Origin of the sequence: Treponema sp. OMZ 805, assembly GCF_050937395.1 — a bacterium.
In the GTDB taxonomy this organism is placed as follows: domain Bacteria; phylum Spirochaetota; class Spirochaetia; order Treponematales; family Treponemataceae; genus Treponema.
Genome location: NZ_JACCLP010000009.1, coordinates 1 through 57671, shown reverse-complemented (window position 1 = coordinate 57671; position 57671 = coordinate 1). Strand labels below are relative to the sequence as shown.

Sequence of the window (57671 nt, the reverse complement as noted above, 5' to 3'; positions counted from 1 at the left end):
AAGCATTTTTGAAGTTCAAAACCCGCATAAAAGGCAGAAAGTCTGATATGGTCTTTGACATTCACCGTTGCCGAAAGGATACCGTCGTCACGAACAATGACGCCCGTACCGAACTTCTGCTCCAAATTGGCAGGAATGATATTCCGCTCTTCAAAAATCTTTTTTGCTATTGCGTCCAAGGTATCAAGCCTAATGGGATGAAAGCCGTCGGAAGGCGGCAGGTCGTAGAATGCGGATACTACAGTCCGGTATACCGTTTCCGCATCTTCTTTTCCGAGTGTCGGAGGAAAGCGGTAGTTCTTTAAATTCCGTACAATACGTACCCGCGAAGAAAGAACCGTATCGCTGTCGTTTCCGGAATAGGTATACCATGCATTCGAAGAGGCAACCATACTAGGACGATACCTCCTGCTCTCTTATCTTATCGCGGAGATAGGCCGCCAGTTCATATTCTTCGTTTTCTACCGCCTTTTGCAGTTCCTCTTCAAGATGCTGTAATGAAGCCGCCGAATCCGAAAACGTTTCCGTTTTTAAAGGCAGGTTCCCTGCGTAAAAGACCTCTCCGGACGTTTCTTGCATAAGTTCTAATACGGTATCACGGAAATAAAAAAAACAGCGGGGACAGCCGAGTATCTTCTTTTCTTTGACACGACTCAGCGGCATTCCACAATCGGGACACGCCAGAGGATGAACACTGTCACTTGCTCCTTCCGAAGCATCCAATGCGGATACAAGCCCGTCAAAAATAGCTTTAAGTGAAAGATGCATTTCCTTGTTATCAGAGTAAAGATGATGCTTTTTAGCACAAGTTCTGCAAATATACAGTTCTTTTGCCTTTCCGTCTATAATTTGCCGCACGAGCATAGCGGCGCTATGCTTTCCACATATCTGACATATCATGCTGCACTCCTCAAGGTTAGACCTATTCGATAACTGCGTTTTCGAATAGGTCGACGAGTTCTAAATCGCACAAATAGCACGATTTAGAACATCGCATTTCAAGGTAACCTGTTCAGAAACGGAAGTTTCCGAACAGGTTTGTTATATTATTTCCTTGCATATATTGATAGAAGCATACAGGCAATGATTGATAAAATCAAGGAGTCGGCAGTATTAAGGTTTTAATTTGGCACTATGCTGAGGGCTTTTCGTTTATTTCGCGGGAGGCGGTATGCCGTTGGCGCTTGCGGACAAAGGTTGCGTGAGACATCCCAAGACTTTCCGCCGCAAGCCGCACATTGCCGTAGGTTTTATAGGCAAAGTCGATGTATTCCGCTTCTATATCCGCGAGTGCGGCCTTGAGGTCGTGAACGCTTTCAGGCTGTTTTACCGGTATGTACAAGGGCTCCGCCTGCTGTTTACAGGGAGTAATAAACGTATTCATTGCCGTAATTTCGTCGCTATCGGTAACGATAACCGCCCGTTCTACAATATTCCGCAGCTCGCGGATATTTCCGGGCCACTCGTAGCCAACCATCAGCCGGAGCGCCGCATCTGAAAAGTATTTACGGAACGCATATTTCCGGTTGAGCTGTTCAAGGAAAAGCTCCGCTAGCGGGATAATGTCGTTGCGGCGTTCACGAAGCGGCGGAATATGCAGCGGGAATACCATCATCCGGTAATACAGGTCTTTTCGGAATTTCTTTTTCTTAACCATTTCTTCCAAATTACGGTTTGTCGCCGCAATGACACGTATGTCTACCGGAATCGGTTTTGTGCCGCCGATACGTTTTACCTCATGCTCCTGTAAAACCCTCAACAGCTTTACCTGCATATTCAGCGGCAGCTCGCCGATTTCATCGAGGAAGATTGTCCCTTGGTCGGCAACCTCGAAAAGCCCCGCTTTGCCGTTCTTATCAGCGCCGGTAAAAGCTCCCCGCTCATAACCGAACAGCTCACTTTCTATCAAATTTGCCGGAATAGCGCCGCAGTTTACGCTGATAAACGATTTTTTATTGCGGCGGCTTTGGCTGTGGACATATTGGGCAAACACCTCTTTACCGACGCCTGTTTCGCCGCTAATCATCACCGTTGTATCAAGCGGGGCAACCTTATCCGCCATACGGATAATCGAAAGCGTTACCTTATCGGCGGCAATAAAATCGGTTTTATCGAGAAATTGAGTTCTGATATGCTCCAATTCTTTATGCAGGCGTAACCGTTCCTCATTTCGGGATTCGATTTCTTCCCTCAGATGATGAATTTCGGTCATATCCCGAACGTTAGTAATGACCATTTCGATTTTATTGTCGAGACCGAATACAGGCGTACTGGTGATCAATGCTTGACGTCCCGTGCTAAACTTTTGCCGGAGCGTTACCGGCTTGCCTGTTCTGATAGCAATTAAAGACCCCGACTGAGAGATAGTCCCGCCCTCTTCAAGCTCTTTCATATTACAGCCGATTACATCGGCACGAGAAATACCGGTAATTACTTCATAAGCTTTATTTGCCCGCAATGTATTAGCTTCACCATCAGTGATATAAATACCGTCAAACATATCTTCAATGATGGAATCAAGCTGTTTTTCCGCATCCAAACGAACGGGGCAAGAATCTTTTCGCGAACATTTATACTCAGACATTATGCAGCTCTCCCTATAACTATTTTTATGATTTTAACGGAGTTATTTTAATATGCCGGATGAGTTCCCCTTCCATGTCATATACTTGGAACATATATTCACCGATTTGAGCTTCGCATCCGACCGTCGGCTTTTTTCCAATCGCCTGTAAATAATTGAACAGATACCCTGCAACGGTGTGCCCATAGGATTCGTCAAAATCGGCATCAAGCCGTTTATTAACCTCTTTCATACTGATACCGCCGTTTACAATATAGTCGCCGCCGGTTTCATGATTGTGTACTTCAGGATCGTTGAAATATTTACGGACGGCAAAAAGAATTGCGATAGCGATAACACCGAGCAAAGAACTCTGCATACTGCTGTGATCCATAATGAGTGCGCGGGCAATCGTATATAAAAGCACCTCGATAGCGCTTCCCGGCGTATGCTTTGTAAGCATCTTTACAAACTCGATACCGATAACCAGCTCAAATACCGTCGAAAGGAATTCCGCAAATGAGGGAACATCCGTACCGGCAAACGTACTGATGATAAAGCCTTTCAGCTGTACAAGAACCCGAATACAGAGGAGCAAAATCCCAACAATAACTACCAGTGCAAGCAAAATTTCCGTGTAGCTTGCCATAAGTCCCAAATACCGTCTGAGATTTTGTTTGTTTAATGCCGCTTTTAACTTATTCATTATCGAATATTATACACTGAAATCCTCAAAAGAAAAGCGTTAATTTTAAAAAAACACCGAATGATACGAGAGTTTAATACCCCGATGCTTGCGTCGGGGTTGTTGATTTCGATAGGAAAGCGCTAAAATTTGCGCTTTTTATCATTTTACGTTATACTTGCCGTATGAGAGAGTTTATAAGCCGCGCACTGCAGAAACTACCGCGCATGAACGATTCGCAACTCCGCTCTTTTATCCAATTAATCGTCGATGACTACGCACTCTTTGACGCGATGATGGATTCGCTCACAAACGGCGTTATCATTTTGGATTCCGACCATACGATTATAAAGACCAACCGTGCAGCTTCACGTATTCTCGGTATTCCGCTTTCGGAAAGTCCCGACCGGCCGCTGTGGACGTCTATTTCCGATACCAAGCTGGCGGATTTTATCTGTATGGTAATACAAAACGAAGAAGCTAGAAGCGCTGAAGAATTCGTTATCGCTGCCGACGAAGGAAATCAGTATATTGAGCTTTCGGTGCTGCCGCTCGTAAAAGAAAAACGGGTGCGCGGTACGATTATTACCGTTGAGGACATTACGCAGCGAAAGCGCGAGGAAATCAATAATCGGCGGCTTGAAAACCTTGCGAGCCTTACCAACCTTGCGGCAGCGGTTGCGCACGAAATAAAAAATCCGCTTGCGGCAATCAGTATCCACGTCCAACTGCTGCGGAAAAACTTTAAAGCATGCAATCTGGAGATTAATACCAAAGCGCAAAAACACCTCGATGTGGTAGAAGAAGAAATCGAGCGGCTAAATAAGATTGTGGTGGATTTTCTGTTTGCCGTCCGTCCGCTCGAATGCGAATTTGCACCGGTCAACATCAATGAACTTATCAAAAATCTTTTTGCAACGTTTCAGGATGAGTTTTCCGCAGCAGGCATTGTATTCGTTTCCCAACTCGATAGCGACTTGCCGGTTATTCAAGCGGACGAACGTTTTTTACGCCAAGCGCTGATGAATATCCTGACGAATGCAAAAGCCGCGATGATGCCCGCAGGCGGAGAACTTGGCATCACCACACGGTATGACGAAGAAAACGTATATATCGCCATTACCGATACGGGAAAAGGCATTCCGCCCGACATACTGCATAAAATTTTTGAGCCGTATTTTACGACAAAGCCTGACGGCAGCGGACTCGGTCTCACCATGACGTATAAGGTGATTAAAGAGCACGGCGGGGATATTCAGGTACATTCGGATATCGGCAAAGGCACCCGCTTCACATTTATTTTACCCATTACCCGCAGCGAAAAACCGCTTTTGCTTGAGGCACACACCGTACAAAGCACCGACAGTACACGCAGCACAGGAGTATAAGGCATGAAGTTTAAAATTTTAGTTATCGATGACGAAAAAAATATCCGCGAAGGACTCCAGATGGCGCTTGAGGACGAAGGGTACGAGGTACTGACTGCGGAAGACGGAACTGACGGCCTGCAAAAAGCGCTTTCTGAGGTGGTAGACCTCGTTATCACCGACTTGCGGATGCCGGGCGTCGGCGGACAGGAAATTCTCCGCAGGGTAACTTCGGAAACGCCGGGCGTGCCGGTTATTGTGCTGACAGGGCACGGCACCGTCGAAACCGCCGTCGAAGCGATGCGTATGGGGGCGTATGACTTTTTAACCAAGCCGCTCGACCTTGACCGACTTTCCCTGCTGGTAAAACGCGCTCTCCAGAACCGCGAACTGGTATTGCAGCACCGTGAACTTGTCGAACAGGTGCAGTCGAATAAAACATTCGAGCATATCATCGGTAAAAGCGCTGCGATGGAGCACGTGTTTGAGATGATTAGGAAGGTAGCGCCCTCCCGCGCATCCGTGCTTATCACCGGCGAAAGCGGCGTCGGCAAGGAACTGATTGCCAGCGCAATCCACAACCTTTCCCCGCGGAAAAACAACAGTTATATCAAAGTACACTGCGCCGCGCTTGCGGAAAGCTTACTGGAAAGCGAGCTGTTCGGGCATGAAAAGGGCGCCTATACCGGTGCGGTCAGTCAGAAACGGGGACGCTTTGAGCTCGCTGACGGCGGCACGATCTTTTTGGATGAAATCGGAGAAATCAATCAGAGTTTGCAGATCAAAATACTGCGCGTGCTGCAAGAAAAGCAGTTTGAGCGGGTTGGCGGCGAAAAGTCCATCACCGTTGATACTCGCCTGATCACTGCGACTAACCGCGATCTTGAAAAGGAAGTGGCCGCCGGTACGTTCCGCAGCGATCTGTATTACCGCCTGAATGTGGTGCATATCCACGTGCCTCCGCTTCGGGAACGGAAAGAGGATATTCCGCTGCTGATTGCCGCCTTTATCAAGGAATTTACGGAAGAAAACGCAAAACAGATTACCGCCATCGAGCCGAAAGCCCGCGCGGCGCTCTACGCTTACGATTGGCCCGGCAATATCCGGCAGCTGCGGAACTGTCTGGAAAGCGCTGTCGTGATGAGTTCTGACAATACCATTCGCCTATCCGATTTACCCGAGCCGATACGCGAAGCGGAGCAAACGTCTTCCATCCGCATCCAAATCGGAACTCCCCTCGCCGAAGCGGAACGGCATATCATTATGGAAACTCTTGCCGCCTATAACGGGAATAAATCGAAAACCGCCGATATACTCGGCATCGGGCGCAAAACCCTGCATAGAAAACTGGATGAATTTGCCGCACATACTACCGATGCCGCCGGTTCGGGTGCGGAGTAACCCTGTTCGGAGACTGTCGGTTCGGAACAGGGTACCTTGAAATGCGATGTTCACGCATCATGCTATCTGTGCAATTTTGAACTCGTCTACCTGTTCGACAACGAAGTTATCGAACAGGTCTAGTAAACCGGCAGACAACATTGAAAACAAAGCTCTTACAGGTTTACACCGACAACAAATCGGAAAACTCCCGGCCGTAAAAACGTTCGAACCGGATGCATATACTCTCCCCCAATCTCCACCGATCTGTTTAATGCCACAAGGCAGTTTACATAGAGGGTATCCAAATAGAGAAAGCCGCCGGTATGCGCTTTTGCAGGAAAATTCCCAGTCAGTATCCAAGCATAGCCGGTATGAAAGGATATACGGTTTATAAACAGCGGTAAGAAAGAGATGCCGTTTTGCACGTCATAGCTAAAAAATGTAAGATCGCAGACGCCTGATATTCCTCCCGACACTTTACCGGTTCCAAGCGAAGCAAGTTTCTGCCGCATTGCATTGGTATTATATGCTGCAAAAGAGGGAAAATAATTGGTTTCCGTAACAGGGTAATGAGCGGCGATATGCGAATATGTTCCGTTTAAAGGATTAAACCGTGCATTGAATCCAAGATAACCGCTCAAAGTAAAGCGAAGCGGTACTACAGGAATATAGCCGTCAAACGATGCCTGAAAAACGGCAGCATTGGCTTTTTGTTCAACGCAGTATGCATGAGCAAGAGAGCTTGATATGGAGACACCTTGAAGATCCTTTGCAAAGAAAGGAGACCGTATTATGCGGGAACTGCGGACATTTCGGTAATAAAGCTGCCCTTCATGTGCAAGTACCGTATACTTGTATGGAAACGGATAGAAGGTTTTACCGGTATCGGATAAAGGCGCTATCCATGCTGCCGTTGCCAGATAAGAGAGTTTAAACATTTCCCATGAATAGGAAAGCGGAATAACGCTGCTTGCACCGACGCCAAATCCGGTTTTACGGTAGGTAAACGTCTTTGTATCAAGTTGATCAAAGACATTCATATTTAACGAAATAGGCCTAAAGTGATAGGCTGCATCGGCTTTTATTTGTGTAAAAAAAGGCTTTAGCAGAAATAGCAATGAAGAATTAACTTCGATTGTCTCCGTAGGATCAAGCATAGCCAGTTTTATCCCGATACCGTATCCCCCGTAACGCCGTATATCGGCAGGGATATTGGCTGTCGGCCGTACCTTTGCCCGCCACAGCCATGTGAGTGGCTGATACCGGCTCGGATTGAGAAGCTCAAGGTTAGGAAGCTTGGTCGATGCCGGTATATCCGGTTGAACAGTTATAGCTGTCGGTTGGATAGTTTTTACCGTAAGCTCCGATTCTTGCATAGTATATAAACGGTGATAGGTACCGTGCTGCCCTACGTAAATGATGGAATGATTGCCGACTTCATTCGATAGCTGCTGTTTCTCCGGCAGTAGAATGGGAAAGAACACGCCGCCGGAAATATCGGTTTGCTGTGTTTTTATGATGCCGCTTTTAGGATAATAAAGGCCGAGCCGATAGAGCATATTCATCTCAGCCCAAGAGAAAGCAAGGATATACTCATTACCGCTTTTTACCGATTGTAAGTAGCGGATTGCGTAGGGGGTATCTTGTTCAGGCAACGACGAAAGACGGCCTGTTTCGGTATCGATACGTAAAATAGTACGTTTTACCCCATTTGCTGCGATAAGGGCAACCTGCCCTTCTCCGATATAACAAGGACTATACAATGAGGCAAAGGATTGACCGGGACCGGCCGTATATAAAACTTTCTTAACTTCCTGTGTAGTACGATCAATCAATACTGCGGAAAATGATTGATTCTTTAGCCTTATGGAACAAAGTGTCTGATTGTCAACAAAACACGCCGCCATACTTGATGGTATCGGTTTACCGATAAATCGACGTTTTTTCATATCAAAAATACGTGAGCGCTTTTGCGAAGTTTTATTACTTGTTTCAACTGAATCCGAGACAACGAGAAGAGAGCCGTCCTCCGAAAAAGACAGTTGATTTAACGAAAAATCCGCTGTAAAAAGCTTGACGGGTGTGGAAGCTGCAATGGTATTGTCTGTATTATCGATATTTACGTGTGTAAAATATACCGCTTGATTGTCAAAATCATAATAGGCAAAACCGTCATGGGAAGCTGCAAGAGCGCTATATCCCGATTTTTTTGTCTGAGGGGCAAAGGGAACCGGTTCATTCAGTTTTTCCGGCATCGGAATAGTATTGATAAATTGATTCCATGCGGCGCTTACTTCTTTATCATAAATAGACTTAAATTTTCCCGGTATAAAAAGTCTCCAGCTCAGTTTCCACAGTTTTGAATATGTCTCCATTCCATATGTTTTTTGCAAATAGTCGGCAAAATAACCGCCATAGATATATGGCCATAATCCGGTCGGATACATATCCCGTGCACTTGCAGCTTCCGTCCACGTTGGAGTTGTACCATCAATTTTATTCTGAATTAAATATTGCCGAATCAGCGGGTCATTCAAACGCCCTTGTCCATGCAAACTTTCAAAAGAAACAGCCGCTCCTTCTACAAAAGACATCGGTAAAATATTTAAAAGAGAAAAAGGAACGTCAAGCGTAAGGGCGTGAGTAAGTTCATGGTAAAAAACTTGCAAGAGTGTGTCGGGCAAATTACCGAGTGTTCCATCCGTACTACCGGCATCATAGATAACAATACGGCGATGCGGTCTTCGTGTAAAATATCCGTTGAGTTCTTCCGTATCGGATACAAGATACACCGGTATGCGCCCTTTGATTTTTTGCTGTAGAGCAGCACATATCTCATCGGCATAACCATCGGCATATTCTGTCAGCAGCGCTGCAGAAGGAGCCGATGCTTCCTTATAGATAATTTCAAAATACTTGGTTTTGACAGACTGAAGCTGTTCTGTAAACGCCGGAGCTGTTACAGAAATGAAAAAACAGAATATTACTAATAATTTCGATATATTTTTTCTATACTGATTCACGGTTAATCCTCAAAAGTTAATCTTCAAGTTCAGAATAAAATCGGTCAATGAGCTGTTGTTCACAGTCGGCATATTGTCCATTGATAAAGAGGTGCAAGTAGGTGTTTTTTAACTGAAGCCAACTCTCTGCTTCTTTTTCAGGAATAATCGGATAAAAGAACACGATATTACTTTGCGCTGCCTGTAAATCTCCGGGAGCATCACCGATTTTTAATATACATCCGTCTTTATATCCGCCGGTCTGTTTCAATGAGGCAAGCACTTGCTTTTTACTGCCGTTTTCTTGCGTAAAAATACCGTTCACAAATTTTGTTAAACCGGCTTGCTCCCATTCGGCAGTCACGGCAGCATTATTGGCAGAACTGACAACAGCTATATCCGCAACGGCATAAATGGTTTCGATGCTTTCGTAAACATGGGGGAAAGGGATTCGGTCTTCCAACGGTATTGAAGCAATAGTCTTATTTACATTGATAGACCATTGCTCCGCAACTGCGAAGATAGGATGACCGATAGTTTGATATGCCTGTCTGACACCTTCGTTCGACAATCGCCCGCCCGAATTGAGAAAGTGTTCATACGCTTCCAATCCATCGACGGGAATAAAATGCTTATCGATATACCGGCATACCTCAAAAAAGCCCTTAAAGCGATTGATTGCCCGCTTTTTGCTGAATAGATTTACTTTATTCCAATAATGCAGAACCGGTTCCGCATGTTCCTGTAAATTAAATATTTTTACCAGCTCCGGCCCGAAAGCACGGTAGTGCTTGAGGTTCATCGTATCCATCGCACAACCGTCGCTATCGATACAGACTAAAAAATCCTTTTTTCGCTGAAAATCCATTTCCACCCCTTTTATGTTAGGACACTGCTCAACACTCGGTTATCTTTAGCAGCGCCCCCCCCCCATTGTATTATTTTAGGGAGCCTTTTTTAAGAAAGCATCTTTAAAGCCTAATTTTTGGAAGGTTTCCAATGTTGCACCCCGTTCATCTTTTTTGAGCGGTCCGATATAGACCTTGTAAAAGACGTCTTTTGCCGTAGAAGATTTTTCTATGGCAATGGGATACCGTTTACCGTACAGCTGTACAAAACTGTCTACATTGAGCATATCCTTAAACCAACCGATCTGTACATAAAAGGCTCCCCTTGTAAGGACATTCGCAGTATAGAGTTCTTCGGCAGGCTGTGTAACAATCGGTTCAACAGGCACTGCCGGTTTTTCGTGTTCTTTGGGAACAGGAATATATTCTTTCATCGGCGCCCGCGGCTCCGACGGCACGAGCACAACATGATTTTCCATAATCACATCATCTTCCGCAGCAGCTTCCTCAGCGATAACAAGCTCCGGTTCGTCTTTCAGCTCCTCCGTCTCTTCTGTCTGTTCTTCAGCAAGAGATTCCGGTTCGGCTACCGGCTCTTCCGTATCTTTTACCGGTTTAGCTTCATCGGCAATTACCGGTTCCGGTTCGATTGGAGTTGGCACTTCCGGAACCGGTGACAGAAACTCATTTAACTCCGGTGCTGTTTCCGGAACGGTTATTTCCGCAACCTGCAGTACCGGTTTTGAAGATTCGCTTCCTTCTTGCATCGGCGGCTCTTGAATAGGGGGAGCATCCGGTACCGGTTTTTCAGCCTCTGCAGAATATTCGGATGATGTAGAAATCTCCACGGGTTCTTCAACTTCGGCTATCGGAGCCATCGGTTCCTCTGACGCAGGTTCGGGCTGGATAGGTTCTTCAACTTCAGCTATTGGCGCTACCGGTTTTTCCGCTTCGGCTTTTTCTACTTCCGGTTGTACCGGTTCGAGCGCTTTCGGAGACACCTCGCCAGCCGCTTTTGTAGGAGCCGCCGCTGGGGTAGGTTGCTTCTCTTCAACTTTACCTAACAATACCGGATCGGCGCCTTCCTCGGCTACAAGCGGCGGCACGGATACTCGTACACGCGCGATGCTTCCCTCTTTGATTGATAAAGCCTGCGCTAAATCGGGAGACACTTTTACCAGTAAGCCGTCAGATCCCATATCGCCAATAACCACGGCGCGGGATGTTGTATTTTGTTCCAAATTAGTGATTTCGATAAGTGTATACTTAGGGAATAAATCGCTGGAGGCAAAGAGCCCTGTAGGAAAATCTTCCTGTGATCCCGCAGCCGCATTGCCTTCCCATATTGCCCACGTCAGTGCAGCGCTCAGCATCAACATACTTAGGACAGTTATTGTTCTTTTGATCATCTGTATCCCCTTTTTACCCTATAAAGTTTCCAAAACGAAGTTATCGAACAGGTCTAATATGCTCGTACCGATAGCTTGACCGGCGCTTTTTATTTTCCGCCTTAATTCAATTTCCGGTATTGTTTTCGGATTGATTTTCTCTTCAAAAATGATATTTTGAGAGGAAAAATCGATGAACTTCCATTCGAGGTTCTTCCATTCAATGACCGGTCTCTGCCTATTTGCAGTATCCTCAAACGCTTGCTTATATTCACAATACAACGCAACTAAATAGTCAATCGATGAATCGAAGCGTTTAAGCAGAGAAGGATTATCCTTGTACCGTTCATAGTTTTCCACTATATATTCGATACTGGTTGCTATTATCCCTCGGTCAAAACAAAATTCAAAAAGCTCGGTTTCGAGTGCCATAGTCAGTTCGGCTGCTTCGGCCGGTGCATCGGCATTATAGATACAAGCAAAACCGATTGTTTTCGCATATACCGCACCATAGAGCATAGTGCAGCATAAAAGCACTATCGGTATCCGCTTTTTCATAGTTATTCTCCGTAATCAATATCGGCAAAATAAAAAAAGGATAAAGAGCAAACGAGACAGGGTAAACGCATCAGGCCGCTTTTTAATATCCCCGCGAAAAAATTGAGACTATTCGACCAGAGTTGAACCTCTTCGCGGAGCAAAAAGCTCAGCATAGTGCTGTGCATCCTGCTTGGACTGCTGCACAAAGGCGTTGTCTTCCACATGACCGAGTACGGCATCCCGCTCCGCCCGATTCCGGTAGGTAATGTCGCGGAAGTGATTGGTGTAGTCTTTTTTCTTGGTGATAAGGACTTGCTCCTCGATATACCGGTTCAGGCAGACCGCTTCATCAAGGTAGGTTTGCCAGTGCGATCCGGTAAGGACGGAAACTCCGGCGAGCCGGCAGAGTACGCTGTAGGCATGTTCTGCGCGGTCAAAGGGATACCGTTCCCAGAGCCGATCGTATTCGGCGTGGATTGCGTGCCACGAATTAAGCTCCCCTGCCCCAATTCTACTGCGAAGCCGGTCATATTCGTCCTCGCGTATCAGCTGCCCGCCTGCATTGACCCACGGGATTGTTCCGTTTTGAAGCTTGAACCGGCTGCATACACCACTGCGGCTAAACACCTCACCGGCGGCGCCGGTTTCATCGATGTATTTTGCCAAAACGGTTACCCCGTACCATACCAGCATATCGCGGTACGCATACCATGCATCCACGCCGTGCAGAATCTTCACCGGGCGGGCGGAATGTTCGATGTTTTCGGCAGTGAGGGGCAGTTTTTTCAGCTCATCCCGTTTATGAGTCAAAAGATATTGAGCGCTTTCGGCTTGATTTCCTGCCGCCGTCCATGCGGTTTCAAAGATGTGTTCCAACAGTTCCATCGCGTGCATAATTTCCCCGGCGGTATCGCAGGCAAGCACCTCGGTTTCAATCTTTTGCATCTTTGTTTTCCGTTTATCTCGTTTTTTGAATTTATCGTTATTACGGGCAAGCGCATACATATTATACATCCAAAAATAGGCAGGCATAATATCGAGGCAATTCTCCCGCAAATTGTCGCTGACCAAGCTGAACGGAAAAGGAATATCGAGTTCGGCGGGATAATTGCCTTTATTCAACAGCACAAAGGACGCAAACCGGCAATTATGCTTGAGCGTCGCGGAAAGCCCCGGCCAAAATCCCCGACCGGCGATAATCTCTCCGTCGTTGCCGCGGGTGTTGTGGTTTGAACCTACCGTAGCGGCGGCCGCCATATTGGACTGCCCCTGAATCATCGCGGCGATAAGGAATGAGTTGTTGTGATGCTGCTCATGGTAGGGAAAGATCAGCGCATTCAGCACTTCGCAGCAGGATATAGTTGAATTATCTCCCATCACGGAGTGAATGAGGCGGGCGCCGTATTTGAGCGTACAGTTATTTCCGAGCACAAAGCGCACTGCCTTAACGCCGTAGAACACACGGCAGCCGTACCCGATAATCCCGTTGACCAGCTCAACCCCTTCCCCGATCTGGGTCGCTTCTTCTGCGGAAGACCGAATGGTCAGATTTTTTAACTTATTGGCGCCCTTAATATAGACCGCCTCACCGAAGCGGACATCTTTGATAATCTTACAGCTTTTAATGACTGCGTTATCGCCGACGGTACCGTAATAACCGCGAGCGGAGTCGCAAGAGTCTTGCGTCAGCTTTTTCAGCTGCGCCATCAGCTTTGCATCATCGCGGTACCGTGCCCACATAAACGCATCGGCGCAAATCATATCCGCAAAGGGGAGAATTTCCCGCCCTCCCGCTTCGTTCATCACATCGATTGTAACGCGGACTGCTTCATCTTCCCCGTCTTTAATGATCCCTTCCCCGAATTTGGCATGATCGGTTGCCGCCATCTCATCTATTCTGCTTAAAATGACGGTATTTCCCACGATATAGTGCGCAAGATAAGCGCAATCATGCACGGCGCAATTCGCTCCGATATCGCAGGAGATAATTTTGCTGTTGGTAATCCCCGCGGGAACAATAAAATCATGGTAACGCAGATAGCATTCGGTTAAAGAGGAAATCCGCACCAATCCGGCAAAAAGCGAGTTTTTTATCAGCGACGGTGTAAAAGGGTCTTCCACCAAAAAGGTATTCCAGTTAGTGCAGGTATTTCCGTTCTTGATGAGCGTTTCCACCTCGTTAAAAGTGAGCGGTCGCCATCGGTGTTTCTCGGCAGGATTCTGCATAAAGCGAACGGTATATTCATCCCGTCCGGCAGACAGGAAGGCTTTATTTACAAAGTTTATTCCGAAATTATCGGCACTTATCACATGTACCGGCACAGATTCCTCCAAGCACTACGATTTTCGGCTGTGAACGCGAATCTTCTTTTTGAGGGTTTTAAACCAAAATGAGCGCAACCGCTCCGCATAGGAGTAGAGGCGATAGCGGAAGCCCCGTACCGGAATATCAAGAGTTCCCACCCGATGGATAATCGTTCCGCCGAATCCTGTTTTAAATCGATACAGTCCATACATGGGGTGTTTTGGATCATCGGTGGGGGGTATCCCGTAAAAATCATAGGAGAGACAACCGTACTTTTGAGCATCCTGAATTGCCTGCCATTGCAGCAGGTATGCAGGCATAAGATTGCGGTGTTCATTTGAAGAAGCGCCGTACAGATAGACTGCTCCGCTCGGAGAAAAAAGCGTGATAATCGCGGCGAGCGGTTTTTCTTCAAAGTAAGCGATATAAACTGAAATAAGTATACGTTCGGTGTCGAATGCAGGATCGCGAGCAAGTCGGCAAAGTGAGCGGTAATAGTTTTCGCTATGAATGGCGATACCGTCCCTTGCAGCAGTTTCACGATAGAGTTCATAAAAGACCGGTACTACATTTTCGGCTTGACTTCCGGAAAAACAGCGAACCTGCACGCCTTTTTTTTCAGCAAGCCGGATATTATAGCGCCATTTAGGTTTACAATCGGCGAGCAAGGCATCGAGCGGCTGCCCTAAATCGAGCTGCACCGTATCGGGGGGCTGAATATCGGAAACCGCCTTAATGAGGCGGCATGGTGTTTTTCCGCCGGTACAGGGAATAAGCGGGAAGTCTTGGGAAGAGAATGCCTGTGCTTTTCCGTTTTTAATCAAACATTCCCACGGCGGATCAAAGCGAATCAAAAAAACGTAAGAAGGCAGCAAAGGAACAAGCTTTTCTGCAAGGTTCGCAAGAAAAATACCCCGCTGTTGCGCCGTTTCAGGAAGATGTGAATCGTTCGTAATGAGGATCGACGGCCCCATCGGAATATAGGCAAGAAAGCCGAAGGGACTCAATTGCCGCAATAAAACCGTGAGTAAAAAAGAACGAGTACCTGCACTACGTACCTCATATTGCCGATATGTCCAGCCTTGCTCCTTTTTAAATTCCGCCCAAAAGCGGCTCTGCAAAAAATGCTGCGCAGGAGTTTTCATCGTCATATCGGTACATTCTTTTATCGTCAATGTATTCATAGCTGGCAGGAACGATAGCGGAAAAAGGAGCTTTTGTCAAAGGATTGAGGTGGTTTTAGCCATCGGGGTAGTTCAACCTGTAGAAAAACTATCTGCTTACACTCCCCCGCCCCATCCGCGCCATTTTTCTGCAAACGGGGTTTGTGTTTCCGATTCGGCAGTCTTTAATTCCTGTAAAAAAGCGGCCAATTCCTCCGGGGACATTGTCTCTCTTAATTTATTGATTGTACGGATTAAATCTTGTTGGGCACCGCTCGCGGTTTCTTTTGTCAGTTGAGCATTGTTTTTTTCCACCTTTTCGCGGAGACGTTTTGCATATTCTCTGCCGTCGATGGATTGCGCAACGGGGATGCCTGCCGTCACACCGATAACTGCAAGCACTAATTTAAGTCCGACAAGTCCGCCTGCACTGCTCGCATATTCAAAAGAAGCACCGGTAAGATAAGCGGTTTTAAACGCCTCATAGTAGAAAATAGTAAGCGCACTATATGCGATAAGGAGTATAAACGCCGCAGCAAGCCGTCTTTTGGTATACCATCCCATCGGCTGAATAAACAAATAGATGATCGCTGCAATCAAAACCAATGCAAAAAAAAGTTCGGCACTCCAAGGCAGCATAAGAAAAGAAAAAGACTCTGTATGAATTACATTGCGTAACAGATAGAACTGGCCAATAAGAATGACAAGAAAACAGATAACCGTCACCCCGCCCCGCGCACGGGTATTTGTTTTATTTTGTTTCATTTTATATATATCCCCTCGTGAATTGCCATCTCTGTGCGAAGTTTTATTGATTTAAAACTTCCCACATTTTTTTCTAGCAGACGGCAAACACATCAGGCAGATTAGATGAAAAGCGCAGAATAAAGAGGTTATGAGACCATTTGAACCGCGCAGAGGTTCAACTCTGGTCGAATAACATCTCTTATTCTGCGGGGGTATTCAAAAAAGTACCTGATGCGTTTACACCGTCAGCCTAGCAGGTTTCTATTGACGAGTCAACGGAACTGCGGTACAAAAGATATGGAGGAGTTATGCTGCAATTCAATCCGGTACATCTCGCTTTTGCCGTTATGATAATCGGTGTTATTTTTACCTTTGTATTATCAAAAAAAGAAATCAAACAACTTCGGACGTTTGCCGATGCCTTTGCTATTCCGTTCGTTAAACTTTCAAACTATATTGCGCCACAAAAACCCGCAAGCTCATTGCTGACGGAAAAGACGGAATCCGGCGGAATCAAACCGCTCCAACCCGAAGAACAAACGAAAGAAATGCGCGACATCATTAAACGAGCAGGAAATACTAAAGCAGTAAAACTCTTCCGTGAAATGGTGGAAGCCGAAGATGCACTGAAAAAGGCCGCGGGGAAAAACCGTCGCAAATGCTATCAATTTGCCGAACCCGTTGCCCGTATCCTGTATATGACACATACCTTTCTTACCGGCTGCGAAAATCTTGCCACCATTGATACGGAAAGCAAGCTGGAGGAATTTAACAGCTTTTTGAATGAGCAAGTATCACATCGTATGACTTTATTGCGGTTGATCAGCGGTTCTCTTGCCGATGAATACCGCGAACTGAATAGCGTATATGCGGCGGAGATGGAGCAAATCGAGCGGGAACAGATGATGCTTATGAAGCAGAATGTTCAATAATACAATCAACACCCCGACGCAAAGTATCGTGACGGGGTATTAAACTCTCCGCTAACAATCGATTTTAAAGACGCCCAAATCGGTTTCTCTGAGTCACCGATTATTTCCACAAAAATTCAGGATAATAGTTTTCTTTAATTTTTTGCGCTATTTCTTTTTTTACAATTTCGCGGTCTTCGGGATAGGTCATACCGAACCAGCGTTCATCGGTGGTATAACATTTGATTGTGCCGAGCCCTTTGGTAACCAGCATACTGGCGCCTTCCGGTAGCAAACATTCGGCTTTTTCGCTTGCGATGTTCTTTTTAATAAACTCTTCAAAGAATACGTGAAAACCTTCAAACGCTTTAAGGCTAAAGCCGAAGAGATTCATAGACACGGTTTCTTTACCGGTTAAGTGGGTTACTCCGTTTTCAAGCTGAGAGAGAATTACCCGTTTACCGTTCTCTTCACCGTAAGAAATCTTGGTATGCTCTTTCATAGAAACGAGCATTCCATTTTCAACGTTGCATACTCCCCGTGAGACGGAACCGGATTCGCTCATCGTATTTTCCAAAATATAGCCGACCATCGCATGATTCGGAGAATAATTGTCTAAAGTTGACAGGTGCCCTGCCATCGTTTTATAGGCTTTGCGTCCATAATAGTCGTCTGCATTGATAATGGCAAAGGGTGTTTTAACGGAATTCTCCGCGCAAAGGACGGCGTGAATAGTACCCCACGGTTTTTTACGGTTCACCGTTTGCGGAATTTCTTTGGGGTCAAGCAGTGAATCAATAGATTGAAACAGATATTCGGCATCGCAATTGCGGGCAACTCTATCAAATAAACGCTCGCGGAAATCGGCTTCAATATCTTTTCGAATAACGAATACTACTTTTCCGAAACCGTTATGAACCGCATCGTAGATTGCATAATCCAGCAATGTTTCATTATGCATCCCCACCGCATCTATTTGCTTAACGCCGCCGTAACGGCTTCCCATTCCTCCTGCTAAGACCAACAATGTAGGTTTCATTCTATTTTACCTCCATAAATACTCACTTCTATACATTCAACGCTTCAAAGAAAACGCCGATTAACCCGTTTGAGGATCAATCAGCGTTTTAAAAGTTCATTAATCACACTATAAAAGCACTTTAAATGCACATAAAATTAACAGTAACCCCTAAAAACTCAAGTTTTTAGAGGTTTTCGTATCTTTACCGTTTGTTTACATGACGGAAAATAACACGTTTTTCCATCGTTGTCATTGTCTTACCGGTGGTAGCGCCTTTCAAATCCTCAACTTCGACGGAAGAAAAACCTTTATCTCGTTTGTAATTTGAAAAGAATTCATACATAACCTTTTCAGCTTCATCTTCGTTAAACGTGTTCTTATCTTCTTCGTATACGCAATAGTATTCCGCCCAGTTATCGGTTTTATAAATTTCAGTTAGATAAAGAGAGGCATTGGCACGCCCTTCAACCTTAATTTTTTGCTTTTTAGGCTGTACAGTCTGTGCAGACAGGACAACAGCAAGCAGCATAAATGCGCACAGCGCAAGTATTTTCTTGTTCATTATAGATCCTCCTATAAAGTAATAATCGAATTCAGTATATACGGAAAAACCGTTCTTGGCAATATCGAGTGTTCAGGGCAACCGCATCAGGCATTTTTTTAACAATCCCGCAGAATAAATGAGGCATTTCAACCGGAACTGCCAAGGATAGCATCGCTAAAAAATGTACATCCTTGTACATTTTTTAGCTTCGAGTTTTCCTAATGAAAAACTCGATACTGTTTGGAACCACTGACTTCCTGTCAGTACAGCGATGTTTTGTGCACGCACAAAACTCGCCTTCAACTGCTGTACACGGATGTACGGCAGTTGAAGATGGTTCAAATGGTCTCATAGTCTCAATTTTTCCGCGATTTTTATCTATCCTACCTGATGCGGTTGCCCCCTTCTAAAAAAACATTCGAAATTTTTAACAAAATTTCGAATGAAAAAGAAAGCAACCGTTTGAAAATAGTAGCGGTACGGTTGCCTTGTTCCGCGTTATTCACATAGGGCAATCGGGGCGAAAGTTTCGGCTTTAAGTGCAGCGCCGCCGATTAAGCCGCCGTCGATATTCTCTTTAGCAAGTAAGGCCTTTGCATTTTCAGCCTTCATTGAACCTCCGTACTGAATTACCATTGCATCGGCAGCGGCTTTTCCATAGAGCTTCGCAATGACAGATCTGATATGTGCATGAATTGCATCGGCATCCTCCGGTGTTGCCGTCTTACCGGTGCCGATTGCCCAGACCGGCTCATACGCAATGGTAACCCGTGCCAGTTCTTGTGCGGTTACGCCTTCCAAGCCTTTTTCGGTTTGCGATGCACAAACAGCTTCTGCATGCCCCGCTTCGCGTTCTTCCAGCAATTCGCCGACGCAAAGGATCGCTTCAAGCCCGTGTTGCAATGCAAGCCGTACCTTTTTGTTGATCATCGTATCGGTTTCCCCGTAAATATGGCGCCGTTCCGAATGGCCGAGAATAACAACCTGTACACCGATATCCTTGAGCTGCAATACTGACACTTCTCCGGTATGAGCGCCTTGCTCATCGGTACTCATATTCTGCGCACCAAGCAAAACATTAGTTCCCTTTACTACCTGAGAAACAGCATCAAGGGCGGTAAAGGAAGGAGCAATCATGTATTTGTGCTTTCCGCCTTTGACAGCCTCCACCACACCTTTTGCCAAATCTACGGCTTCTCCCTTTGTTTTGTGCATTTTCCAGTTACCTGCAATAAAATATCTACGCATACCTTCTCCTATAAAAACTTTTGTAGGATGTTTCAGAGCCTTCGGCTCTGTTCTGTAAAGAAATTCATTAACTTGTCCGCTTAAGCGGACTGCGAATCAACATCCGAAAAAGTTTTTAGCTGTGCGCGAATGCGCGCACATATAAATAATCAAGTTTGCACCGCAAACTTGCGATAAAAAGCATCGACGCAATTTTAGACGATGCTTTTTATCTCATCTCCTATAAAAACTTTTAGTTATTCCATTATACCGTACCTTTATCGATTTTTAAAGGGTACCGTTTTGCCTGTTCCGCCGTTCTATCATATGCAACGCAAACGCAAACGGAATCAGGACTTTTTTTATTATATATTCTCGGTTATAATAAACCTGTCCCGAAACGGAAGTTTCCGAACAGGTTTAATAAACAAAAGAAGGATGATGCGATGAATGTATTTGATATAATTGGTCCCATCATGATTGGTCCATCCAGTTCCCATACAGCAGGGGCGGTACGAATCGGTTTAATGAGTAGACTACTGCTGGGCGCCCCTGCTGTAAAGGCATATATCAGACTGCACGGTTCCTTTGCACAAACATACAAGGGACACGGAACCGACCGTGCACTTGCAGCCGGGATTATGGGTATGCAAACCGATGATGAACGCATCAGAAGAAGCTTGCAAATTGCCAAAGAAACAGGGCTTGCCATTACCTTTGAGCCGACGGTAATTCCCGATGCTCATCCGAATACGGCTGAAATTACGTTAACCGATGCAGCTGGAAAAACGGTGTGCGTACAGGGAGCATCCGTCGGCGGCGGAAACATTATCATCACCAAAATAGACGGTAGAGAGGTGAAAATCACCGGTCAATCCCCGACGATTATCGTCGTGCACAATGACATACCGGGAATGATCGCCGCCGTAACCGCATTGATGGCTCAATATAAACTCAATGTCTACAAATTCAACCTTGCACGGGATAAAAAAGGCGGAACCGCAATCATGACTTTACAGATTGACGGGCGCTCCCTTGGAGAAAACTTGCAGGCTGCTATCGAGAAAATACCCGGCGTTATTAAAGTGATTTTTGTCAGACCGTTCTAAAAAACGGCAACCGATAAAGGAATTCATGGCAACCGCGCTAATACTATCTGACGCGGTTGCTTTCCTTTTGCGAGAAATTTCGAAAAAATTTCTCGCAGTTTATTTTAAAAGGAGGGTAAACACATCAGACGTGTAGACAAAATGGCGCAGAATCAGTGAGGCAGGGCAACCATTTGAGACGCGAAGCGGCGAAATTCTGGTTGAACAGCCTCACTGATTCTGCAGGGGACGTCAAAAATAGTCTGATGCGTTTACCCGGAGCAGGGAGACAACGATGCTTAGTTATGAATCAATCAGCGAATTATATAAAACAGCAGAAGCACAGCATAAACCTATCAGGGAGATTGTATTAGAAGATCAAGCAGCACAGCTTGAACAGCCGGAAGCAGCACTAATCAAGCGGATGGAAGAAAACTTGACTGTTATGCTGGAAGCAATTGAAAACGGCAGTAAACAGGGAGTTAAATCTACGAGCGGCTTGACCGGCGGGGTCGCCTACCGGCTAAAACAAACAATCGACGCAGGTAAACACCTTTGCGGAGATCTTATGTCAAATGCTATTCAGATGGCAATGGCAGTATCCGAAATAAACGCCGCGATGGGGAAAATTGTTGCAACTCCTACAGCCGGTTCTTGTGGAATCTTACCCGGGGCATTAGGCGCCTTGTTAAAAGTACGCAGTATCCCGCGGAAAGAAGTAGTACTGTCGCTGTTTACCGCCGGAGCTATCGGCATGGTGGTTGCAAATAAGGCATCGATTGCGGGGGCTTCAGGCGGCTGCCAAGCTGAGTGCGGCACCGCTTCCGCAATGGCGGCTGCTTGTATTGTGGAACTCTTAGGCGGTACACCGGAGATGGCAGCGCATGCCGTGGCAATAGCGCTCAAGTGTATCTTAGGATTGGTATGCGATCCCGTCGCCGGTTTGGTGGAAATTCCCTGCATTAAACGGAATGCCTCCGGTGTTACACTTGCTTTTACCGCTGCGGAACTGGCACTTGCAGGGATTAAAAGCGCAATTCCCGTTGACGAAACCGTAGAAGCCCTTAAACGGGTCGGAGACGGACTCCCCGCAGCGCTCCGCGAAACCGCTCAAGGAGGTTTAGCAATGACACCGACAGGACAAGCCTTTGAACGGCAGGTCTTCGGTACGCGCTCACCACTCACCGGCAGTCCGTGCAGTACCTGTGGTTCATGCGGTAACTGATGAGGATAGTCTTATATTATTTTAAAAAAACTCAGTACAAAAACAATACCGAAAATGGTTATACACGACATTACCGTTGAAAAAATAACGACTTGAGCGGCAAGTTCATAATCGCAGCCAAGCTGTTCAGCCATAACTGCTGAAATGACGGCTGTAGGAGAACCGTACAGAGCAATGAGCGCCACAATTTCATTGGCGCGAAATCCAAGATAAATAGCCAACGGAATAAAGATTAACGGCATACCGATGAGCTTGCCGACAACGGTAATCAATAGATTTCTAAAATTTGCCGAAACTTTTGAAAAATCGAGCATCGCACCCAGTACGATAATGGGAAACACACTGCCTACTTTGCTTATATCCGTCAGCGACTTATCTAAAAAATGCGGAATAGGAGGGTGCAGCAAGGACATCATAATGCCTAAAACTGAGGCAATTATCATGTGGTTTTTCAATACATCTATTATCAACTTCTTTTTGTTGACAGCGCATCCGCCGTAAATTGAGAGCAGGACAACGGCTGCAGCATTAAAAATGGGGATAATAATCATAATAAGCATCGATGCCAGTACCGCGCTGTTTTCTCCTGCTATATAGGAAGAAAGCGGAATCCCAAGCATCACAAAATTGCTCCTAAATGTCCCCTGTATCATGACGCCTTGCTTTTTTTTATCTTTTTCAAAAAGAGGTACAATGACAACAAGCAAAAAGATAGCAACTAAAATACTTCCGGCAGCATACAGGACAAAGCGTAAATCGAAAACTTCATTTAAATTTGTCTTTCTGATATTATTAAACGTTACGAGCGGCAAAAGTAAGTCAAAGCATAACTTATTTAATTGAGCTATCGTTGTCTTGCTGAAATACCCCTGTTGTTTGAGAAAATAGCCGAAAACAACTAAGAGAACGACCGGCATAACTGCATTAAATGCTACAAAGAAACTTCCCATGTACGCTCCTTACTCTACCGGTTCAAAATTGTCCAAGCGCCCGTTTTAGGTAAACGGGCACTTGGATACGTTATCTCGTTATCAGAGATGCCCTATACCTTAAACTTTTCGATTTCTCCGGTAACGTTTGCTGCGTTTTTCTGATTATTCATCGCGATAGTATTTACTTCTTGCATTGCATTGTTGATTTCCGCTATTCCGGTCGCCATTTCAGTCATGCTTTGCGTAATAATTTCCGACAGGTTGGCAAGTTTTTTGATACCGGAAGAAATATCGGCAGCTCCGGTTAGAATCTCATCCGAATCCGCTTTGACCTTTGCCGTTATTGCATTCATTCCATTAATCACATTCAAAACTTCTTCACCACCCTGCATTTGCTCCTTCATAGTACGGATCATGCCGTCTTCCTGCCGATAGATAAAGTCCATCATAGCGCTGATTTTTTCAAACTGCTCCGCTACCAACGGTCCTGCACCGTTAAGGCTTTCGATTTTATGTTTGAGTTCTTCCAAGACCTTTGTAATACTTGTTCCTTGAGCTCCCGATTCCTCTGCCAATTTCCGTATTTCATCGGCGACAACTGCAAACCCTTTTCCAGCTTCTCCGGCATGAGCTGCCTCAATTGCCGCATTCATCGCGAGAAGGTTTGTTTGACTTGCCGTATTCTGAATAACCGTAATAGCATCGAGAAGCCCCTCGGATTGCTCCGTTACTACTTTTGTAACCTCAACAACCATAGCAACGGTCTCTTTACCGGTGTGCGTTGTTTTTTCAAGGGTTTTAATCGATTGAAGATTCTTTTCAGCCCGTTCCTGTAAAGTCTGAATGTTTTTTATGATCTCTTCGATTGAAAGGGATGAACCGGAAATACTTTCAGCTTGACTGTCGATACGAGAATCAAGATTTGAAATGGTTTCAGTAATAGCATCTATCTTTGCAGCAGTTTCATTAACCTCCGTATGCTGTACCATTACTCTATCTTTCACGTTTTCAATATTTCCTGTTATCTGATTAAGCGCTGCAGCAGAATCCAGCATCCGCGTAGACAATGTCTGGCTGACCGACTGCATGTTTTTTGCCGTATCGGTTATGACCGAAAAAGAAGCGCGGATTTTTTCTATTGCATTATTCATCGATAATGCGATAGAACCGAGTTCGTCGGAATGCACTGCAGCTTGAACGGTAAAATCACCTTCCGCAACTTTATCAAAAATAGTATGGAGCTTAATAAACCGTCCGAATAAATAGCTGAGCATAAACTGATTAATTATGATCATAAGTATCAATAGAACAGCTGTCCATAAAAGAGAATATCCTAAAATCGAAAGAATAGGCGGTATAAAATCTTTTACAGGAACTGCCATGATAGTATAATACGGCAAATTTGCAAGCTGTTTTTTAACAACCACAACTCTACCGAGCAAATCGTCATCATAGTATTGAAGATTGCTATAGCCCGTTAAGTCTGAAAGAGTACCTGTTACCGTATTGATTTTTTTATTTGTAAAGTCAACATTTGAACAAAGCGATATTGTATCGGTATTATCGATAACGCCGATCCAAGATTGCGGACTCGGCAGCGATTTATTTATTTTAGCAACGGCTTTTTGCAAATCAACCGCCATACCGGCGAATCCGATTGCTTCTCCTGCCGAATTAAATATTTTTATATCAAACCAAAAATTTATTTCATTGAGTGTTCTATTGTAATCGACACTACAAAATAACGTTTGCGGATTTTTCAGCATGGTAAAAAACCATGAATCATCGGCTTCGGTAAGCACATCTTTTTTTATCTGTTTATTATTATCAACAACATAGTAACCACCCGTTAATTTCGAGGCAGCAAAGCAGGTAGAAAATTGCTCGTCTTTACTGAGTTTCAGCATTTTTTCGATAACATGAGCACCGGTTTTTTCATCTTTTTCATACGCTTCAAACCAATCTATCAAATAAGGCTCTTCCGCTAAATCTTGTGAAAGCGCTAAGCCAACCGCAAGATTTGTCTGTAGCTCGGAAGACGAAGCATCCAACATAAACGGTACGTTTTTGTAAAAATTACCTTCGATATATGCCCTTGCTTGCATAACGCTAAAAGCGAGTGCTCCGCAGACAGCAATAATAAGCGTCGTTACCAAAAACAAATTAACTGATGTCCGTATTTTCATATACTCTCCCGCATAGCTAGAAAAAAATGAGTGTGCGGTAAGTATACCGTATTTTCTTTTTTATAGCTATAGAGCGCACCTCATACAATCTGATGTGTTTACCTTGAGCCAGCCGGTGGCGTTTTTTTTCTTTTTATGTTACATTAAAAGCTCTATGGATTATTACGCAGTGCAGGTAAAAACGGGCAAGGAACCGGAGCTGTTAAAGAAAATACGGAAACTAAATGAAGAAAACCATGAAATAGAAGCCTATTTTCCGCGCCGCGTACTGTATATTAAAAAGAAAGGTATACGGCATAAAGTTGATGCACCGGTATTTCCCGGCTATATCTTTTTAGAAATCGATGACTTATCGCTTCCGCTTTGCTGGCGGCTCCGTAAGACGCCGAATTTTTATCATTTTTTACCGAATAATCAAAATCCGCTGCCGCTTGCCGATAACGACCTCTCGCTTTTGCGTCATTTTCTTTCGTTCGGAGAAATCACCGCTCCATCTAAAGTGTACTTCGACGCGAATGCACGGATATGTGTTGTAGAAGGGGCGCTGAAAGGGCTTGAAGGAAAAATTATCAAAGTTGATAGAAGAAAGCAACGGGCTAAGGTACTGCTCGACATGTACACCGACAGTTTTCCCATTGATTTAGCTTTTGATGTGATAGAGCCGGCGGCGGCCGGTTCAAATGGAGGGGAGAGATGACTGCTCCAAACAATAAAGTACAGCCGACCGTGTATATTATCGGGGCGGGGCTGGCGGGCACCATGATTGCCCATGAGATAAAACGAAAGGGCGTATTCGGCCGCGTCGCAGCGTTCCTTGATGATGATCCGCAGAAAATCGGCAGTAAGATTGAAGGGATACCGGTACTTGGGCCGATTCAAGATGTTGCCCGCCTTATCAGAGTGGAGGCGCGCGATGAACTGCTGATTGCCATTCCAAGCATAAAGGCAGAGCGGCTGCGTGAAATTTATGCGATTGTAAAAGAGGCAGGATTTACCACCATCAAATTACTGCCTGGCATTTCGCAGATTGTGGACGGCAATGCGCACCTTGTACAAGCACGGGAGATAAACCCGCAAGACCTGCTTGGACGCACACCGATAAAAATCAGCCTAAAGAACAGCCTCGCCTATCTGCGCGGAAAGCGGGTATTGATAACCGGTGCAGGCGGCTCTATCGGCAGCGAGCTTGCACGGCAGCTCCTTTCAGGCGGAGCCGAGCGGCTCTACCTATTCGGGCATGGGGAAAACTCAATCTACCAAATCGATAAGGAGCTGCGCCTCTTACAGGAAGAAGGGGTCGGCGACAAGGCGACGATCGTGCCCATCGTAGGCGAGCTGAAAGACCGTGATTATATGCAGTATATCATTGAGAAGCTCCGCTGCGATGCGGTTTTCCATACGGCGGCTTACAAGCATGTACCGCTGATGGAAGCGAACCCCGTCGCCGTCATCGAAAACAACGTGTTCGGTACCAAGAACCTGCTCGACGCCTGTATCGAAAACGGTGTTAAACGCTTTGTGCTTATCTCGACGGATAAGGCGGTTAATCCCGTATCGATTTACGGGGTTTCGAAGATGCTCAACGAGAAGATGGTACTTGATGCCGCCGCGCGCGTCAAAGAAAAATACGGCAGTCCGGATTATGCCTATATGTTTGTCCGGTTCGGAAACGTACTCGGTTCGCGCGGCTCGATTTTTCCGCTCTTTGTCGAACAGGTAAAAAAAGGAGGCCCCGTAACGGTAACCTCCCCCGATATGATGCGCTTTTTTATGACCATACCCGAAGCCTGCTCGCTGGTACTACAGACGGGCGGAGTGGGCATCAACGGGCAGTCATACTTACTGGATATGGGCGAACCGGTGAATATTCTGGAAACCGCCCGTCAACTGATACGGTACATGGGCTACGAGCCTGAGAAGGACATACCGATAGAAATTATCGGGGTACGTCCGGGAGAACGGCTGGAAGAGCCGCTCACTTCCGAAACGGAGTACACCGAGCCGACCGATTACCCGAAAATTCTCCGCCTCCAAAACCATGAAGAATACGGCCGCGATACCCTTAGCAAACTGCTTGCCGCACTACAACCCGTATGTTGTCCTTCGGGAGAGACGGAGCTTTATCGGAATAAAGAATACCTGACGCGTATACTCTGCGATGCATGTCAGTCGCTTAGGGATGCGCAGTAAAAGCACTTCCCGCACATTAAATCTAAAAGGTTTTATAGGAGATTCGATTATATGAACAACACACATCATCAAGCGTGTACCACCGTGCTGGTAGGTAAAAAGGCCTCAGTTGACGGTTCGGTGATGATTGCCCGTAACGAGGACTTTCACGAAGCGGTTTCGGTTAAGCTGTTTACCGTGATGCCCGCAAGCGAGGTAAAAAATCGTACTTATACATCGAAGAACACCGGCGTTACCGTTGCGCTGCCGGAGAAGGCGCTCCGCTGTACTTCTACGCCTCAGGCATTTCAGCTGTTGAAGGGCGATGAAGGAGAATACGGAGAAGCAGGCATCAACGAAAAGAATATTGCCGTCAGCTCAACCGAAAGCGTATACGGCAACCCGCGCGTACTTGCGTTTGATCCGCTCGTGCCGGACGGCATCGGAGAAGATGCCATCCACAACATCGTAGCGCCGTTTATCAATTCCGCGCGGGAAGGGGTTGCCTTTTTAGGTAAGCTCATTGCGCAGTACGGTTCGGCGGAAGGCAATGGAATCCTTTTTGCCGATGCGGATGAAGCATGGTATATGGAAATCCCGTGCGGACATTACTGGGTCGCGCAGCGTATCCCCGATGACTGCTATGCGGTTGCGCCCAATCAGGTCTGTATCGAAACCATCGATTTTTCAAACGAGCGTGATTTTATGTGGGCGGACGGCATTCAGGCATTTGTCGAAGCGCATAATCTCAATCCCGACCGCGAAGGTTTTAACTTCCGGCATATTTTCGGTACCTCAACCGAGAAAGACCGTGTGTACAACACGCCGCGCGCATGGTTTGCACAAAAATACTTGAACCCCGAAATAGAGCAAAGCCCCGTATCCAACGATATCCCCTTTATCAGAAAGGCGAGCAGGCTGATTTCGGTAGAGGATGTTCAGTATATCTTAAGTTCGCATTACAACGAAACCGTCTACGATCCGCTCGGCAAAGCGGGAACCGACTACGAAAAAACACGATTCAGAGGCATCTCCCTTTCCCGCACGGCGGAATCCCATATCCTCCAGCTGCGTCCCGGCGTACCGGAAGGCATAGCCGCTATTCAGTGGCTCGCGTTCGGCACCACCGCCTTTACCCCCTATGTGCCGTTTTTTACCAACATCAACGACACGCCGAAAATCTACAAAAAAAAGACGGCGACCGTTTCGCTCGATAATGCGTATTGGCTGTTTAAAATCCTCGGGTTCCTCACCGAAAACCGCTATCCGGCATTCCGCGACGCAAATACCACCTATCTGAACGAGATGCAAACCTACGGGTTTAAACGAATCTATGAGGTTACCGAAGCAGGCAAAGCCCTGACCGGAGAAAAACTGACCGAATTCCTCACCGCGGAAAACGAAAAGACCGCCGCTTATGTCATCAAAAAGACCAAAGACCTGATCGCGCAGCTGATGCTGGAATCGTTCAACTACTCAAAGCTCAGCTTCAAAATGGATAAAAACCTGTAAAAACTCAGGGCAAACGCATCAGACTGTTTTTTTAACAGCCCTGCAGAATAAACAGGCTATTCGACCAGAGTTTCGCCGTTCCACGGCTCAAATGGTCTCACAGCCTATTTATTCTGCAGTTTTGTCTATTTCTCTGATGCGTTTGCCCTTTTTCTGAAAAAAATTGTGCAAAATTTTAGATAAAATTTTGCACAAATGGAAGGTAAAAATATGCTTACGATACGGAATGTTTCAAAAACGTATGGACGGTCGGCGGGAAAAGCGGTTGATAACCTCTCTTTTGAGGCGAAAAGCGGGGAGATTTTCGGCTTTTTGGGGCCGAACGGGGTGGGAAAAACGACGACCATCAAAATGATCACCGGTGTCATTGCGCCCGATTCGATTACCTATTACACATTAAACAGTACCAATTAAAAATTGATTCCCTATTATTTTTAGCTTTATACCGCAGTACACTGCAGGCCATCCGGTTCGATTCCGGTGCAGCCGCAGCAGTCTGTGTCCGCCCTTACGATCTTTTACTGTAACCATGGTTCTTTTTAAGCAACCAGAGTTCTTTTTTCATTAAAATTGCTTTATTAAGAAGATTTTTTCTATCATACATACTATCATACATAATGGATAATTGTTAATTGATAATGCGTAATGGGTAATTTGTAATTACACATCACCAATTACCCATTAAAAAGACAGGAGGTTTATATGACAAAATTGAGAACCGGCACAAAGGCGCACACCTTGAGAGGAGCCGCGGCGCTCATCATAGCTGCACTTTTTACGCTTGCAGCGATGGCTTTTACCGCTTGTAAACAGCCGACGGTGCAAACGGCAACGTCCAAGTACAAGGTAACCTTTAACGTAGACGGGGGGGGGGGGGCACCCTTACGGCAAAGATAGGTGAAACGGAAATAAAGAGCGGTAACGAAGTAGAAGCGAATAAAACCGTAACCTTTACCGCAACGCCTAACAAGGACTTCAAAGTAAAGGGCTGGACGCTCGATGGAAAAGCCGTAGAGAGCAATACCTCCGACTCCTATCCGCTTAAGATCGAGAAAGCGGTAACCGTAAAGGTGAGCTTTGAAAAACTCCCTCCCGGCAAAGCCTCGTATACAGTAAAACACTATCAGGAAAAAATAGAAGGCGGCTATCCTGCAGAACCGGCAGAAAGCGAAAATCAAAACGGCACGGTAGGAGCCAACGCCGCATACACGGCAAAAAACTACACAGGCTTTACCTACAAGTCTGCGCTTACTAAAGTAAACAACACCGTACAGACAGAAGGTACGATAAATGCTGACAGCAGCACCGTCGTAGAACTCTATTACGAGCGCAATACGGTGAACGTAACCTTTAAACTTGCAGGCGGCAATGTCAGCGGCAATACGGCCGATATCATAAAAACAGGCAAATACGGAACAGCCTTGACCGCACCCGCTCCCGAACGAGAGGGTTACGCTTTTAAAGGATGGTCTCCCGCTCCGCCTTCCCCTTTAGCATTCCCCGCCATAAATACGGAATACACGGCACAGTGGAAGATAAACAAATACCCCGTAACCTTCAGCGTGGACGGCACCGGCGGCACGCTCAAAGCAACGGCGGACGGCGTAGCGGAAACGGAAACGAGTCCCATAACCGTCGAGCACGGCAAAACCGTAGCCTTTACGGCGGCGCCGGCCGCTGGTTACCGTGTAAAGGGTTGGACGCTTGACGGAACAGCCATCGCCGAAGCAGGCACAAACACGGAATACACGCTTACTGTAACAAAGCCTGCCGCCGTCACCGTAAGCTTTGAGCCAAAAAAAGCCCTACTCACCCTTGAGGCAGGCAAAAACACCGTCAAAGTGAAAGCAAAGACGGCTGACGGCAAGCCCATAACTGTGGAAGGCTGCAACGAGACCGAACTTGCAAACGAGGCGGAAACCACACTGACCGCAAAAGTGGCGGGAACACAAATTGCCCTCATAGGAGAGCTCATCGAGCTTAACTGTAGCGGTGATGAAAATGTAGGCGGTAATAGACCGCTCATCGCCCTTGACGTCTCAGGCTTAACCGCCTTGCAAAAGCTTAACTGCCAGTACAATTATATTACCGCCCTTGACGTGCAAGGTTTAAAGGATTTGCAAGAGCTTAACTGTCGGCACAATAAGATTGCCGAGCTTGACGTGCAAGGCTTAACTGCATTGCAAGAGCTTTACTGCAACAGCAATCAGCTTACCGCCCTTAACGTGCAAGGCTTAAAGGATTTGCAAGAGCTTGACTGCAATGACAACAATCAGCTCGCAACCCTCAACGTACAAGGCTGTATCGCCTTGCAAAAGCTTAACTGCCAGTACAATAAGATTACCGAGCTTGACGTGCAAGGCTTAACCGCTTTGCAAGAGCTTTACTGTCGAAGCAATAAGATACTTGAGCTTAACGTGCAGGGCTGCACTGCTTTGCAAGAGCTTAAGTGCGGAGGTAATCAGCTTACCGCCCTCGACGTGCAGGGCTTAACCGCTTTGCAAGAGCTTAACTGTGCAAGCAATCAGCTTCCTGCCCTTGACGTGCAAGGTTGCACCGCTTTGAAAAAGCTGGAATGCTTCAGAAATAAGCTTAATGCCGATGCGTTCATAAAGCTCTTTAACGATTTACCGAAATGGGAAGAAAGCGACGGGGCATATGCTATACTTTATCTTAAGGATGCAGGCGTTGACGAAGGCAACTGCAAAAACTTCAGCACTCCCGAAAGCCTTAAAAAAGCCTTTGACAATGCGAAAGACGCAAAGCACTGGAAGATGCAAAAAACGAATCGCTACGGAATCCCGAAAGACATTTAAGAGAATGGGGAATTGATTTAATGGGTAATGGGTAATGGATAATGGGTAATTATGAATTACACATTATCCATTACACATTACAAATTACAAATTACAAATTGATTACACATTAGAAATTAGACATTAAAAAAACAGACTGACCGTCTTCAAACCGGAAAATCTTGGCTTGGGGGCGGTTTTTTTGTATTTACTCTCCCCTTAAAACACAGCGGTAACTGTGGTATAATAAAGGACGAGGAGGTTTGCTATGCCTACAATGACTATGACACATAAAGCGTACCGGGAATTGGAACAGGCGGCGCAAATGAGCGGAGCAACTAAAGACGCAGTTTTGGAAAATGCCCTGAGCTGCTACCTTGCTGAATTGCAGGAAGACGCCGAAGACGCGGCACGTGCCGAAAAAGCGTGGACCAACTTTGAAAAAAGCGAGGAAAAGACATATACCATTGCCGAAGTGCGGCGCGAGCTGGGATTATGAAAGTCATTTTGACGGACACATTCAAAAAGCAATTAAAAAAGCTGGATGCTGCAATCTCAAAGCGTGTTTTGGACTACCTTGAACAAGTCGAGCTTCTCGATAATCCGCGTTCCCGCGGAAAAGCGCTTACTTCAAACCTTGCCGGCCTATGGCGCTACCGTGTGAGCGATTACCGCATTTTGTGCCGTATCCGTGATGACGAGCTGATTATCACCGTCATCGAAATCGCTCACCGCTCAACAGTGTACCGATAAAGAGAAAACAAAAAGTAAAAGGGGGGGGGGCTATGGCAAAACACAACCGCATATACAAAGACTCGGTGTTCGTCGACCGTCAACGACTGTACATCCGTGTACAGTCGTTGACTTCGAGTTTTGAGCAAAGCTCAAAACATCGTAATGCTGGAACCCCCGCCATCCGTGGCGGTTATATAGTATGAGCACTTTTGCAAATAGGCGGAGCAGATGCAAGGAGTTAGGCAAAAAAGTACCGCAGGCGTATCGGGTATACGTCGAGGACACTTTTTTGCCGTGCGACGCAGCAGATGCCCGCATATTTGCAAAAGAGAATTTTTTATCACTCTATAATGCTTTGCATGGAACAAAACTTACGGCTGTAGGAAAGTTAAAAAATATCAGGCTTGAGCAAGTTCTTTATATGGCATTCTATAATGACGTATCCTATCTTGTAGATAATAGAATAATAGTCCTTGCAGAACACCAGTCTAATCAATCGGTGATAGGTAAACAATGGATAATGGATAATTCCTTTAATTGGTAATGGGTAATTGACATCAGAACTACTGTGAAATACAGAGGTCCCAAATCAGAACCGCCAAGGATGGCGGTGGTATTAAACAGAAGTGATGTTTTGACGTAAGGCAAAACTCGCAGTCAAAAATGTACAAGGATGTACATTTTTGACGTTTCCTCCTCCCGTGCTGTAGGCTTTGAAAAGAGCTTTAAGTTCTATTTTATCCACCGTTGCGCTGACTACTCTTACCAGATGATTCTCTGGCACCAATTCTTCTAAGCTCGGGGGCAATAGCCACTGTTCACTTTGATCATATATCTTAAACGTTATTTTACTACTGATGCCTCTACTCATGCTCTGATTCTACCATACTTGCATACTTTTTGGACAGCCCCATTAATCGTTATCCATAATAAACAAGGAATTAGTCAGGGATTCCGCATTATAACTACCTAAAAATGTTGTACACAGCACCATCCTCTTCATAATTATACTTCATTATACTTTGCCCTCAGTCTTGCATTTCCTCCTGCATTCCACACATTGCATTTTATATCCAGATACCCTATACTTTCTACAGGTATGGAAGACGAACTACAGATAACCCTCACAAACGATTATGCGTTTCTTTCCATCGTACATCCGTGTACGATGGAAAGAGCGAGTTTCAGCACAGCTGAAACATCGTTTCTGCTGTAACCAGCGGCATCCGTGCCGCTACTGAAACTCAGTTGCGCAAAAAAGCTTAATTGCTCAGCTTTTTTAGAACCACACGTGGGAACCAAGGCGGGTTCTTAGGGCAGAGCCCTAAGTCGCCGTTTTTCTTTTGGGGGTTATAGGGGGACTTTTCTTTTTATCGAAAAAAAAGAAAAGCCTCCCTAATATGTTCTACTGGGCAAAAATGTACACGGCGGATTTTAAAGCCGGAGAATCGTATGATAAACTGCATAGATGTATCGCAATCAATATTATTGCAGACGGTTTCAGGCTCAATGACGCTATTCATTCAGAGTACCTGTTACAAGAAAAGACAGCACATAGCATACTGACGGATGTGCTTGAGGTACATTTCTTGGACTTACAAGCAGCAAAAAGGGCGAAAGCAGAAGGGAAAACGGAAGGTAAACGAGGTCAGCTTATTAACTGGCTGCGTTTTATAGGAGCAACTAATAGAAAGGAGCGAGCGATGATAGCAACAATGTCACCGGTATTACAAATGCTGAATGAAAAAATAGACGTATTAACTTTATCGCCGACAGAACGAAAGCTGTATGAGTCAAGAATGAAGCTGAAAAGCGATATAGCGACCATTTCAGAAACTCAATTCAGTGCGGGGGTTGAACGCGGTCTTGCTGAAGGTAAATCGCTTGGTCTTGCTGAAGGTAAATCGCTTGGTCTTGCTGAAGGTAAATCGCTTGGTCTTGCTGAAGGTAAATCGATCGGTCTTGCTGAAGGCGAAGCAAGAGGTTCTCGACAAAAAGCTCTTGAAACAGCACGCAATTTACTTGTGATAGGTTTATCTATTGAAAATATCGCAAAAGTAACCGGATTAACCGTACAGGAAGTAGAAACACTTAATTCATAATTCTTAATTTAATTACCCATTACCAATTATTAAAAGAGGGGGTAGCGGAGGATACTTGCCGCCGCTTGTACCAAAAAGAAGCAAGATTTGAGGGGAACCGAAAATCCTTGCTCCGATACGACAGAGAAGGCGGCAAGAGCCGGAGCTCAGGGGGAGACTTCCCCCACCTTATAGATAGCACAGTATACAGTAATTACACATTACCCATTACAAATTATCAATTAACTAAGGTGGCAAGATGCTTACGATACAAAATGTTTCAAAAACGTATGGACGGTCGGCGGGAAAGGCGGTTGATAACCTCTCTTTCGAGGCGAAAACCGGAGAGATTTTCGGCTTTTTGGGGCCGAACGGAGCGGGAAAAACGACGACTATCAAAATGATCACCGGTGTCATTGCGCCCGATTCGGGGGATATTCTCATCGGAGGTACCGATATACTGAAGTATCCGCTGGAAGCAAAGCGGAAAATCGGCTATGTAACGGACAATCCCGAAGTATTTGTGCAGTTTAAGGCGCTTGAATACCTCAACTTTGTCGCAGACGTGTACGGTGTTTCAACCGAAGAGCGGCAAGAGCGGATTGCGGAATATACTGCGCTTTTTGAAATCGATACGGTACTGAATACGCGCATCGCGAGTTTTTCACACGGTATGAAGCAAAAGCTGCTCATTGCGGCAAGCCTTATCCATCAGCCGGAACTGTGGATTTTGGATGAACCCATCGTCGGGCTTGACCCTCAATCCGCGTTCCGCCTGAAAACCCTGATGCGGAGCTACGCCGATTCGGGAAAGACGGTGTTTTTTTCCACGCATATCATGGAAATTGCCGAAAAGGTATGCGATAAACTCGCGATTATCAACAAGGGACAGATGCTGTTTTGCGGATCACTGCCTGAACTGCAAGCACAGCGCGGCACAAACGATTCGCTTGAGCGACTGTTCCTTATGATGACGGAAAAAGAAAAAGGTACCGCAACCGTTACTCCTTTGTAAATGAAAAAGCAAAAAGCGCTCAACCTTATTGTATTTCGCCGCGCTCGACGGAGAATTTTCCTTCTTTCTTTTTTGCTTCAACTTTTATATCCCCGATGGGATTCCATGCTACAGCAAAGGTTATTGTCGGACTAAATTCATAATATTTACGAGGGCCATTATTTTTTAACTGAGGTTTGATTTCACAGTTGAGTTTTAATGTCCAATCCTTGAGGTAGTGGGTAAAGCCTATATCCAGCGATTGCAGTTTAAACCCCGACGCTTCGCGTTTTGCTCTATCCCAAAAATAAAATGATTGAGCCAAATCGGTAAGTATATTGGTATTCCCGGGAATAACAACCGGCAAATTGAGTGCTTTTTGAAAATACCGCGCAATAACATTATTTCTACTTGATGAGCCGAAAGAAAGATCCCAAAATTCATGAATATTAAAAATAATCTTAGGTGCAAACGTAAAATAGCTGTCGGTAATACGGACTAAATTAAACTGTAAGGTTGACGACAATCCAAGTTGTATTTTGATACGGTTTTTCCATGCGTAGATAGTAAAGGGATTGGAAGCATTGGAAAATGAAAATCCAAAGGCAAAGGGAATAAACCGTTTTTCCGTACCGTCCAATACCCATCCGCTTCCCGGTAAAAGTTTTTGCGGTACTTCCGTGCTTTGGGTATAAAAGGCGGAAATATATTTCCATCCAAAGGTGATATGCAGCCGTTCATTCTTTTTATCTTCAATATTATAAATATATGTCTGTGCTGTTTTTATATTATAAGGCAATGTCCAATTCAGTTCCATTTTAAACGGCTCCCAGAACCATTTTTTTTTCGTTTTTTCTTTCTCAAACAATTTTGTCGAAGCAGCTAAGGTTCCATAAGGAAATGACACATTGAGCGAAGTGCTATAGGCTTGCAAAAGAGGCGGCAGGTTTATAGAAAAAGTAATTTTTTGCGTATACTTTTCCGCAAGCATAACACCGAATACCGCCGATCCCGTATGGGCAGTGATAAAATCTTTATTCCACTTTATCTTCTGTGTCTCCCATTGAGGATTACTATAAGTACCGGTAAATGTATTTTTTGCTAAAATTTCCGTGATACTCCAACTAAACGATATGGGTTTAAATAAATCGGTATACACAAAAGGATTGACGGTTACTGAGTTTTCATTCTTCAACGTGTATACATTCGCTTTAAAGTTATTGAGTTCTAAAATAGGCTGTTTACTCACATCCCGTGTCCAAGGATGCCGCTGATAATTTCCCGAAACAATAAGGTTACTCGAGAGCGAAATAAGATTTTGAGAATAGGATAGCGTCCCCCTTAAACCGGCGCTCCCCTTCAATTGATAATATCGCGATTCATAGTCCTTCCATTTTATGTCTTCGGGATTCTTCCATTGAGAAGAAGCAAAGGTTGTTTCCTGTAATGCAGAAAAATCGCCTGAATAACTGAGTGAATATTCAATACTATGATCGAATTCCTTACCGTATACCGGCTTAAATACCGGAATAAAAGTATCAAGAAATTCCATTTTGTCTTTTTTTTGATTTTCTGCCTGTGTCGAATCGGTATTTTCATTTTTCGACGTATCCGATGATGTTTTATCCTGTGTTATAAACGGATGAGCAATACCTTCCACATCAGGAATTTTTTTTGCCGGCGCTCTATTAAACATAGTATTGGATAACAGTGTTCCTGAAATTGAAATTTTTCCTTCCGGCTTAAAAAGCGACGGATAAAAGAAAAACCGCTGTGGCGCATACGCTTCTTCACCGACAGCTCTCGGGTTTGTTTCTTTTGAAGAAAAGTTAACGGTCAGTGATGCGGTATCCAGATTAAATGAAGAAATCCATGGGCTGATTTTCTTAAATGACGGACGGATAGAACCGTTAAGCTTCCATGAATAAGAACTTTCCGATCCTATATCGGTTCCTTTTGCTAATTTTTCTTTGTTCAAAAGATAATTAAACCAATTCATATCCTCCGATCGGTCAAAAAAATCTTTCTTAAAATAAGGGTCGGAAATAAAGGGCATATTTATCGAAAGTTGAAACGGCGCCTGAGAAATTCCAAAATTGATATGCGCTCTGTACCGAAACGGTAACTGTCTTCCCAGAAAAAAGCTTTTATTGTAGTGCCTTTTCCCATGTGTATCATAAGTAGTATGTGAAATACCGTCACTGCCGATTTTCTTCAGAGGAAAGAGTGTCCGAGACATTCCCAAAAAAAGTGAAAAATCAAGTTCTCTAATCGGTGTGTTTTTAGGAATTGTCTTTCCGTCTATGCCGATTAAACCGCCGAGCTGTGAATAGGTATCTGCAATCAGTTTAATATATGCAGGGCTGATATCGGGTGCATCTTCTTCCAGATTCTTAAAAAACAAACCAATCCGTTCTTGTTTTTTCAGTCGATCGCTTTTCATAAAATTGGAGAATGAACCTGATTTCTTTGAATCGGTATCGAACGGTTTCCGTCCAAGTAAATACGTTGTCGTTTGTACAAAGTACCCTTCCCTATTGCGAAAACCGAACACGGGATGAAAAAGCATTTCATCGGCAGGATGATAAAAAAACGGCAGATACAATATCGGTACAATGCCAATAGAAAAATAACCGTTAGCAAAAGCCAGTTCATTACCCGGCAGCATCCAAATTCGGCTTGCACGGATAGACCACAGCGGTTCTTCGTCCGGATCGGGATTTGTACTTAGTACGGCATCTTTAAATCCTGTTGCACCGCTCGAATCGCGTCCGACTGTTGTCGATTGAATAGTAAAAGGGTTTTGACCTTGTTTCCGAGGTGCCTGTTTAATCGTACCGTCGAGGAATATACCTTCCATCTCGTCGATATTGAATAGCAGCAATTCGCCGATAAATTCTTCTGCGCCATCGGAACCACCGGTCTTTCTGCTATACCGGACATTCCCTTCCGCCTCAATCGTATTTTCAGAGCGGTTATACACCAACTTATCCGCCTCAATCGTAGAAACGGAGGAGCCTTCTTTTACCGAAAGCGAAACGCCGCCGGTAAACACAATAATATTATCTTTTTTTTCTTCAACAGCCTTTTGAGCCTCTTCGGTTGTTACCTGAGTTTGAGTACCGGATGGATTTTCCGTGTCATTGGTTTGTTCTGCCGAAGACTCCGTGTTTTCCGCAGCGGGAAGTTCACCGCTGTTTCCCTGCTGCACGTTATTCTGTGAATCATCCTTGTTTTGTTGAACAGCGTCTGTCGCCGGATCAGTACCTATTGCAGCAGCATCAGTCTTTATTGCAACAGAAGTCTTCTCCGCCGTTTCATTTTTTTTCTCTTGTTCCGTTTTATCTTCGCTGCTATTTATATCCGCTTCCTCATCGTTTTTATCCGGTTCGGTGCGATACTGCGCCTTATTCTCTTTTTTGAATATCTCCATTACACGCACGGAATTGATGGTAATAACCTTCGGCTCTTTCGCGATCTGCGCGTAGGGAGAAGAGAGAATGAATAACAAAAGACAAAAAACGGAAGCAAGCGACTTTTTCATTATACGGATGTCTATAAAAACCTATGAGCTTTTTTGCCGATACCGGTCAAGCATCTCTTTGATGTAAAAGCCCGTATACGAATTTTTCACTTCGGCAACTTCTTCCGGCGTACCTTCCGCAATAACGGTGCCGCCGCGGGAACCTCCTTCGGGACCGAGGTCGATAATATGATCTGCTTGCAGGATGACGTCAAGGTTATGCTCGATCATAAGGGCGGTGTTTCCTTGCTCGACCAGCCGCTGGATAACCTCCATTAACTGTTTGACATCCGCAAAATGCAGTCCCGTCGTCGGCTCGTCCAAAATATAGAGCGTTTTCCCTGTCGAGCGCTTGGAAAGCTCATGCGCCAGTTTAACCCGCTGCGCTTCGCCGCCTGATAAGGTAAGCGCCGACTGTCCTAACTTGATATAGCCGAGCCCTACTGAAAGAAGGGTCTGCATTTTGCGGGCGATCTGCGGCACGGGAGCAAAGAACTCGGCGGCTTCTTCGATGGTCATATCAAGTACATCCGCAATATTCTTTCCCTTGTACCGAACATCGAGCGTTTCTTTGTTAAACCGCTTCCCACGGCACACGTCGCAGGTGATATACACATCGGGTAAAAAGTTCATTTCGATTGCGATTGCGCCGTCGCCCTGACAGTGCTCGCAGCGACCGCCCCGCACATTAAACGAAAACCGCCCCGGCTTATAGCCCCGCGCCTTCGATTCCGGCAAGTTTGCAAACAGGTCGCGAATCGCGGTGAACACCTCTACATAGGTCGCAGGGTTTGAGCGGGGCGTCCTGCCGATCGGGCTTTGGTCGATATTGATAACCTTATCGATATGTTCAAGCCCTTTTATCTTTTTGTATGCGCCCTCCGGTAAGCCGCTGCGCATCAGCGCGTTGGACACGGCGGGGTACAGCACATCCGAAAGGAGTGTGGACTTTCCCGAACCGGAAACGCCGGTAATGCAGGTAAAGGCTCCGAGCGGGATGGAAACCGAAACATTCTTTAAATTATGCTCGGTTACCCCCTGCAGGGTTAAAAAGGAGCCGTTCCCCTTCCGCCGTTCTGCGGGGAGTTCCATGCAGAGGGTTCCTGCAAGGTACTGACCGGTAAGGCTTTCCTTTACCTGCATCACCTCGTCGGGCGTCCCCGCCGCTACGACAGCGCCGCCGTGCACCCCTGCGCCCGGGCCTAGGTCTACGATGTAGTCGGCGACGCGGAGAGTTTGCTCGTCGTGTTCTACTACGATGAGCGTATTGCCGAGGTTGCGCAGGTACAGCAGCGTATCGATCAGCCGCTGATTATCCCGCTGGTGCAGCCCGATGGACGGTTCGTCGAGGATGTACAGCACCCCGATTAAGCTGGAGCCGATTTGGGTTGCAAGCCGTATCCGCTGCGATTCCCCACCGGACAGCGTCGCCGCCTTCCGTTCAAGGGTAATATAGTCGAGCCCCACATTTTTCATAAACCGGAGACGGGAGGTTATCTCTTTTAAAATCTGATGGGCGATGGTCTTTTCCGTGGCGGTCAGTTTGAGCTTTTCAAAAAACGTAATTGAATCGCCGACGGAAAGGCTGCTTAACTCGTAAATATTTTTACCGCCGACGGTAACGGCCAAGGCTTCGGGCTTTAACCGCCTGCCGCCGCAGTATTCGCACGTTGTTACCGCCATGTATTTTTCATAAGACTCCCGCTGCGCTGCCGAATACGCTTCGTTATACCGGCGCTGCATATCAGCATAGATGCCGAGCCACGGACGGCGGTACTTAGACTTCCCCGATCCGTCCTGCCGTTCGTATACAAATTCAATCGGCTCAAGACCGGAACCGTCCATAATAACCTTTAAATCTTTTTTTGATAAATCTTTTACCGGTGTGTCGAGTGAAAAACCGAAGCGGCGGGCAAGCGACTCAAAGCGGGCGCGGTTCCACGCAGAATCGGGATTGTAGGGCAAGAATGCCCCTTCGTTAAAGGACAGCGAGGTATCGGGAACCATCAGCTTAAAGTCGAAACGCTGCTTATGCCCCAGCCCGGTACATTCGGGGCAGGCGCCGTAGGGGTTGTTAAACGAAAAAAGGCGCGGCTGTAGTTCCGGCATCGAAATACCGCAATCGGGGCAGGCATTCTTTTGCGAAAAGAATACTTCGGTTATCGGGTCGTCCGCAGTCTTTTGCCGCAATGCGATCAGCGTCCCGCCGGAGCTTTCCAATGCAGTTTCCACCGACTCCGAAAGCCGCTTGCGGACATCGGCGGACAGCTGAATACGGTCGACGATTATCTCTATGGTGTGTTTTTTCTGTTTGTCGAGCTTAACGCCGTCTTCCAGATTAACCGTCAGTCCGTCGATGCGCGCCCGGAGAAAGCCTGCCTTTTTGGCGTCTTCGATAATTTTTTGGTGTTCACCCTTCTTGCCCTTGATAATCGGCGCGAGGATTTGAACGCGGGTACGCTCTTCCCAGCTCATAATCGCATCGATAATTTGATCGACCGTTTGCTCCTGAATCTCCTTTCCGCACTGCGGACAATGCGGGTGCCCCGTTCGGGCATACAGGAGACGGTAGTAGTCGTAAATTTCGGTTACCGTGCCGACCGTCGAACGCGGATTGCGGTGCGTAGTCTTTTGTTCTATGGAAATAGCCGGAGACAAACCTTCGATATAATCGACATCGGGCTTATCCATACGGTCTAAGAACTGCCGCGCATACGCCGAAAGGGATTCCACATACCGCCGCTGCCCCTCGGCAAAGATGGTATCAAAGGCAAGGGAACTTTTTCCGGAACCGGAAAGCCCCGACACTACAATGAGCTTGTCGCGGGGCAGCTCCACATCGATATTTTTGAGATTGTGCTCGCGCGCACCTTTAACAATCAGTTTATTGGCGTGCGCACGGTTCTGTACTTCATTTTCTTGCATACTAGAGGGAACCTCTAAAAACCTCAGTTTTTTGAGGTTTTCCTTAGATTTAATCTGCGACTAACGGTATCCTGCATTTACTTTGCTTTGCCTTGATTCGCTACCGCGTTTATCTTGGCATTAATTTTTTCTTGATCGCCCAAATAGGCCTTGCTCATCACATTAAAATTAACATCAAATTCATAAACAAGCGGGATACCGGTAGGCAGATTTACCTGCACAATCTCTTCGTCGCTGAGGTGCTCGAAGTATTTAATGAGTGCACGGAGCGAATTTCCGTGTGCGGCAATCAATACACGCTTACCGGCCAGCATATCCCTTTTAATTACCGATTCAAAATACGGAACAGCCCGTGCAATGGTATCTTTCAAGCTTTCGGTACGGGGCAGTTCCGCCTTGTCGATACCGCGGTATGCCGTTTGAAGATACGGGCAGCGTGCATCGTCTTCCGAAAGGACGGGCGGCGCAATATTGAAAGAGCGACGCCAAATCTTTACCTGCGCTTCTCCGTATTTTTCAGCTGTTTCCGCCTTGTTCAATCCTTGCAGATCGCCGTAATGCCGTTCGTTCAGCTTCCATGTTTTAACGACAGGAAGCCAGTTACGGTCAAGTTCATCCAACACGAATTGCAGCGTATGGATTGCCCGTTTTAAGTATGAGGTGTAACAGACATCGAAGTCAAAACCGGCTGCGGCAAGCGCCTTTCCACCTTCCTTTGCTTCCTCTACGCCCTTGTCCGACAATTCCACATCAGTCCAACCGGTAAACAGGTTCAACTTGTTCCACTCGCTTTCACCATGCCGTATAAGCACTAATTTCATTCCTTACCCCCCTTGGCAATTCCGATTATCTGCAAACAGGCTTTATCGGGATTTCCTTATAAAAAAACGGTAATTCATATCCGAAAATATCGGATATTCCTTTTCTCTTTTAATTAACCGATCAGTACCGATCGAGCCGGAACCGAGCGAATCATACACATCGGTAAAAGTAGCAAGATGCTCTTCGCACTGTGCAGCAGCGTATTCGGCAGAAGTTTGAGCATCCGCCATCAGCGGCCAATCAGTCGACTGCGCAAGCAGCAGCTCCTTCGCAGCCAAATTCAGCATCCGCTCTTTAAGACCTTGATCATCAGGGAAACGCCCTGCAAGGTCGATCATCCGTTCGCTAGCCTTTTGAATACGGGGAAACATCCAATCGTTTGAGCTATTTATCAGTTCATCCGCATATCCGCTCGGCAGGTTGGAAGCATAAAAAGGATTAATGCTCTGTATCCGCCGCACCTTTTTCAGGTATTCGGTAGGTAAGGCGCACTGCATATCGTGCCGCTGTGCAAGTTTGCGGAAGACCGATTCCAACCAGAGTATTCCTTCCTTCCACGTTTTTCCGAGAAAACGAAGCGGAAGCACGGAAACGGAGCAGAGCGGGTCGGGAGCAATATCAAGCAGTTTTGCGACCTCCGTTAATACCGCATCACGGTTTGCAAGAAACCGTTCGGCGTCTTGTTCCGCCTGTAGAGCACCGGCTGTTGCATCATAGTCGCCGCCGCCTCGCCGGTGATAACAAAAGCCTGTTGTACGTCGGCCTTCCTTTACATCGAACAAAGGGGAAAGCGCTTTTCCATCAAGTTCAAACCCTGCATCTTTATCGGTATCGAGGTAATCGGGGTGCAGATAAAAACCGGTTTCGGGATGCGCAATATCGGCGCATGCGGCGCTGTCTTTTCCCAAAAACGAAAGCCCGCTTTCTCCCATTGCTGCGGAAAAGACGCCGTTTACCGGCGGTCGGTCGGCAAATAAGAAACTCTGGCTTTCCAATACGGTATAATCGAGGCCATACGATTTGATAATGCTGTCTAACCCCGTGTCATACCCCATTGACGGAAACCAAAATCCTGCAGGCACCGTTGCAAAATGCTCCCGAAAACTACTGAGACCTTGTTCAATCTGCATGGTAAGCGCTTCCGGCATATCCTGATAAAACGGGAAAAAGCACGGCGTTGCCGATGTTGCAAGCAGCTCAATATATCCCTTGTCTGCAAAAAAATTTATTCCGCTTAAAATATCTTTTTTATAACGAACATGAAAATCTTCCCGATTCAGCGTTAAAAACTCAAGGTACTGTCGCACAAGAGCTTCCCGAGGTAATCCTGCCGCCCGTTTCAATTCCTGTTGAGCAAATGCGATATGCCGATCCAAATATGCACCGTATCGTTCTTGACATAAAGGGGACTTCAGCATTTCGCACAAAAGCGGAGAAATTACCAACGCACACTTAAACGGAACAGCATCAGCATCCAAACAGCTGCACATCCGTAAAAACGGTAAAAAACCGTATGACATCATTTCGTATAACGGCGCCGCTTCAAGCAACTCGTTCTCATCATCATGGCGGATATACGGTACGTGAGCATGAAAAATAAAAAGTAACGTTTTTTTAATCATCGGGTACCTCGAATATAGATTCGTCGAACACGGGGAGACCTCTAAAAACCGAAGCTCTTTGAGGCTCATTTTTCTACCTAAATGCCTGCCGGTAATGCTGAAAGTGGGACTTCTTTAAAGCAGCCAATCCCGATAAACCGATTATCTTATCCACCGCATTTTGTGAAATACAAAGCCGTTGCGGAATATTCTTCCGCTGCATACCGACGATATTCGATTGCGCTAATATCTGCTCACGGCCATTCGTAAAATGAGCCATTAAATCGATACGATGCAGGTATTCGTCAAAAGAGACATGCACATAATGCCTGCGGTCTTCCTTGAGCACCTGTATATCAAAAAAATCCAACGATTTTGAAGTGTTCTCAGGATCGAGGGAATGCACTCGCAGTGAAAAAAAAGAAAAATCTTTTTCCTCCGTTAATTCGGTAAAAAGGCGTTTATGGAAATCCCAAAAGACAAAAAACCACAGCGGATTTTTTAAGAGAACCCGTATTTCGGTCAGGTTATAACTGTATGCCGCCTCATGAGGTTTTATAGCCGCCGCAATGGAATCACCACTGTATTCATCATTCGCAAACCCATCATCAAGATCGAGCAATTCACCGATCAAAAGATGCCGCGTCAAATCCGACGACAAAAAAAGCCCGTATTGGTCTGCCAATGTAAAGAGCGCATCCGTTGACAGTGTTTGCAAATAAGATCTGGTAAATTTCACCGCACTCCCACTCTCCATTGCGGCATCATCTAAAATATTCATATTTATGTCAAGACTCAAGTCTTTTGAAAATATACGGCGCAGAGCATTGGAGTACAAGTGCTCAATATTTTGCTCAGCAGCATTAAATGACGAGATGTGCCCTATATATTTTCTTTGATTTTTATAATTGTAGACGTTATATAATCCTGCGGGGTGCATTTTTTTTCGGCCATTAAATACGAGAACAATTTTGAAACAGCCATATATCCTTGCTGTTCAGGTTCCTGGCAAATGGTAAAATCAATAAATCCGTCTTTCACCAAACGCTTTGTTGCCGGAATATCGTCAAATGATAAAATAGAGGGCTTTTTTCTGTTTTCCGAATCTTTATGCCATCGATCGACTGCCTTACAGACCCCTTCAACCCCAGCGGCGGCAATAAATATGCAGTTTGTTTCCGGATATTTTTCCAATGCGCTCATTGTCGTTTCGTATGCATACGTATCGTCATCAAGTGATTCAAAGGTACTTAAAACCGTATAAGAAGATTTTCTTTCAATTAAACCTTGGATAAAGCCTTGAATGCGTTCATTATGGCCGCGAATATGAAAAGAGCCGGTAACTATTAAAATGTTCAATTCGCTCTTTGTTAACAACGACAATAAACCGGCGGCGGTGTTTCCTCCGTTCGTATAATCAGGGCCCACATAGCATAGACGATCGGTATCAGGAATATCGGTATTGACACTGATAACCGGTGTTCCTTTTTCGATAAGAGTTTGTACGGTATATTGAACTTCGGGTATATCCATAGTGGCAATACATAAACCTGAAAGGTTCATGGAAGCTAATTTTTCAATCGTATGAATATGCGTAGCAATATCAAATCCTTTTATATGTTCTATGTGAAGGGACACTCCGAAATCGCTTAATTCTTTTTCTGCGCGGTGAAAACCGGCAATAATACCGTCAAAAAAAGGATTTCCCACATCGGGAAGTAAACAGCCGAATTTTATCGGCTGTTTACGGGCGGCAAGAATTTTTCCTGCCATATTCGGTGCAAATCCCATTTCATCGGCAATGAGGCGGACTCTTTGCGCGACTTCGGGATTTACTCCCATACGTTTATGCAGTACACGGTCTACCGTCCCCCGTGAAACGCCCGCCGCCGCCGCGATATCTTTTATGGTAACCGACACCGTTTATCCGTTAAAAATAACTTCGTTGAGAATGTTTTCGTATAATTCCTGTTTACCCGAGGCAGGATGCACCGTATCATAGGATTCGGCAAGGGCAGCAAGACTTTCCATGGTCATTTTGCCCGCCGCAAATTCGGCGCCCTTTCCCTCTGCAAAAGATACATAGCGTTCTTTAACCAATGCATCGATTCGCCCGTCTTCAATAAGGGCGGCAGCTTTTTCCAAGCCCAGTGCAAACATATCCATACCGCCGATATGTGCGATAAATAAGTCTTCCGGTGCGGTCGAGTTTCTTCTGCGCTTTGCATCAAAGTTTAAGCCGCCCGTTTTAAAGCCGCCCATACGCAGCACCGCCCGCATAGCTAACGTCGTTTCATATATGCTTGAAGGGAATTGGTCGGTATCCCAGCCGTTTCGGCTATCACCGCGATTTGCATCGATGGAACCGAGCATCCCCGCATCAACACATACCGATAATTCGTGGTAAAAGTCGTGTCCTGCAAGCTCTGCGTGATTTGCTTCAATATTCAGTTTAAAATCCTTTTCCAAACCATAGGTACGCAAAAAGCCTATCACTGTTTCCGCATCGAAGTCATATTGATGTTTTGTCGGCTCCATCGGTTTCGGCTCGATATAAAAACAGCCGGTAAAGCCCTGCTTACGCGCATAATCGCGTGCCATCGTTAAAAAACGGGCGAGGTGTTCTTTTTCAGCCTGCATGTCGGTATTCAACAGCGACATATAGCCTTCACGTCCGCCCCAAAAGGTGTAGCCTTGTCCACCGAGCTTTATCGTTGCGTCTATTGCGCATTTCACCTGAGCTGCAGCGTGGGCTACAATGCCGAACTGCGGGTTTGTCGCAGCTCCGTTCATATAGCGCGGATTACTGAATACATTGGCCGTCCCCCACAAGAGTTTGACGCCGGTTGCTTTTTGCCGCTCATATAGACCGTCGGTAATTTTTATAAGATTTTTTTCACTTTCAGCCGGACTTTTCCCTTCGGGGCTTATATCCCGGTCATGCCAGCAATAATAGGGCGCTCCGATTTTAGTAATAAACTCAAAGGCCGCATCCGCTTTGTTTTCGGCGTTTGTCATCGCATCGGTGCTGCTATTCCATGGAAACTTCATTGTTCCCGCCCCAAAGGGATCTTCTCCTGCAGCGCAAAAAGAATGCCAGTAGGCTATTGCAAAACGCAAATGCTCTTTCATCGGCTTACCTAAAACGATTTTATTTTCATCGTAGTATTTAAATGCAAGCGGGTTTTTCGATTGTTTCCCCTCAAACCTTATTTTACCGATACCGGGAAAGTATTCGGTACTTCCTTTAAAATATGACATATAACCTCCAAATAAAATTTTTGCAAAAAATGCCGGCCTTCAAAAAAATTTAGCCGTATACATAAAGGGGCGTCAGCTGCCCCAAAATCTCATTATAATCGCGGTACGCCTGTTCATATTCGCAAACTGCGCTACCCGGTTCCGCCGATTTTTCTTTGCTCAACTGAATGTGTTCAGCGCAAAGGCTCTTTATCCGCTCAGGTGTACCACCTTCAAGACACCACAGCGCTTGTACGGCTGCGCCCATTGCGGCAGCTTCTTCCGATACGGGAACGCTGACCGGCACATTCATAATATCAGCGGCGATTTGCCTCCATAAGGGACTTTTTGCGCCGCCTCCTATAAGCCGTATTTCTTTCGGTTCAAAACCCAATTTTTTAAAGACGTCCAAGCCTCCTTTCAGGGCGAAGACAGCGCTTTCCATTGCGGCGCGGCAGATGTTTTCCTTATTCGAATTTGTCATCGTAAGACCGGTGATGCTTGCCCTTCCTTTCGGTAAATTCGGTGTACGCTCTCCGTTAAAAAAAGGAAGAACCCGTACTCCTTGAGCGCCCGGCTCAGCTGCTGCGGCAAGACGGTTGAACTCGGTTACCGGTAAGCCGAAGAGAGAACGGATTTGTTCGGTTGCAACCGTGCAGTTCATCGTACACAAAAGCGGAAGCCATCCGCCCGTTGAGGAACAAAAGCCTGATAAACCGTGTTCGGGGTCGGCGATGGGCTTGTCCGAATAACCGTAGAGCGTTCCCGACGTCCCCATACTCATCGTTAAAAAGCCGTCGCTGACCGTCCCCGTCCCGATTGCCCCCATCATATTATCCCCGCCGCCGGAAGAAACCGGAATACCTTCAGGAATCCCTAAAAGACCGGCGGCTTTCTGCGATACCGTTCCGGCTTTTGTATCCGAAGCGATAAGAGGCGCAAGTAAATCGTATAAGCCTTCATCGATAAGAGAACAGAGCGTGCGCGACCATCTGCGTTTTGCAGGATTAAACAGCGCTGTCCCCGAGGCGTCTCCGGCTTCCATAACATAGCTTCCGGTTAGTACGTAATTGATGTAATCATGCGGAAGCAAAATAGAGCGCACGTTTTTCCATGCGTTGGGAAAATGTTTTTTTAACCACAATATCTTGGGAGCAGTGAAGCCGGGTAACATGAGGTTGCCGACTTCTTTTATAACTTCGGCATTCCCCCCTGCTTTATCGGTTAAGATGCGGCATTCTTCAGCGGTTGACGTATCGTTCCACAGTTTTACGTTATAAAGAGCTAATCCGTCTTTATCAAGAGGGACAAAGCCATGCTGCTGACCGGAGACGCCGACGGCCTGTATCTGCGAACGCAATTCACACGGAAGTTTTTCAAAGACGCTTTTTAATGCCGCATCGTACCATTCGGTTTTTTGTTCGCGGGTTCCGTCCTCTTTGGAAATCAAGTCCAAAGGACAGGATGCTTGTGCGACAATACGTTTTTGTTCGTAATCGTATAAAACCGCTTTTAAACTTTGCGTTCCTAAATCAATACCGGCAACTATGTTCATATTTCCCCTGTCCTCTTTGGTACTCATTTACAATCTGTTTTTACGGATTAGACTGAACTTTTTTCACGGCGTTTTGAAAGGACATCAAAAGCAACCGCCGCTAAAAGTACAAGTCCCTTTACCGCCTTCTGCCAGTTCGAGTCTATACCTAAAATGGACATTCCGTTGTTCAAAACACCCATAAAAATAGCTCCGACAACCGCTCCTCCGACCGTTCCCGTTCCGCCGTATGCCGATGCTCCTCCGATAAAACATGAACCGATCGCATCGAGTTCATAATTCATACCGGCCGTAGGCGCTGCCGAATTAAAACGGCCGACACAAACCAGAGCGGCAAGGGCTGAAAGAAATCCCATATTTACATATACAAAAAACAACGCTTTATTTGTATCAATACCCGACAGCTTAGCGGCTCGCTCGTTACCGCCCATCGCATATAAATACCTGCCCGGTACCGTATTTTGAGTAATGTAGGTATAGACAAGAACAACAACGGTTAAAAGAATTAAAATCACCGGTATTCCTTTATGGCGACCGAGCAGTGTTGCTAAAAACAATACAATTGCAGGAATCAGAATAATGCGTATAAGAAATATTCCGAAGCTTTCAGTTGAATATGCTTTTTGTTTTTTTTGTATACGTTGCACAATTTCCTTTACAATGAAAATGAGACAGCATAAAATTGCCGTTCCGACTGTTACGGAAAATATCAATCCTTTATCCTTTGTTATCGGAATAAAGCCGGTAAAATAACGTAAATAATTTTCCGGAAACGGCGACAAAGTTAAACCGTTAAGAATAATTAAGGCAACGCCTCTCCATAAAAGCATACCTGCCAATGTTACAATAAATGCCGGGATGCGTATGTATGCAATCCAAAAGCCGTGCCATGCCCCGATTGCCGTACCGGCCAATAAACATAAAATCATCACGACATATATATTCCAATGTAAAAGAATAATTAAATGGGCAGCTAATGCCCCGATAAGTGCGACAATTGAACCGATCGATAAATCGATATTGCCGCCGCTGAGAATACAGAGCAGCATTCCGGTTGCTAAAATAACAACATAAGAGTTTTGACTTATAATATTTGAAATATTTGTCGGGGCAAATAAGGAACCGCTGTCTGCAAAACTGATCAGGGCATGAAATAAAATCATCAATGCAATGAGCGCTATAAACATTGTGTTTTTTTTCAATATATTCTTAATCGAAAGAGTATTAAGCATGATTTGTGTTCTCCTTTTTCGTTTGGACGATACAAGCCATTATTGCTTCTTGTGAAGCTTCTTCCCGCGGAATTTCTCCCACAATTTTACCCTCATTCATAACATAAATCCTGTCGCACATACCTAAAATTTCCGGCAATTCCGAAGAAATCATCAATACGGATTTTCCTTCTGCAGCCAAGCGGTTTATTATGCAGTAAATTTCATATTTTGCGCCCACATCTATACCGCGCGTTGGTTCATCGAGGATCAGCACTTCGGGTTCGGCAAAAATCCATTTGCCGAGTAACACTTTTTGCTGATTCCCTCCCGATAAATTTACTACGGATTGTTCTATTCCCGTACATTTTGTTTTGAGTTGTTCAACACATTCCCGTGCAGCCTCATGTTCTTTATCGATTTGGATAACATTGCGGCGGCTTACTTTCCGTATATTTGCTAAAGTCGTATTTTTGCAAATGCTTGTATGTAAAATTAAGCCGTTGCCCTTTCTGTCTTCCGTTACGTATGCCACTCCGTGTTTTATTGCATCTTTTACGGTTTTAAGCCGGACTTCCTTCCCGTTTATAAAAATCCGTCCGCGGATATTCGCGCCGTAGGAATGTCCGAATACACTCATTGCAAATTCCGTTCGCCCCGCTCCCATAAGACCGCTTATACCGACAACTTCACCTTTGCGTAAATTAATATTGATATTTTTACATACTTCCCGTTCCGCATACAGAGGATGTTCAACCGTCCAGTCTTTTACTTCAAACCGAATATCCCCTATACAAGGTGTGCGCGGCGGAAAACGTTCCGACAGATTTCTACCGACCATTGCGTTGATTATTAGATCTTCGCTGCAATCATCCGTTTTTTTATCAAAAGTTTTTATTACAGAGCCGTCTCTGATAACAGTTATTTTGTCCGCAACAAAGGATACCTCATTCAATTTATGTGAGATAATAATTGATGTTATATTTTTCTTTTTAAATTCAAGTAATAAATGTAATAATTTTTGTGAATCCGTTTCGTTTAACGAAGCTGTCGGCTCGTCAAGAATGAGAAACGTAATATTTTTTGCCAAAGCTTTTGCAATTTCAACTAATTGCTGTTTGCCTATTCCGATATCTTTAATCAGCGTCCGTGACGATTCATGCAGCCCTACCGTCCGAAGCAGCGCATCGGCTTTTGCAAAGGTTTTTTCCCAATCAATTTTAAATGATTTTCCTTGCTCGTTTCCCAAAAAAATATTTTCAGCAATACTGAGGTGGGGAACAAGAGCCAATTCCTGATGAATAATGGCGATACCTTTACGTTCACTGTCTTTTACCGAATGAAACGTACACCGTTCGGACTCATATAGTATATCACCGGTATAGGTACCGTAGGGGTAAATGCCGCTTAAAATATTCATCAGTGTTGATTTGCCGGCACCGTTTTCACCTACGAGGGCATGGATTTCACCCCGCGTAATTTTCAGACTGACGTCATTTAGAGCTTTTATACCTGCAAATGTTTTTGTAACATTTTTTATTTCCAACAGCGTTTCCGTCAAAACAGTCTCCATTTTGTTTCCGTATTTAATCGCAATCCAAAAGCAGTGCCGACAGTTAATCGGCACTGTTTAAGTCCTCAGCACAAATCGGTTTTAGTTCTTCAACTGCGCTTCGGTATAATAGCCGCTTTCAACCAATAACTTTTTATAGTTATCGATTGTTGCAAAAACAGGTTCGCACAAAAATGAAGGAATAACTCCGGTACCGTTGTTATATGTTTTTGTGTCGTTAATCGGAGGTTTTGTTCCTTTTACGAGAGCGTCAATCATCTCCGATACTTTACCTGCCAGTGTTCTGGTATCTTTAAATACCGACATACTCTGACGGCCTTTCAACATATTTTTTACCGAAGTAATATCACAGTCCTGTCCCGTAAGCAGCGGGAAGTTTTCCTTCGTGTATCCGGCCGCAACAAGTGCATTGGTAATACCCTGCGCAACGGAATCGTTTGATGATAATACCGCGTGCAGTTTTGTGCCTGTCGGACCGTAACCGTAGGCACTGATCAAATTCTCCATTCTTTTTTGAGCTTCTTCAGTTGACCAGTTGGGTGTTGCAACCTGAGCTTTTTCGGTTTGTCCTGAACGGACGACCAAGACGCCTTTTTTGATGTAAGGATTTAGAATATCCATTGCACCCGGGAAAAAGAAGTTCACATTGTTATCGTCTGTGGGGCCGGTAAATAATTCGATGTATACAGGTTCTTTTGCCGTGTCCAATTTAAGCGTGTCGCGCAGGTAAGCTCCCTGAAATTGACCGACCTTGTAGTTGTCGAATGTTGCATAATAGCGTACCGCATCGCTGTTCATAATAAGTCTGTCATAAGCAATAACGGGAACGCCGTTTTCTTTGGCGGTTTTAAGAACTTCCGTGAGCGATGAACCGTCGATTGCTGCTATAACTATTACTTTGCAGTTTTTAGTCAGCATATTTTCAATTTGAGATGCCTGTACGGCTATATCGTTGTTTGCATATTGCAAATCGACTTTGTAGCCCGATTTTTCCAACAACATTTTAATATTGTCGCCGTCCTGAGTCCATCTCTGCAGATCCTTTGTAGGCATGGAAACGCCTATTCTGGGTGCTGTGGGCTATCACCAGTAATAGGAATTACAAGAAGCCCCGAAAAGCAAGCCTAAATATCCATATAATAAGTAGTTACGATATAAAAAGACTGAAAAAATTCCCTAGCAAAAAATAAGAAAAAATGTGAAAAAACGAGAGAAAATGCGAGTTTTTCGAGAGAATCAACCAAAATATGAAAAAGGCTTCAAAAGCGTTAAAATCCGTTAAAACAGCCTTTAAGTGGTAATTTTTGCGGTTTTTAACGCTTTTTTGTGGATGCTGGTGGGAAAACAATACAAAATACGGCAAAATTCACAGAAAGAGCCTTATCTTAAAAAGCCCGTGATTTCGCCAAAGGTGGGAACTGAAAATTCCTAATTTGCTAAAGGTGGGAACTGACGGTATAAGTATTCGTTATATTGTGATTTATGAAAGAGATTTAATATAAAAATAAACGAAGGTGGGAACCAATTCTAGTTCCCACCTTTTTTTATGAAAGCGGGAACTAAAAAGTAAAATTTTATACTTAAAATAAAATTTTAAGCCTTATGAATGCTATCGTCATACGGGTGAATCCAATATAAAACCCTGCCGAATATGGTAAGCCGTTCAGCCGTATTCATATCCTGTGTATCAAGGGTTCTCATCAGCTCTGCCTTGTCTAAATCAATATGCCGAACAGAATAAATTCTAATCTTATTCATATCAAATTCAAGACGTTTACAAAACACTTCCCCATCAAGCGCAAAAACATATAGTCCGTCCCGAACTCTTTGATCTATAGTGCCGTCAAACAGTACATAATCGCCGCTATGGATTCCGGCTCCTATCATAGAGGAGCCTTCAACTTTGAGGGCGAAAAGCCGCTTTATCTTTAACCGTGAAATATTAAAAACATCTATATAATCAATGATATTATTTTCACTTTCCCAGTCTTGTCCCGGGCCGCAAGAAACTTTTTGGCTCAATAGAGGAATTTTTGCCGTTTCAACCGTAGCTGGTAGTGATGGAATTTTACCGGGTAAGTTTTTCGGTTCAATGCCTAAATAAAGCCAGTTGAGGCTAATACTGTACTGTGCAGCAACCATTAAAAGAAGGTTTTTTGACGGTTCTCTTTTTCCATTTTCTATATCAACAATTACTGTACTGGCTATTGCTAAGCTATCTGCAAATTCTTTTTTCGTAAGTCCTAAATTAATTCTAACTTCTGTAAGCCGTTTGTTTGTATCTGAATCCATAAAAACCTCGCAAAATACGACTTTTCTGTCAAAAACTCGCAAAAAGCGATTGACAAAACTAGCAAAAAATTTATAATAAAATCATCGGTAGAAACAAATACCGACATAACCCAAAAAAGAAATCCTTGTGCAGAGGATTTCTTAAAGAATAAAGAGGCAAAACTGTGGCAGACAGAATTACCACACGGATGGGCTGCTGGATTCAGTACCAGCTAAAGCTCAATGGCTACACCCTCGGAACCGTTGCACATAAAGCAAACCGTTCCGTTCAAATTGTATCACATTTTTTGACCGGCCGTAAGGGGTCTGTACCTACAAAAAAAGCACTCTGCGAAGTGCTTGGGTATGCCGATTTTAACGAGCTTCTTGCAGCAATGCCGGAAGATTGCAAAACCGAACCGCATAAAGGCGCGTAAAAAAAGCGAGGTACAATATGGAAATCAATATCTGCGTATATCACGACCACTACACAAAGGCTAAGCAGCAAATAACCGAAATAGTTTCACTGCGGGAAACACTAAATAAACGTGCGCAAAAAAGAGAGCATTATAGCATTGGAGCCAACCCCTTTCGTTTTTCCACTCTCGAAAACATTTTAACCCACGATAACTATGACTTCTGCATATTTTTCACGCTTAATCCAGCTATCGTCGCCTTAATGCAGCAGGTTCCCTATATGTCGCACATCGTTGTCCTTGAAGATTTTTCTACGTGTCCGGCTCTTTTTGCCGGCTGGGAGCAGCTGCCGAGTCCGGAAGGCTCGCAGCAATGGCGCCCTGCTGCTTGGGAGCACAGGGAGACAACCGTGCTGATAACAACACCGGAGCGGTTAGTTGAAGATGCATTCGCCTTTTTCAAACAGGAAGGCTTGTCTTTCAACCCCTAAAAGAGCGGGGCGTATGCGGTAAGCGAGGTAACGGTATGGTCAAAAGATGGATTTCGGCAATAGAAATAGCAAATATCTTAGGAATAACGAAACGGGGCGTAAACAAACGCGCCCGCAATGAGCAATGGCGGAACCGCTCTATTAAAGCAAATGGCGGTATGTGCCAAGTATTCCAGCTCGAATTTCTCCCTGACGATGTCCAGCGAGCCTATGCAGCCAGCCTTAAAATGGATTTACAGGCGCTTCAAACGGCATTAAAACCCGCGTCTGAGGCGGAAAAAAAGGTCACAATCATCTCGTATAACGGGCGGGGTGCAGTAACCAAAGCGATAAAACCGCTTGATGCTTCAAGCGAAGCGGGCTTACGCATCGCAGCCATGCGCGTCAAACTTATCGAAGCCTATTCACAATCGGGGCTTTCGGCAAAAGCCTTTATTGCAGCCTACGAGTCCGGGGCGGTTGCTGCCGATCTCCGCGAGCGGCTCGGACGCTGGGGCAACATCCATACCCAGTCTAACTTTTATAAAAATTGGCTTGCCGTCTATCAGGAACACGGCATTGCAGGGCTTGTCCCGCAATATGCCCGCAGGCGCGGCGGAGCTGGAGCAAGTTTTGATGAAAAAGCAAAAGAAATTATCAACTCGCTCTACCTCGACTTACGCAAACCGAGCGCAGCGTCGGTCGCCCGCGACTTAGCGCAGTTCGGCTATGACCTCAAATACGTTACCGTCAACCGGTACATCAAAGAAATTCCGAACTCGGTCAAAGTCTTTTATCGGGAAGGACAAAAAGCCTATCACGACAAATTCGATCCGTACATCGAGCGCGATTATACGCTCTTTAAGGCGATGGAATGGGGCTGTGGCGATCATCATATCTTCGATTTTGTCATCACGCACGAAGGACGCATTTTCCGGCCGTGGGTTACGCTTTTTATGGATATGAGAAGCCGCACCATTACCGGCTGGTGGATTGATGTGGTGCCGAACACGCTGACAATTATGCGGGCGTTTGCTCAAAGCGTCGACCGGTATGGGCTTTTTGAAAATATGCTTGTTGATAACGGCAAGGACTTTAGAAGCGAATGGTTTGCCGGAAGCGAATGGAAAGAGCGCAGGACAAAACCTGAAAAAGAGACGCTGGAGCTCATTGAAGGGGTACTGCAGGACTGCAAAACGAACGTACATTTTGCAACTCCCTATCGGGGGCAATCAAAGCCGGTTGAACGCTTTTTTAGAAGCGTCTGCGAACTTTTTTCAAAGACACAGGATTTTTATGTCGGCTCCAATACGGTTGATGCTCCGGAAGATAAAAAACTGTTCTGGGGACGCATCAACGGGCGGGATAAGATAGAAGTAACGTACACATTGGAGCAATTACGACGTGATTTTGAACAATTTGTAACGTGGTTTAACTCAAGCTGGCAGCACTCAGGGCAAGGGATGGACGGTAAAACCCCGAATACAGTGTTTGCCGAAACCTTCGAGTGTAAGCGGGAAATGCCGGAAGAATACCGCAAGTATGTCTTTACGGTACGGGAGAAGCGGGTCATCCAGCGAAACGGCGTGTCGATGGACGGTATCAGCTATTACAACAGCGAAATGGCACGGCTTATCGGCGAAAAAGTAGAAGTCAGACGGGATATAAACGACATCGGCAAGGCCGCAATTTTCAGTCTGCCTGACTTGGTCTATCAGTTCGATGCAGAAAGCGATTTATTCAAAGATAAGGGCATTACGGAGGAGCAGCTGCGGAAAGTACGCAGGCTTCAAAAGAAAGCGCGTGAGCATATCGACGCCTATCCGCGGAGCGAAGAAATCAGGCAAGCAAGGAAAACGCCTGCCGAGCTGCTTGCAGAGCGGATGGCGGCGGATGAGGAATCGCAGATTATTGAAGGGCTTTTGGAAACAAAAAAGGTCGTCGGCGGGGAACCGTTAGCACCAAGACGCAAGCGTACCTTACGGCTTCCGATTGACCCCGATTAAAGAGCAATTTTTTTATTCAAATGGGAAGGAGAATAATTATGGATAAAAAAGATGGAATGAACGAAGAACTGTATCAAAAGTTTTTCGCCCTTGTGGGAAACCCCGATGAGGGAAAGCGGATTAGCCAAGCAAAAGCGGCGCAAGCCTTAGGCTATTCATCAGCCGTTGTATCGGCGTATAAAAACCGCACCTATAACGGCAATATCAAAGCCTTTGAAGATGCGGTGCAGGCATGGTTAAAGCGGGAAGAACGCCGGATTGAACGGCTGCAAATCCCCACTGCCGAGACGGACACGCTGGGGTCGATCCGTAAAGCGTTAAGCATTGCGCAGGATGAGGCTGATATTGCGGTTATCGTGGGAGATGCCGGAACGGGTAAGACCACCGCGCTCCGCAATTATGCCGCGGAAAGCCATAGCGCCATTTTTATCGAAGTTGATGCGAGCTTTACCAAAAATGTCCTTGTCGCTTCTATTGCCCGCGCGCTGGGGCTGGATACCAAAGGCGGTATGAGCGTCGTTATCTCCCGAATCGTGGATGCTTTAAAAGGGCGCGATACGGTCATTATGATTGACGAGGCGGAGTACCTGTCCGACGGTAGTCTTGAGCTCGTCCGGCGGGTCATCAACGACAAGGCGCAGACCGGC

At 45.5% G+C, this 57671-nt stretch carries 47 protein-coding genes and 3 pseudogenes (1 of these 50 running past the window's edge); 21 read left to right on the top strand and 29 right to left on the bottom strand.

The genetic code is table 11. From position 1 onward, the window contains the following. The 4 genes from HGH47_RS08290 to HGH47_RS08275 all read right to left on the bottom strand — a co-directional run. Positions 1-392 carry the 5' portion of an ATP--guanido phosphotransferase gene (locus HGH47_RS08290; protein WP_212564772.1) on the bottom strand. It extends 709 nt beyond the left edge of the window, so 392 of the gene's 1101 nt are visible here — the first part of the coding sequence; its start codon is at positions 390-392; the stop codon falls past the left edge of the window. Position 393: 1 nt separating this feature from the next. Then, positions 394-900 (bottom strand): UvrB/UvrC motif-containing protein, encoded by a 507-nt coding sequence (locus HGH47_RS08285; RefSeq protein ID WP_212564771.1) that lies wholly within the window; start codon positions 898-900, stop codon positions 394-396. Positions 901-1132: 232 nt separating this feature from the next. Then, positions 1133-2584, bottom strand: a complete 1452-nt coding sequence (locus HGH47_RS08280; protein ID WP_212564770.1) for a sigma-54 interaction domain-containing protein — start codon at positions 2582-2584, stop codon at positions 1133-1135. Between the two features lie 25 nt (positions 2585-2609). Beyond that, entirely contained in the window at positions 2610-3269 is a 660-nt protein-coding gene (locus tag HGH47_RS08275) for a transporter associated domain-containing protein (protein WP_212564769.1), read from the bottom strand. Positions 3270-3433: 164 nt separating this feature from the next. On the opposite strand from HGH47_RS08275, the gene HGH47_RS08270 reads away from it, so the two are divergent. Beyond that, positions 3434-4636, top strand: coding sequence for a two-component system sensor histidine kinase NtrB (locus HGH47_RS08270; RefSeq protein ID WP_230974322.1), 1203 nt, complete (start codon positions 3434-3436; stop codon positions 4634-4636). A 3-nt stretch (positions 4637-4639) separates the two neighbouring features. Next, on the top strand, positions 4640-6016 hold the full coding sequence (locus HGH47_RS08265) for a sigma-54-dependent transcriptional regulator (protein ID WP_253675153.1): 1377 nt from the start codon (positions 4640-4642) through the stop codon (positions 6014-6016). A gap of 155 nt (positions 6017-6171) precedes the next feature. Here the strand turns inward: HGH47_RS08265 and HGH47_RS08260 are convergent, their stop codons facing one another. From HGH47_RS08260 to HGH47_RS08230, 7 genes are all read right to left on the bottom strand, one after another. Next, positions 6172-9021: a hypothetical protein gene (locus HGH47_RS08260; RefSeq protein WP_432911663.1), complete on the bottom strand. Its 2850-nt coding sequence runs from the start codon at positions 9019-9021 to the stop codon at positions 6172-6174. Positions 9022-9037: 16 nt separating this feature from the next. After that, complete coding sequence (locus HGH47_RS08255; RefSeq protein WP_253675155.1) at positions 9038-9868, bottom strand: HAD family hydrolase; 831 nt, start codon at positions 9866-9868, stop codon at positions 9038-9040. A 75-nt stretch (positions 9869-9943) separates the two neighbouring features. Further along, positions 9944-11257: an SPOR domain-containing protein gene (locus HGH47_RS08250; protein WP_432911658.1), complete on the bottom strand. Its 1314-nt coding sequence runs from the start codon at positions 11255-11257 to the stop codon at positions 9944-9946. Positions 11258-11275: 18 nt separating this feature from the next. Continuing rightward, positions 11276-11794, bottom strand: a complete 519-nt coding sequence (locus tag HGH47_RS08245) for a hypothetical protein (RefSeq protein WP_253675157.1) — start codon at positions 11792-11794, stop codon at positions 11276-11278. 108 nt (positions 11795-11902) lie between these two features. Next, positions 11903-14098, bottom strand: coding sequence for a DUF4954 family protein (locus HGH47_RS08240; RefSeq protein WP_432911655.1), 2196 nt, complete (start codon positions 14096-14098; stop codon positions 11903-11905). A gap of 15 nt (positions 14099-14113) precedes the next feature. Beyond that, on the bottom strand, positions 14114-15265 hold the full coding sequence (locus HGH47_RS08235) for a lipid II:glycine glycyltransferase FemX (RefSeq protein ID WP_432911652.1): 1152 nt from the start codon (positions 15263-15265) through the stop codon (positions 14114-14116). Positions 15266-15361: 96 nt separating this feature from the next. Continuing rightward, complete coding sequence (locus HGH47_RS08230; RefSeq protein ID WP_432911649.1) at positions 15362-16009, bottom strand: hypothetical protein; 648 nt, start codon at positions 16007-16009, stop codon at positions 15362-15364. A gap of 290 nt (positions 16010-16299) precedes the next feature. On the opposite strand from HGH47_RS08230, the gene HGH47_RS08225 reads away from it, so the two are divergent. Continuing rightward, positions 16300-16923 (top strand): hypothetical protein, encoded by a 624-nt coding sequence (locus tag HGH47_RS08225; protein WP_212564762.1) that lies wholly within the window; start codon positions 16300-16302, stop codon positions 16921-16923. Positions 16924-17023: 100 nt separating this feature from the next. Here the strand turns inward: HGH47_RS08225 and HGH47_RS08220 are convergent, their stop codons facing one another. The 3 genes from HGH47_RS08220 to tpiA form a co-directional block, all read right to left on the bottom strand. Beyond that, positions 17024-17941, bottom strand: a complete 918-nt coding sequence (locus tag HGH47_RS08220; RefSeq protein WP_212564761.1) for an NTP transferase domain-containing protein — start codon at positions 17939-17941, stop codon at positions 17024-17026. Between the two features lie 184 nt (positions 17942-18125). After that, complete coding sequence (locus HGH47_RS08215; protein ID WP_212564760.1) at positions 18126-18485, bottom strand: hypothetical protein; 360 nt, start codon at positions 18483-18485, stop codon at positions 18126-18128. Positions 18486-18965: 480 nt separating this feature from the next. Continuing rightward, positions 18966-19715 carry a triose-phosphate isomerase gene (gene tpiA / locus HGH47_RS08210; protein ID WP_212564759.1) on the bottom strand — a complete coding sequence of 250 codons (750 nt, stop codon included), beginning with the start codon at positions 19713-19715 and terminating at the stop codon, positions 18966-18968. Positions 19716-20140: 425 nt separating this feature from the next. On the opposite strand from tpiA, the gene sdaAB reads away from it, so the two are divergent. Both sdaAB and sdaAA read left to right on the top strand, forming a co-directional pair. Then, a complete protein-coding gene (gene sdaAB / locus HGH47_RS08205; RefSeq protein ID WP_212564758.1) occupies positions 20141-20803 on the top strand; it encodes an L-serine ammonia-lyase, iron-sulfur-dependent subunit beta in 663 nt (220 codons plus the stop codon). Between the two features lie 274 nt (positions 20804-21077). Then, entirely contained in the window at positions 21078-22007 is a 930-nt protein-coding gene (gene sdaAA / locus HGH47_RS08200) for an L-serine ammonia-lyase, iron-sulfur-dependent, subunit alpha (RefSeq protein WP_432911643.1), read from the top strand. Positions 22008-22018: 11 nt separating this feature from the next. Here sdaAA and HGH47_RS08195 read toward each other — a convergent pair whose 3' ends face one another. After that, positions 22019-22957, bottom strand: coding sequence for an AEC family transporter (locus HGH47_RS08195; RefSeq protein ID WP_432911640.1), 939 nt, complete (start codon positions 22955-22957; stop codon positions 22019-22021). A 92-nt stretch (positions 22958-23049) separates the two neighbouring features. Next, entirely contained in the window at positions 23050-25125 is a 2076-nt protein-coding gene (locus tag HGH47_RS08190) for a methyl-accepting chemotaxis protein (protein WP_212564756.1), read from the bottom strand. Positions 25126-25279: 154 nt separating this feature from the next. Here HGH47_RS08190 and loaP point away from each other — a divergent pair, with 154 nt between their 5' ends. The 10 genes and pseudogenes from loaP to HGH47_RS08140 all read left to right on the top strand — a co-directional run. Next, a complete protein-coding gene (loaP, locus tag HGH47_RS08185; protein WP_230974317.1) occupies positions 25280-25822 on the top strand; it encodes an antiterminator LoaP in 543 nt (180 codons plus the stop codon). Next, the gene (locus HGH47_RS08180) at positions 25819-27315 is read left to right on the top strand and encodes a polysaccharide biosynthesis protein (RefSeq protein ID WP_212564754.1); all 1497 of its coding nucleotides are present in this window, start codon (positions 25819-25821) and stop codon (positions 27313-27315) included. The genes loaP and HGH47_RS08180 overlap by 4 nt, the downstream gene beginning before the upstream one ends. Before the next feature lie 51 nt (positions 27316-27366). After that, positions 27367-28806: a C69 family dipeptidase gene (locus tag HGH47_RS08175; protein WP_432911635.1), complete on the top strand. Its 1440-nt coding sequence runs from the start codon at positions 27367-27369 to the stop codon at positions 28804-28806. A 210-nt stretch (positions 28807-29016) separates the two neighbouring features. Beyond that, positions 29017-29187 (top strand): annotated as a pseudogene (locus HGH47_RS08170) (ATP-binding cassette domain-containing protein); the annotation flags it as partial. A gap of 321 nt (positions 29188-29508) precedes the next feature. After that, a complete protein-coding gene (locus HGH47_RS08165) occupies positions 29509-29703 on the top strand; it encodes a hypothetical protein (protein ID WP_432911632.1) in 195 nt (64 codons plus the stop codon). Then, positions 29700-29831, top strand: a pseudogene (locus HGH47_RS08160) (InlB B-repeat-containing protein); the annotation flags it as partial. The gene HGH47_RS08165 and the pseudogene HGH47_RS08160, both read left to right, overlap by 4 nt. Positions 29832-29876: 45 nt before the next feature. Next, complete coding sequence (locus tag HGH47_RS08155; protein WP_432911629.1) at positions 29877-31622, top strand: leucine-rich repeat domain-containing protein; 1746 nt, start codon at positions 29877-29879, stop codon at positions 31620-31622. Between the two features lie 247 nt (positions 31623-31869). After that, positions 31870-32100: a hypothetical protein gene (locus tag HGH47_RS08150; RefSeq protein WP_212564750.1), complete on the top strand. Its 231-nt coding sequence runs from the start codon at positions 31870-31872 to the stop codon at positions 32098-32100. Next, a complete protein-coding gene (locus HGH47_RS08145) occupies positions 32097-32354 on the top strand; it encodes a type II toxin-antitoxin system RelE family toxin (protein WP_212564749.1) in 258 nt (85 codons plus the stop codon). The genes HGH47_RS08150 and HGH47_RS08145 overlap by 4 nt, the downstream gene beginning before the upstream one ends. Before the next feature lie 271 nt (positions 32355-32625). Next, positions 32626-32826, top strand: a pseudogene (locus HGH47_RS08140) (hypothetical protein); the annotation flags it as partial. Between the two features lie 126 nt (positions 32827-32952). Here the strand turns inward: HGH47_RS08140 and HGH47_RS08135 are convergent. Beyond that, positions 32953-33207 carry a hypothetical protein gene (locus HGH47_RS08135; RefSeq protein WP_432911626.1) on the bottom strand — a complete coding sequence of 85 codons (255 nt, stop codon included), beginning with the start codon at positions 33205-33207 and terminating at the stop codon, positions 32953-32955. A 529-nt stretch (positions 33208-33736) separates the two neighbouring features. Here HGH47_RS08135 and HGH47_RS08130 point away from each other — a divergent pair. Beyond that, positions 33737-34438 (top strand): Rpn family recombination-promoting nuclease/putative transposase, encoded by a 702-nt coding sequence (locus HGH47_RS08130; protein WP_432911623.1) that lies wholly within the window; start codon positions 33737-33739, stop codon positions 34436-34438. Positions 34439-34676: 238 nt separating this feature from the next. Further along, positions 34677-35432, top strand: a complete 756-nt coding sequence (locus tag HGH47_RS08125; protein WP_212564747.1) for an ABC transporter ATP-binding protein — start codon at positions 34677-34679, stop codon at positions 35430-35432. A gap of 25 nt (positions 35433-35457) precedes the next feature. On the opposite strand, the gene HGH47_RS08120 is transcribed toward HGH47_RS08125, so the two are convergent. The 12 genes from HGH47_RS08120 to HGH47_RS08065 form a co-directional block, all read right to left on the bottom strand. Continuing rightward, on the bottom strand, positions 35458-38955 hold the full coding sequence (locus HGH47_RS08120) for an LPS-assembly protein LptD (RefSeq protein WP_432911621.1): 3498 nt from the start codon (positions 38953-38955) through the stop codon (positions 35458-35460). Positions 38956-38976: 21 nt separating this feature from the next. Continuing rightward, positions 38977-41859 (bottom strand): excinuclease ABC subunit UvrA, encoded by a 2883-nt coding sequence (gene uvrA / locus HGH47_RS08115; RefSeq protein WP_212564746.1) that lies wholly within the window; start codon positions 41857-41859, stop codon positions 38977-38979. 77 nt (positions 41860-41936) lie between these two features. Beyond that, positions 41937-42680 carry a 2,3-diphosphoglycerate-dependent phosphoglycerate mutase gene (gpmA, locus tag HGH47_RS08110; RefSeq protein WP_212564745.1) on the bottom strand — a complete coding sequence of 248 codons (744 nt, stop codon included), beginning with the start codon at positions 42678-42680 and terminating at the stop codon, positions 41937-41939. A gap of 42 nt (positions 42681-42722) precedes the next feature. Then, entirely contained in the window at positions 42723-44303 is a 1581-nt protein-coding gene (locus HGH47_RS08105; protein ID WP_212564744.1) for a 1,4-alpha-glucan branching protein domain-containing protein, read from the bottom strand. 73 nt (positions 44304-44376) lie between these two features. Continuing rightward, positions 44377-45021 carry a DUF4912 domain-containing protein gene (locus tag HGH47_RS08100; protein WP_230974312.1) on the bottom strand — a complete coding sequence of 215 codons (645 nt, stop codon included), beginning with the start codon at positions 45019-45021 and terminating at the stop codon, positions 44377-44379. Positions 45022-45164: 143 nt separating this feature from the next. Further along, the gene (locus tag HGH47_RS08095; RefSeq protein ID WP_212564742.1) at positions 45165-46202 is read right to left on the bottom strand and encodes a LacI family DNA-binding transcriptional regulator; all 1038 of its coding nucleotides are present in this window, start codon (positions 46200-46202) and stop codon (positions 45165-45167) included. Between the two features lie 3 nt (positions 46203-46205). Further along, the gene (xylA, locus tag HGH47_RS08090; RefSeq protein WP_212564741.1) at positions 46206-47543 is read right to left on the bottom strand and encodes a xylose isomerase; all 1338 of its coding nucleotides are present in this window, start codon (positions 47541-47543) and stop codon (positions 46206-46208) included. 49 nt (positions 47544-47592) lie between these two features. Beyond that, positions 47593-49077 carry a xylulokinase gene (gene xylB, locus HGH47_RS08085; RefSeq protein WP_212564740.1) on the bottom strand — a complete coding sequence of 495 codons (1485 nt, stop codon included), beginning with the start codon at positions 49075-49077 and terminating at the stop codon, positions 47593-47595. 47 nt (positions 49078-49124) lie between these two features. Continuing rightward, positions 49125-50309, bottom strand: coding sequence for a multiple monosaccharide ABC transporter permease (mmsB, locus tag HGH47_RS08080; RefSeq protein WP_212564739.1), 1185 nt, complete (start codon positions 50307-50309; stop codon positions 49125-49127). Next, positions 50302-51861: a multiple monosaccharide ABC transporter ATP-binding protein gene (mmsA, locus tag HGH47_RS08075; RefSeq protein ID WP_432911612.1), complete on the bottom strand. Its 1560-nt coding sequence runs from the start codon at positions 51859-51861 to the stop codon at positions 50302-50304. Before mmsA ends, mmsB begins: the two co-directional genes overlap by 8 nt. Before the next feature lie 81 nt (positions 51862-51942). Further along, positions 51943-52914: a substrate-binding domain-containing protein gene (locus HGH47_RS08070; RefSeq protein WP_432911609.1), complete on the bottom strand. Its 972-nt coding sequence runs from the start codon at positions 52912-52914 to the stop codon at positions 51943-51945. Between the two features lie 540 nt (positions 52915-53454). Further along, complete coding sequence (locus HGH47_RS08065; protein ID WP_432911607.1) at positions 53455-54153, bottom strand: helix-turn-helix domain-containing protein; 699 nt, start codon at positions 54151-54153, stop codon at positions 53455-53457. Between the two features lie 164 nt (positions 54154-54317). Here HGH47_RS08065 and HGH47_RS08060 point away from each other — a divergent pair, with 164 nt between their 5' ends. The 4 genes from HGH47_RS08060 to HGH47_RS08045 all read left to right on the top strand — a co-directional run. Continuing rightward, positions 54318-54569: a hypothetical protein gene (locus tag HGH47_RS08060; RefSeq protein WP_432911604.1), complete on the top strand. Its 252-nt coding sequence runs from the start codon at positions 54318-54320 to the stop codon at positions 54567-54569. A 17-nt stretch (positions 54570-54586) separates the two neighbouring features. Next, positions 54587-55039 carry a hypothetical protein gene (locus tag HGH47_RS08055; protein WP_432911602.1) on the top strand — a complete coding sequence of 151 codons (453 nt, stop codon included), beginning with the start codon at positions 54587-54589 and terminating at the stop codon, positions 55037-55039. Positions 55040-55074: 35 nt separating this feature from the next. Beyond that, a complete protein-coding gene (locus HGH47_RS08050) occupies positions 55075-57024 on the top strand; it encodes a transposase domain-containing protein (protein WP_432911599.1) in 1950 nt (649 codons plus the stop codon). A gap of 38 nt (positions 57025-57062) precedes the next feature. Next, the coding region (locus tag HGH47_RS08045) for an AAA family ATPase (RefSeq protein ID WP_432911597.1) at positions 57063-57671 on the top strand (609 nt) is incomplete at its 3' end.

Excerpts from the sequence above, each read along its gene's own strand:
- HGH47_RS08285 (WP_212564771.1), bottom strand. The coding sequence starts at position 900 with ATGATATGTCAGATATGTGGAAAGCATAGCGCCGCTATGCTCGTGCGG.
- HGH47_RS08280 (WP_212564770.1), bottom strand. The coding sequence starts at position 2,584 with ATGTCTGAGTATAAATGTTCGCGAAAAGATTCTTGCCCCGTTCGTTTG.
- HGH47_RS08275 (WP_212564769.1), bottom strand. The coding sequence starts at position 3,269 with ATGAATAAGTTAAAAGCGGCATTAAACAAACAAAATCTCAGACGGTAT.
- HGH47_RS08270 (WP_230974322.1), top strand. The coding sequence starts at position 3,434 with ATGAGAGAGTTTATAAGCCGCGCACTGCAGAAACTACCGCGCATGAAC.
- HGH47_RS08265 (WP_253675153.1), top strand. The coding sequence starts at position 4,640 with ATGAAGTTTAAAATTTTAGTTATCGATGACGAAAAAAATATCCGCGAA.
- HGH47_RS08255 (WP_253675155.1), bottom strand. The coding sequence starts at position 9,868 with ATGGATTTTCAGCGAAAAAAGGATTTTTTAGTCTGTATCGATAGCGAC.
- HGH47_RS08250 (WP_432911658.1), bottom strand. The coding sequence starts at position 11,257 with ATGATCAAAAGAACAATAACTGTCCTAAGTATGTTGATGCTGAGCGCT.
- HGH47_RS08245 (WP_253675157.1), bottom strand. The coding sequence starts at position 11,794 with ATGAAAAAGCGGATACCGATAGTGCTTTTATGCTGCACTATGCTCTAT.
- HGH47_RS08235 (WP_432911652.1), bottom strand. The coding sequence starts at position 15,265 with ATGAATACATTGACGATAAAAGAATGTACCGATATGACGATGAAAACT.
- HGH47_RS08230 (WP_432911649.1), bottom strand. The coding sequence starts at position 16,009 with ATGAAACAAAATAAAACAAATACCCGTGCGCGGGGCGGGGTGACGGTT.
- HGH47_RS08225 (WP_212564762.1), top strand. The coding sequence starts at position 16,300 with ATGCTGCAATTCAATCCGGTACATCTCGCTTTTGCCGTTATGATAATC.
- HGH47_RS08220 (WP_212564761.1), bottom strand. The coding sequence starts at position 17,941 with ATGAAACCTACATTGTTGGTCTTAGCAGGAGGAATGGGAAGCCGTTAC.
- HGH47_RS08215 (WP_212564760.1), bottom strand. The coding sequence starts at position 18,485 with ATGAACAAGAAAATACTTGCGCTGTGCGCATTTATGCTGCTTGCTGTT.
- tpiA (WP_212564759.1), bottom strand. The coding sequence starts at position 19,715 with ATGCGTAGATATTTTATTGCAGGTAACTGGAAAATGCACAAAACAAAG.
- sdaAB (WP_212564758.1), top strand. The coding sequence starts at position 20,141 with ATGAATGTATTTGATATAATTGGTCCCATCATGATTGGTCCATCCAGT.
- sdaAA (WP_432911643.1), top strand. The coding sequence starts at position 21,078 with ATGCTTAGTTATGAATCAATCAGCGAATTATATAAAACAGCAGAAGCA.
- HGH47_RS08195 (WP_432911640.1), bottom strand. The coding sequence starts at position 22,957 with ATGGGAAGTTTCTTTGTAGCATTTAATGCAGTTATGCCGGTCGTTCTC.
- HGH47_RS08190 (WP_212564756.1), bottom strand. The coding sequence starts at position 25,125 with ATGAAAATACGGACATCAGTTAATTTGTTTTTGGTAACGACGCTTATT.
- loaP (WP_230974317.1), top strand. The coding sequence starts at position 25,280 with ATGGATTATTACGCAGTGCAGGTAAAAACGGGCAAGGAACCGGAGCTG.
- HGH47_RS08180 (WP_212564754.1), top strand. The coding sequence starts at position 25,819 with ATGACTGCTCCAAACAATAAAGTACAGCCGACCGTGTATATTATCGGG.
- HGH47_RS08175 (WP_432911635.1), top strand. The coding sequence starts at position 27,367 with ATGAACAACACACATCATCAAGCGTGTACCACCGTGCTGGTAGGTAAA.
- HGH47_RS08165 (WP_432911632.1), top strand. The coding sequence starts at position 29,509 with ATGACAAAATTGAGAACCGGCACAAAGGCGCACACCTTGAGAGGAGCC.
- HGH47_RS08150 (WP_212564750.1), top strand. The coding sequence starts at position 31,870 with ATGCCTACAATGACTATGACACATAAAGCGTACCGGGAATTGGAACAG.
- HGH47_RS08145 (WP_212564749.1), top strand. The coding sequence starts at position 32,097 with ATGAAAGTCATTTTGACGGACACATTCAAAAAGCAATTAAAAAAGCTG.
- HGH47_RS08135 (WP_432911626.1), bottom strand. The coding sequence starts at position 33,207 with ATGAGTAGAGGCATCAGTAGTAAAATAACGTTTAAGATATATGATCAA.
- HGH47_RS08130 (WP_432911623.1), top strand. The coding sequence starts at position 33,737 with ATGTTCTACTGGGCAAAAATGTACACGGCGGATTTTAAAGCCGGAGAA.
- HGH47_RS08125 (WP_212564747.1), top strand. The coding sequence starts at position 34,677 with ATGCTTACGATACAAAATGTTTCAAAAACGTATGGACGGTCGGCGGGA.
- HGH47_RS08120 (WP_432911621.1), bottom strand. The coding sequence starts at position 38,955 with ATGAAAAAGTCGCTTGCTTCCGTTTTTTGTCTTTTGTTATTCATTCTC.
- uvrA (WP_212564746.1), bottom strand. The coding sequence starts at position 41,859 with ATGCAAGAAAATGAAGTACAGAACCGTGCGCACGCCAATAAACTGATT.
- gpmA (WP_212564745.1), bottom strand. The coding sequence starts at position 42,680 with ATGAAATTAGTGCTTATACGGCATGGTGAAAGCGAGTGGAACAAGTTG.
- HGH47_RS08105 (WP_212564744.1), bottom strand. The coding sequence starts at position 44,303 with ATGATTAAAAAAACGTTACTTTTTATTTTTCATGCTCACGTACCGTAT.
- xylA (WP_212564741.1), bottom strand. The coding sequence starts at position 47,543 with ATGTCATATTTTAAAGGAAGTACCGAATACTTTCCCGGTATCGGTAAA.
- xylB (WP_212564740.1), bottom strand. The coding sequence starts at position 49,077 with ATGAACATAGTTGCCGGTATTGATTTAGGAACGCAAAGTTTAAAAGCG.
- mmsB (WP_212564739.1), bottom strand. The coding sequence starts at position 50,309 with ATGCTTAATACTCTTTCGATTAAGAATATATTGAAAAAAAACACAATG.
- mmsA (WP_432911612.1), bottom strand. The coding sequence starts at position 51,861 with ATGGAGACTGTTTTGACGGAAACGCTGTTGGAAATAAAAAATGTTACA.
- HGH47_RS08070 (WP_432911609.1), bottom strand. The coding sequence starts at position 52,914 with ATGCCTACAAAGGATCTGCAGAGATGGACTCAGGACGGCGACAATATT.
- HGH47_RS08065 (WP_432911607.1), bottom strand. The coding sequence starts at position 54,153 with ATGGATTCAGATACAAACAAACGGCTTACAGAAGTTAGAATTAATTTA.
- HGH47_RS08055 (WP_432911602.1), top strand. The coding sequence starts at position 54,587 with ATGGAAATCAATATCTGCGTATATCACGACCACTACACAAAGGCTAAG.
- HGH47_RS08050 (WP_432911599.1), top strand. The coding sequence starts at position 55,075 with ATGGTCAAAAGATGGATTTCGGCAATAGAAATAGCAAATATCTTAGGA.